Here is a 55202-nt window from a genome sequence, read left to right as displayed (position 1 = left end):
CCCGACCGAAGATATGGCGGTCGTGCCGCTGCTGCCGGCCGGGGTGCCGGCCCGCGCGGTCTATGGCGTCGCCAGCCATGCCCAGGGCGCCGAACGCCGCATCGCCATCCTGTTCGCCGACCTGCGCGGCTTCACCAAACTGTCGGAGGGCAAGCTGCCCTATGACGTGGTGTTCGTGCTGAACCAGTATTTCAAGGCGATGGGCGAAGCCGTCGATGGCGCCGGCGGCCGGCTGGACAAGTTCATCGGCGATGGCGTGATGGCGCTGTTCGGTATCGACGAGGGGCCCGACGAGGGCTGCCGCCGCGCGCTGGATGCGGCGCGCCGCATGTCGCAGGCCCTGGTGCGGCTGAACGAGGCGCTGAAGATGGATCTCGACCAGACGCTGCGCATCGGCATCGGCATCCATTGCGGGCCCGCCATCGTCGGCGAAATGGGCCATGGCAGCGCCATGCATCTGACCGCGGTGGGCGATGCGGTCAACACCGCCAGCCGGCTGGAAAGCGCCACCAAGGATTTCGGCGCCGAGCTGGTGGTGTCGGCCGAGGTGGCCGAGCGCGCTGGCGCCGCCGCCCTGCAGGGCATGGTCTGGCAGCGCGAGACCGTCGCCCTGCGTGGCAAATCCGAGACCCTGAGCGTGCTGGTGGCGACCCGGATCGGGGCGACCGAGCCGGCCTGACGGCAAAACCCGCCGTCCGGGTAACAGAGGCGGAACTTTACCTTCCGCCAGTCATTATGCACGATGGCGCATGAAAGCCGGCCAGGGCCCCAGGCCCGCCTGAAGGGGGACGTCCCGTCCATGGAACGCAATACGCGATCCCAGCTGCCGTATTTTGCCGGCGGGCTGACGCCGGATGGCCAGTATCGGCTGCTGGTCGAGGCGGTTACCGACTATGCCATCTACATGCTGGATCCCGACGGCACCGTGGTGAGCTGGAATCCGGGCGCCCAGCGCTTCAAAGGCTATACCGCCGAAGAAATCATCGGTCAGAATTTCGCCCGCTTCTGGCCGGAGGAAGATCGCGCCGCCGGCCGGCCGCAGCAGGCGCTGGCCACGGCCGCGCGCGAGGGCCGCTTCGAGAGCGAAGGCTGGCGGGTGCGCAAGGACGGCACCCGCTTCTGGGCCCATGTGGTCATCGATCCCATTCATGAACCGGGTGAGAACTCCGGCCGGGTGATCGGCTATGCCAAGATCACCCGTGACCTGAGCGAGCGCGAAGGCGCGGCCTCGGCCCTCAGCCACAGCGAGGAACGCTTTCGCCTGCTGGTGCAGAGCGTCACCGACTATGCCATCTACATGCTGGATCCCCAGGGCCGCGTGACCAACTGGAATGCCGGCGCCCAGAAGATCAAGGGCTATACCCCGGCCGAAATCATCGGCCAGCATTTCTCGCAGTTCTACAGCGCGGAGGACCGCGCCGCCGGCGAACCGGCGCGCGGCCTCGACATCGCCGCGCGCGAAGGTCGCTTCGAGAAGGAAGGCTGGCGCATCCGCAAGGACGGCACGCGGTTCTGGGCCAATGTGGTGATCGATGCGATCCGCGGCGACGACGGCACGCTGATCGGCTATGCCAAGGTCACGCGCGACATCACCGAGCGGCACAACACGCAGCGCGCCCTGGAAGAAGCACAGCAGGCCCTGTTCCAGTCGCAGAAGATGGACACCATCGGCCGCCTGACCGGCGGCATCGCCCATGACTTCAATAACCTGCTGATGGTGATCCTCGGCAGCCTGAAGCTGATGCGCAAGCGCCTGCCCGAGGATGTGAAGCTGCTGCGGCTGCTCGACAATGCCATGCAGGGTGCGCAGCGCGGCGCGGCGCTGACCCAGCGCATGCTGGCCTTCGCCCGCCGCCAGGCGCTCAAGCCGGAACCGACCGATCTGGGCCAGCTGGTCTATGGCATGACCGACCTGCTGCAGCGTTCGCTGGGCCCGCAGGTCCGCATCGAGGTGCGCTTCCCCGCACAGCTGGATATCGTGATGGTGGATGGCAACCAGCTCGAACTGGCGTTGCTGAACCTGACGATGAATGCGCGCGATGCCATGCCCGACGGCGGCGTCATCGTGGTCACCGCCTATTCGGAAGAGTTGCCCCAGACCCGCGGCACCCTGCTGCCCGGCCGCTATGTCTGCCTGTCGGTTGCCGACAACGGCGAGGGCATGGACGAGACGACGCTGTCGCGCGCCATGGAGCCCTTCTTCACCACCAAGGGGGTGGGCAAGGGCACCGGGCTCGGCCTGTCGATGGTGCATGGCCTGGCCGAACAGTCGGGCGGGCAGCTGGTGCTGAAAAGCCGCAGACAGGAAGGCACGGTGGCCGAACTCTGGTTGCCGGTGGCAGGGATGGCCGGCCTGCCGGACGCCGATACGACCATGACACTCACATCACAGGAGGACCCCGGGATGCGCAAGCTGACCATCCTGGCCGTGGATGACGACCGCCTGGTGCTGTTCAGCACCGTGGCAATGCTGGAAGACCTGGGTCACACCGCGATCGAAGCCATCTCGGGCCAGCAGGCCCTGGATGTCCTGCGCAGCGGCCAGCACCAGATCGATCTGGTTATCACCGACCAGGCGATGCCGCAGATGACCGGCACCCAGCTGGCCGATGCGATCGGCGCGGCCTGGCCGAAGCTGCCGGTGATCCTGGCCACCGGTTATGCCGAACTGCCCGACGGCACGGCCCTGCCGCGGCTCGGCAAGCCGTTCTTCCAGGAAGACCTCGCCCGCATCATCGCCGAGAGCGTCGATAAGACCGCCGCGTAAGGCATCCCGACATCCCAGATCAGAACTTTGCCGCCATGCCCAGCCGCAACTCGCGGCCGCGGATCGGCGCCACGTCTTTCAGCAGGGATGTGTGATTGCGGCCTTCCTCGTCGGTGAGGTTGCGGCCCTGCAGGCTGAACGCGAGATCACGGTTCTGTTCGAACGGCCGCCAGGTGAAGGCCGTGTTCAGCACGGTATAGCCATCGGTGCGCGTCTCGTTGACGCCGGTGCGATCCTGGTCGAGCCGGCCGGCGACCTCGATGCGCCAGTCGAGCGGCGCGGTGCTGACGGTGAAGCCGCTGCGGTAGCCGACCGGCGGAATGCGCGGCAGCGCGGTTCCGCTGCCGCGCGCCTCACCGCGCACATAATCGGCGCTGCCATCCAGGCCGAGCGTGTAACCGGTGCCGCGGAAGACGGTCCAGGCGGCTTCCAGTTCGCCGCCGCGGAAATCCGCATCGGTCTGGCTGTATTGCAGCTCGTTCAGCCCGTCCTGCTGATTGCCGGTGAAGGCGCCGAAGATGTAATCCTGAAACCGCGTGGCAAACAGCGTGGCCGCACCGGTCACGTCGCCGGCGGTTTTGCGCAAACTGATCTCGCCATGCCAGGCGGTTTCCTTGTCGAGCGTGGCGCGACCGATCTCGAAACTCTGCGTCGCCAGATGCGCACCGTTGGAAAACAGCTCTTCGGCCGAGGGCGCCCGTTCGGTGCGCGACAGCGACAGGCCCGCCGTATAGCTGTCATTCAGTTTGTAGGTCGTGCCCGCGGATAACCCCAGCGGCGTGAAAGCGCGCTCCTGGCCGAGCGTGCTGGCCTCGACGCTTACGCGCTCGGCACGGCCGCCGAGCGAAAAGCCCCAGGGACCGGTCTCATAACGCTCGAGCAGGAACAGCGCCTGGCTGTCGGTGACGGTGGGCGAGATGAAAGCCTCGACGCCGGTGGCGGTCAGATCGCGACGGCCGCCCTGCAGGCCGATGACGCCTTCGTTGCCGCCGAACAACGGCTTGTGCACGGCTTCGAGCCGGCCTTCCCAGCTTTCGGAATCGAAACGCGTGGCCGGACGGCCGTTGGCCTCGATCTCGTCATGCAGGTAATCGGCATAGCCGAATTTCAGTTTCACCTCGTCCAGGAAGCGCAGCGGCTCGTAGAAGCCGAATTTCGTATCGAGCCGCGTCTGGCTCATGTCGATATGCACCGGATCGTTGCCCGGCACGCCGTAATAGCTGTCGAACTGCGAAACGCTGGCGCCCGCATAGCCGGCCTCACCGAGGTATGACGCACCAACAGCGCCATTGCTGTTATGCATCGATGTATTGTCGACGCGGCCCCTGGTGCCGCGGGCGCGGGCCGCCGGGCTGGCATAGCCGTCGATGCCGTAATCATCGGCCGTCAGCGCACCGGCTTCGCCATGCACGACGAAGCGGTCGGTGACGGCCTGGTCGATGGCGGCGAAACCGCTTTTCTCCTTCGCGCCGGTGCCATAGTCGATCCGCGCCTCGCCCGCCGTGCCGTTTTTCGGCATGGCATCGGGAATGCGGCCGTCGATCACATTGACCACGCCGCCGATGGCCGAGCTGCCATAGAGCAGCGTGGCCGGACCGCGCAGCACCTCGATGCGTTTCGCACCGCCCATCGGCGCGATCACCGCATGATCGGGGCTGACGGTGGAGGCATCGAAGGTATCGACGCCGTTGTCGAGCACGCGCACGCGCGGGCCGCTCTGGCCGCGGATGATCGGCCGGCCGGCGCCGGCGCCGAACTGCGTGGAGGTGACGCCGGGCGTGCCATCCAGCACTTCGCCCAGGGTGGCGGCGCGGCGGCGATCCAGCGCCGCACCCTCCAGCACCGTGGTGGCTTCGGCCATCTCGTCCTGGCTCTGGCGCAGCGGCGCGGTGACGACGACAGGAGAGAGCTGGGTCGGGGTTTCCTGGGCCAGAGCCGCAGCGGGCAGCAGGACGGCAAGACTGACGCCACTCAGCAGGCGCGGGACGGAAAACGACATGGGAACCCCCGGGAAGCAGAATTGTTACTCTATAACGTTATAAAGTAACAAATTGATCCGCAAGGGTCAGAAAATCCCCGTTCCCCAGGATTTATGGATGAGCGCTGATTCCGGCTTGCGCGGGAATGACGAGATTGGTGACGGACTACTCGCCGTCCTTCTTCAGCATGCGGCCGAGGACGCGACCGCCGAAGACATGCACATGCAGATGCGGCACTTCCTGGTTGGCGTTTTCGCCGCAGTTGCTGAGCAGGCGATAGCCGCCCGCGGCGGCGCCGGTCAGGCGCGCGGTGTCGCCGATGGCCTTGGTGTAGTCGGCCATTTCCTCGGCCGAGGCGCGGGCGGAGAAATCGTCGAAATCGACATAGGCGCCCTTAGGGATCACCAGCACATGCACCGGCGCCAGCGGATTGATGTCGTGGAAGGCCAGGCTATGCGCCGTCTCATGGACCTTCTTGCAGGGAATCTCGCCACGCAGGATGCGGGCGAAGATGTTGGTGCTGTCGTAAGCCTTGGCCATGCAATCCGTCCCGATCAGGTGAGCTGACGCGCTTTTTTCTCTTCGATGCCCGACATGCCTTCGCGGCGGGTGAGTTCGGCGCGCACCTCATCGATGGTGACGCCGCAATCGGCCCACAGCACCAGCAGGTGAAAGACCAGGTCGGCGCTTTCCGAAATCACGTCGTCGCGGGTTTCGGCCACGGCGGCGATCGCCAGCTCGACGGCTTCCTCGCCCATCTTCTGCGCGATCTTGGCACGGCCCTTGGCGAACAGCTTGGCGGTATGCGACACGGCCGGGTCGCCGCCCTTGCGGCTTTTGATGACCTCATACAGCCGTTCCAGCGTATCGCGGTTCTCGCCCATCGCGTCGCGCTCCCTTTGTGCCTTACAGCCGCACCGGGATACCGGCGGCGGCCATATGCTGTTTCGCTTCGCCGATGCTATGCCGGCCGAAGTGGAAAATCGAGGCCGCAAGCACGGCCGAGGCATGGCCTTTGGTTACACCATCGACGAAGTCATCCAGATTGCCGACGCCGCCAGACGCCACCACGGGGATCGAGATGCTGTCCGCCACCCGGCGGGTCAGCTCCAGGTCGAAGCCCTTCTCGGAGCCGTCGCGGTCCATCGAGGTGAGCAGGATCTCGCCGGCGCCGAGCGCGGCCATACGCTGCGCCCATTCAACAGCATCCAGCCCGGTCCCGGTGCGGCCGCCATGGGTGAAGACCTCCCATTTCCCGGGAGAGACCTGCTTGGCATCGATGGCTACCACCACACACTGGCTGCCGAACTTCTCGGCCGCCTCGCGCACGAAATCCGGGCGGTTGACGGCAGCGGTGTTGATTGAGGTCTTGTCGGCGCCGGCCAACAGCAGTTTGCGCACGTCTTCCACCACGCGCACGCCACCGCCGACGGTGAGCGGCATGAAGCAGCGTTCAGCCGTGCGCGCCACCACGTCGAACAGGGTGTCGCGGGCGTCCGACGATGCCGTGATATCGAGGAAGGTCAGCTCGTCGGCGCCGGCGGCGTCATAGACCGCGGCCTGTTCGACCGGATCGCCGGCATCGCGCAGGTTGACGAAATTGACGCCCTTGACGACGCGGCCGTCCTTCACGTCAAGGCAGGGAATGATGCGGACTTTCAGACTCATGCCGCCGCCTTCAGTGCTGCGGCTGGATCGATACGGCCGTCATAGAGCGCGCGGCCGAGGATGGCGCCGTCGATGCCGGCGCCGTTGGCCGCCTCATGCTTGAGCGCGATGACATCCTCGATGCCGGCCAGGCCGCCGGACGCGATCACCGGGATCGATACCGCACGCGCCATGGCGGCAGTGGCGGCGACATTGACGCCCTTCAGCAGGCCGTCGCGGTCGATATCGGTGTAGACGATGGCGGCAACGCCGGCATCGACGAATTTTTTCGCAAGGTCGATGGCATCGAGATCGCTCGCCTCGGCCCAGCCTTCCACCGCCACACGACCCGAGCGCGCATCGATGCCGACCACGACGCGGCCGGGCCAGCGCCGTGCGGCGCGCTTCACCAGTTCCGGATCGCGCACGGCAATGGTGCCGAGGATGACACGGCTGATGCCGGCATCGAGCCAGCCTTCGATGGTGGCTTCATCGCGGATGCCGCCACCGAGCTGGATCGGCAGCGTGATCGCCTTGCGGATCGCGGTGACGGCCGCCGCATTGGCCGGCTTGCCGGCAAAGGCGCCATCAAGATCGACCAGATGCAGGTATTTGAAACCGGCGGCTTCCCAGGCCGCGGCCTGGGCGGCGGGATCTTTGTTGAAGACGGTGACGCGATCCATGTCGCCCTGCTGCAGGCGCACGCATTCGCCGTTCTTCAGGTCGATGGCGGGATAGAGATTCAGCGCGCTCATATCAAAGCCCCAGCAGCGGCTTGCTGTAGAAGTAGCCTTCCACATAGTGGCCGTCGACGAAGGCGTAATGCGGCTTGACGCCCCAGCGACGATAGCCCGCACCTTCGGCCAGCTGGATCGCCGCCGCCTGGGTGGCGCGCATGTCGAGATCGATCTGGCGGTAGCCGGATTCGCGCGCCGCTTCTTCGGCAAAGGCCATCAGGCCGCGCGCCAGGCCATGGCCGCGCGCCCAGGGCGCGATGAAAAAGGTGGTGACCTGCACGCTGTGGCCCTGGGCCTCGTTGTTGATCGAGGGTCGCAGCAGCTGGGTCGAGCCGACGATGGCGCCATCCAGCCGGGCCACGAACAGGTCGCGCTGCGGCATCAGCAGCACGCCGCGCCAGTAGCTTTCCAGGATGCGGCGCGCCGGCACCTTGAGCCAGCCGAAGCCGTTGCCGTCGATGATCGCCTTCTCGGCGGCATCAGACAGCTCGTCGATCTCGTCATCGCTCAGGCTGATGACCTTTTCGACCAGGGCATTGGGCTTGATGTCTTTCAGTCCGGCATTCATGGCTTCGGTTCCTGATCCATTACGGACGCCAGCGCAGGAAGTTCGCCAGCAGGCGCAAACCCGTCGCCTGGCTCTTTTCCGGATGGAACTGGGTGCCGACCATATTGTCGCGTCCGAGCATCGCCAGCACCGGCCCGCCATAGGCGGCATCGGCCAGCACCACGGCGCGGTCGGCGGGAATCATGTGATAGCTGTGGACGAAATAGGCGTGGGTGCCGGTTTCCAGCCCGGCCAGCACCGGATGGGGCTGACGCAGGTTGAGCTGGTTCCAGCCCATATGCGGCACCTTCAGGCTTGCATCCGCCGGCTTCAGCAGCTCGACCGCACCGTCGATCCAGCCGAGGCCTTTATGCTCGCCATGCTCGCGGCCGACGGTCGCCATCAGCTGCATGCCAACGCAGATACCGAAGAAGGGTTTCGCCTTGCGGATCACCTGTTCGTTTAGCGCCTCGATCATGCCATCAAGCGCATTGAGGCCGCGATAGCAGTCGGCAAAGGCGCCCACGCCGGGCAGCACGATGGCATCGGCGGCGACCACATCCTCGGTCTTTGCGGTGACGCGCAGGTCGAGCGCAATCGCATTCTCGTCGGCCGCGCGCTGGATGGCTTTCGCCGCCGAGCGCAGGTTGCCGGAGCCGTAATCGATCAGGGCCAGCTTCATGACAATAACCGCATCATGACAATAAACGGGGGAAGGCGTCGGTGCTGCCGCGCATCGGATACGCCTCCGCCATATAGGCCGGGGCCGCCGCCGGAACGATCGCATGGCGCCCGTCGTGCAGGTGACGCAGCTCGGCTTCCTCGGCATCCGCCGCGCGCAGCACGCCGACCATGCGCCAGCCGTGGCGACGCAGCGTCCAGCGCCGGTAGTCATGGGCCATGGCGCCGATCAGCAGGCTGAATGCGATGCCGATGGCGCTGGCGGCCGGATCGGCGATATCGCCGAGTTCGAGCGCGATGCCGAAGGCGGTGCTGAAGATCATATAGGCGAGCAGGCCGAGCCAGAGGCGGTGGCGCAGCAGCCAGAGCGGCGGCAGCACGGCGGCCCACCAGCTGAAGCCGGTTTTCACGGCCAGCAGGTCGGTATCGCCGCCGGCTTTGCCGGGACGCTCATGCAGGGTGAAAAATCGCATGAGTGCCCCTTAGAGCTTGCCTTTGGTCGTCGGCAGCGCGTGCGGGCTGCGCGGATCGACGGTGAAGGCCGTGCGCAAGGCGCGCGCCAGGCCCTTGTAGCAGCTCTCGACGATATGGTGATTGTTCTCACCATAGAGATTCTCGACATGGAGCGTGATGCCGGCATTCTGTGCGAAGGCCTGGAACCACTCCTTGAAGAGTTCGGTATCCATGTCGCCGAGCTTGGGCTTGGTGAAATTCACCTTCCAGATCAGATACGGCCGGTTCGAGATGTCCATGGCGACACGGGTGAGCGTCTCGTCCATCGGGATCAGCGCATCGCCATAGCGCATGATGCCCTTGCGGTCGCCCAGCGCTTTGGCCACGGCTTCGCCGATGGCGATGCCGGTATCTTCGGTCAGGTGGTGGAAATCGATATGGATGTCGCCCTTCGCCTGGACCTCGAGGTCCATCAGGCTGTGGCGCGACAGCTGCTCCAGCATGTGGTCGAGGAAGCCGACGCCGGTCGAGACCTTGTAGACGCCGCTGCCATCGAGATCGAGCGTGACCGCGATCTCGGTTTCATTGGTTTTCCGGGCAATGCTGGCCGTACGGGCCATGGGACGCTCTCCTTGCCACTGCCCCGCCAGGGGATGGGCGGGAACGGGCGCGGTATAGCAGGAACCGGAACGGGTCGCTACCGGGTTTGACGCCCCGGAACCGGTCCCGAGTCAGTGCCGGGTTGGCGGGCGCACGACCTCGGCCGGGGGGCGGAACTGGGCCGGCGGATCGGGTGCCGCATGGCGGGCCGCCATGCCGGCGGTGGCGGTGCGATATTGGGTCAGTTTGGCGGTGAAGGCGCTCAGGTCCGGCAGCGGCATCCCGATGATGCGGCGCTCGACCGCTTCGAGATCGACCAGCAGCGGCCGGATCAGGCCCAGCTTGATCACCGGCGACACCCCGTTGAGGCAGGCCAGCGGCAGATCGGCAACCATGCGGTTGAAGTTGCGCATCACCCGTTCGCCGCGGGTTTCGGCGATTTCGCCGCGGGCATTGCGGGCCTCGCCGCGCAGGGTCGCCACCGCCTGCTGCAGATTGCCCAGCGTGGTGAGCCACTGGCCGGTGCGCGCCGGGTTGTCGATCAGATCGGCCGGCAGGGGGGTGGCCTGCAGCAGTACCAGGGCCTTGCCGAGACGGTCGCGCATGGCGGCGTCAGGCCTTGGCCGGGAAGGGCATGGAAGCAGGCATCACGGGTAAATCGATTGGCAGACGGATCATAAGGCGCGGGAGGATGCGTTTTTCCTGCGGCCAGCACGGCTACAGCGGCTTCTGAATACCAGATTAGCCGCCGATCTCGTGTTTGGCGAGCAGAAAGGAACATTAGTACCTCCCTACAGATAGGTGAAGCATACTTTTGTAGTCACGATCACGATTTCCCTCAGCCGGCCCAGGCCGGCCTGCGGTCAGCGGCTGGCGGCGTCGCGGAAAGCCTGGGGCGCCTGGCTGCCCCATTGCGAGCGCAGCCCCTTGCTCTTGGGGTGCCGCCGGTATTCGTGGCTGCTGTTCAGCATATCGGTATCGGTCCAGTGCTCATGGACCCGGCCCCAGGGATCGCGCCAGTAGTCGAAGATCTGGCTGCCCAGCGTGTGGCGGCCGAGACCCCAGAGATGTAGATCGGGATATTTCGCCAGCAGCGCTTCATGGCCGACGGCGAGATCGTCGAAATCCTGCACCTCGAAGGAGATGTGGTTGAGACCCGCATTCTGGTGGCGGCCGAACATCATCACATGATGATCCACATAGGTCTCGCCGGCATCGACGCGGTTGAAACTGGCGAGCATCAGGCCGGGATCGTCCTCGGCATGCACCTCGTCGGAGGCGACAATGCCGAGATGATGCTGGGCCCAGGCAACCGACTTCTCGACCTCGGGCGTGCTGATCACGGCGTGACCGATGCGCTTGACCTGCGAAGGCCGGTTGTCGACACGCAGCAGGTGACCGGCGCGCTGCTGCTTGTCATGGCCAAAGTTGAAAGCATTGGTCTGTACCGGCAGGGCCGGTGCCGCCGCCACGCCCCAGACCACTTCCAGCCCCATGCCGTTATGTTCGGACAGCCGCACGCGCTTGCCGCCACCGGGTTCGTCGATCGATTCAACCGCCGAGGCGCCGGCGGCTTCTTTCGACAGCTTGTGCAGATCATCGAGCGACCGCGCCCAGAAACCGATGCGCAAGACGGCCGGATCGCCCTTCTCGGTGATGTGGATGTGATGCGACGGATCGGTGCCGCGCATATAGAGCGCCGAAGCCGTGCGTTCGACGCGCGTCATGCCGAAAGTGGTCAGATAGTCTTCCTGCTGATCCAGGTCGGGAGACCGCAGCCTGATCCAGGCGATGTCTTTGATGCGGATAATCGGTTCGGCCATGGTTACCTCACGAACTGCACGGTCTGCCGCGTCACGGCGACAGCAGGATTTTACCGAGCGAGTCGCCGCGCTCGATCAGGCGATGGGCTTCGGCGGCCTGCGACAGCGGCAGGCGCCTGCCGATCGCCGGCCGGATCGCCCCGGATGACAGCAGGACGATGACCTCGGTCATGATCTGCCGCCGCAGCGCCGGATCGCCATCCAGCGTATGCATGGAAAAGCAGCGCAGGGTCAGGCTTTTCGACAGCAGGGCGCGCATGGTAGCGAACGCGTCCTGTTCAGGCAGGCCGGCGATGGCGTTGAAGGAGATCAGCGTACCCCAGGGCGCCAGCATCTTCAGGCCGTCGGTCAGCGCTGCACCACCGACATGGTCCAGCACCAGATCGACACCGGCACCGCCGGTGAGATCCAGCACGCGCGGCAGCACTGCTTCGGCCTTGTAATCGATAATATGATCGGCGCCCTGGCGCCGTGCGAAGTCTGCCTTTTCAGCCGAGCTGACGCTACCGATCACGATGAGGCCATGATGCTTCGCCAGTTGCACCGCGGCGCTGCCGACGCCGCCGGCCGCGCCGGCGATGAAGACGCTGCACGGCTTGCGGTCGCCGCCCCGCAGGGCCAGGCGCAGCATCGACCAGGCGACCTGGTAATTCGGCAGGCAGGCCGCAGCATCGAGATCGACATGGGCCGGCAGCGCAAACGGGGCCTCGGCCGGCACGGCCAGAGACTCTGTATAGCAGCCGCCACGCTGCGCCAGCTCGCGCGCCGTCACCAGAACCTTCTGACCGACGCTGAGCGCCGTCACACCATCGCCGATCGCGGTGACATGACCGCTCATATCGCTGCCCGGGCTGGTCGGCAGCGGCGGCATCCACTTGTAGACGCCGGTGCGGATCAGGACATCGGGCCAGCCGACGCCGATGGCCTCGGCCCGCACCACGACTTCGCCGGGTCCCGGCCGGGGCGTCGGCACGTCTTCGACCTGCAGAACCTCCGGCCCGCCGGTGTTGCGGATGATGACTGTTTTCACGTTCTCATTCCTGTTGCGGAATATTCGCCTTCTTGATCACATCGGTCCAGCGCGCGGCTTCGGCGGCAACCATCGTTTTCATCGCCTGCGGCGTGCTGCCCTGTACATCGCCGCCGACCACTTCCTCAAGCCGCGCCTTCACATCAGGCCGCGCCAGCGACTGCTGCACGGCGGCATTGAGCTGCGCGATGATCGGCGCCGGCGTGCCCTTGGGCGCGAACAGGCCGGCCCAGGTGCGCACATCGAAATTCGGCACGCCGCTTTCCGCCACGGTGGGCACGGTGGGCATGCCTCGGAACCGCGCCGGCGACGACACCGCCAGCGCCTTCAGCTTGCCGGCATTGAGCTGCGGCTGCACGGTCACTGTGGTGGCAATGATGATCGGTAGCTCGCCGCTGAGCAGGCCGGTGAAGGCTGCAGCCTCGCCGCGATAGGGCACATGATTCCACTGGATGCCGGCGACCGAGGCGAGCAGTTCGCCGGTCAGGTGATGGGTCGAGCCGACGCCGGCAGAGCCGTAATCCAGCTTGCCCGGATTGGCCTTCGCATAGGCCAGCAGTTCGCCGATGCTGTTGGCGGGGAAATCCGGCTTTGCGGCAATGGCGAAGGCGTAATAGACGACAGTCGAGATCATCTCGAAGCTGTCGACCGGATGGAACGGCAGGCTTTTATACAGGCCGGCCGAGACCGCATGGCCGCCGGTGGGCAGGCCGATGGTGTAGCCATCGGGCGCGGCATTGGCGACGGTGCGCGAGGCATTATTGCCGCCGGCACCCGGACGCTGCTCGACGATGATCGGCTGTTTCAGGATTTCCGACATCGGCTGGGCCAGGATGCGCGAGATCGCGTCTGCCGTGCCGCCGGCGGCGAAACCATGCACCAGACTGATCGGGCGGGTGGGGTAGTCGGCGGCCTGGACCGCGCCGGCCATAAAGACGGTCGCCAGCAGGGTGCCGGCAAAGCCTGCAAATTTGCTCATCGGTGTTCTCCCTAAGGTTTTTTGCGGTTTACCGGCCAGAAAATGAAACTTTCTGCACCGGCAGCCGTACTTAATGTTTGCATTAAGCATCGTTTTATGCATAATGTCTACAAGAATGCACAACACTGAAACCGCCGGTCCTGTATAGGCTGAGCCATGATCGCCCGCCCCGAAGCCGAACCCACCCTGGTCGAGAAGGCCTATTCCCTGCTGCGCCAGACCATCGTGCGCGGCGAACTGCTGCCCGGCGACAAGCTGAAGATCGATGTGCTGCAGCGGGAATACGAGTTTTCCAGCAGCCCGCTGCGCGAGGCGCTGAACCGCCTGACCGCGGAAGGCCTGGTGGTGGCGGAAGGCAATCGCGGGTTCCGCGTGGCGCCGGTGTCGCTGGCAGACCTGCAGGACATCGCCGCCCTGCGCGTGGTGCTGGAGCGCGAAGCTGTTGAAGCCTCCATCGCCGATGGCGGCGACGACTGGGAGGCGCGCATCGTCGCCGCCTTCTATCGCCTCGAGCGCGAGGAAAAGCGCCTGTTCGATGAAACGCTGCCGCTGAACGAGGAATGGAGCCAGCGCCATCGCGACTTCCACATGGCGCTGCTGTCGGGCGGCAAGTCGCAGCGCCTGATCAACATGTGCATCAGCCTGTTCGACCAGGCCGAACGCTATCGCCGGCTGTCCGCCATTTATCGCACGGCCAAGCGCAACAAGAGCGACGAACACCGCAAGCTGATGGACGCCGTGCTGTCGCGCGACCCGGTAAAGGCGGCTGCGCATCTGCGCGAGCATGTGATGAAAACCGCCGCTAATGTCGCCAATGCCATGCAGGCCCGGCAAACCGGCGAAACCGTGACCTCGTAACACCACTCATCCAGTCATTGCCGCGCGGCCCTGCAATGACAGTGTGGCCGCGCGTATCATCAGGGAGACACCATCTATGAAACTCGCATCCTTCGCCCATCAAGGCCGTGAATCCTGGGGCGCCGTGCAGGGCGACAGGATCGTCGATCTGGGCCGGCATTTCGGCGACAGCTATCCCACGCTGGCTGATTTCCTTAGCGGCAAGGATTATGCCGGGCGCGATGCCATCGTGGCCGGCCTCAAGGCCGAACTGGCGCTGCAGGACGTGACCCTGCTACCGGTGATCCCGCGCCCGGAAAAGATCGTCTGCCTGGTGCGCAACTACATGGATCATCACCAGGAGGTGCTGGCCGCCGGCATGCATCGCGAGCTGTCGGAGTTTCCGCCTATCTTCCTGCGCGTCTGGCGTTCGCAGGTGGCCCATGGCCAGCCGATCATCCGCCCGAAGGTATCGGAGCAGCTCGACTGGGAAGGCGAGATGGCGCTGATTATCGGCACGGGCGGCCGTCATATCGCCGAGGCCGATGCCTACAAGCACATTGCCGGCTATGCCTGTTACAACGACGCCAGCATCCGCGAATGGCAGTTCCATGCCAAGCAGATCGCGGCGGGCAAGAATTTCCAGGGCACCGGCGCCTTCGGTCCCTGGATGGTGACCGCCGATGAGGTTCCGGAACCCGAGAATCTGAAACTGGAGCTGCGTCTGAACGGCAAGACCGAGCAATCCTCCAACACCAGCAACCTGATCTTCAAGATTCCGCGCATCATCAGCTATTGCTCGACCATCTTCGACCTGGTGCCCGGCGACGTGATCGTCACCGGCACGCCGGCCGGCGTGGGCTGGAGCCGCAAGCCGCCGCATTTCATGAAACATGGCGATACGGTGGAAGTGGAGATCGAGAAGATCGGCGTTCTGCGCAACCCGGTCGTCAACGAAGCCTGAGGTTCGGCCATGTGGAAGGTCCGCAAATTCGTCACCAATGTCGAGGACGTGCTGCACGATCACGGCCCTGACCTTGCGAAACCGCTGCGGATCGGCACGGCGGCTGTCGTTGTCCAGAATCCCTATGCCGGCCGGTATGTCGAAGACCTGATGCCGGGCATGGAGGCGCTGAACGAACTGGGCCGCGAAGTGGCGCGCCGCCTGCTCAAGGCGCTGGATGCCAAGCCGGCGGAGATCGAGGCCTATGGCAAGGGCGCGATCGTCGGCGCCGGCGGCGAACTGGAGCATGGCGCCATGTGGCATCCCTCGGGCGGCTGGGGTATGCGCGCGGTGCTGGGCGATACCAAGGCGATCGTGCCCGCCGGCAAGATGGTGGGCCCGGTCGGCGTGCGCCTGATGATGCCGCTGGGCCATGTGAACGCCGCCTATGTGCGCTCGCATTTCCATACGGTGGGCGTCAGCATCGACGATGCGCCGCGCGCCGATGAAATTGTCTATGCGCTCGGCATGGCCACGGGCGGCCGGCCGAATGCCCGGCTCGGCGGCCTCGCAGCCACCGAGATCAAAGGCATCGACGGCCTGCGCTGACGGGTCAGGCGACCCGGAAGCGCTGCACCAGCGCGCTCAGTTCGGTGGCCTGCTGGGCCATGGCCTGGGCGGAGGCATTGGTCTCCTCGACCAGCGCGCCGTTGCGCTGGGTCATCTCGTCCATGTTGACCACCGCGCCGTTGACCTCTTCCAGACCGCGCGACTGCTCGGCACTGGCCGCCGCGATCTCGGCCACGATGTCCGACACCTTCTTTACCGCCGTCACGATCTCGGTCAGCGAGCTGCCGGCCTGGTTCACCAGGACCGCGCCGGACTTCACCTGCGCGTTGGAGGCCGAGATCAGGCCCTTGATCTGCTTGCTGGCATCGGCCGAGCGCTGCGCCAGGGTGCGCACCTCCTGCGCCACCACGGCAAAGCCCTTGCCGGCCTCGCCGGCTCTTGCCGCTTCGACCGATGCGTTCAGCGCCAGCAGGTTGGTCTGGAAGGCGATCTCGTCGATCAGGCCGACGATATCGCTGATCTTCTGGGCGCTGCCCTCGATCTCGCCCATCGCCGCAACCGCCTGGGTCACCACCCCGCCGCCCTTCTCCGCCGTGTCGCGCGCCACCCCGGCCAGCTGATTCGCCGCCTGGGCATTGTCGGCATTCTGCTTCACCGTCGCCGTCACCTGATGCATCGAGGCGGCCGTCTGTTCCAGCGCCGCCGCCTGGCTCTCCGTCCGGCTCGCCAGATCCTGGCTGCCCGTCGAGATCTCCGCAGACGCGTCGCGCACCGCGGCGGCGCTCTGCGCGATCTGCGTCATCGCATCGGCCAGCGTGCTGCCGGCCATGTTGACGTCGCCCTGCAGCTTGGCAAAGACGCCGTTATACTCTCCGTCCACCCGGCGCGTGAGATCGCCGGCGGCCAGACCGGCCAGCACGCCGCCCACCGCACCGATGGCGCCGCCGATGGCATCGAGCAGCTGGTTGATGCCGCTGCCGAGCCGCACAGCCACTCCGCTCAAGGGCGCCGTGTCGATGCGGCGGTCCAGTTCGCCGGCCGCCGCCGCCGACACGATCTCGCCCACCGCACGGTCGAGCAGCGCTTCCTGTTCGGCGCGGGTCTGTTCGGCCGATCGGCGTTCCGTCTCCACCTCGCCACGCAGGCGCTCATTCTCGGCGCCATTCTCCTTGAACACGGAAACCGCCGAAGCCATGCGGCCGATCTCGTCGCCGCGCTGCAGGCCCGGCACCGCGGCGCCGTAATCGCCCTGCGCCAGCCTTGCCATCGCATCGGTCAATGCCGTAATCGGATTGGCGATGTTGCGGCCGATCAGCCAGGCAAAGACGATGCCGACGGCGAGCGCGGCCAGCGACATGACCAGAACGGTGGCGAAGGTGGCGTCGAACGCAGCGGTCGCGCCGCTGCGCTCGGTCTGCAGCGTCGCATCCTGGCTGCTGCGCACCTGCTCGATACGCTCGGCGATCTGCGCGATATCCTGCTCCATCTCCTGATAGACGAGACGGTTGATGTCGGCGGCGGCACCCGCCGCGTTAAGGATGCCGGCCTCATACTGTTTGGCGAAGGTTTCGGCCTCGGTCGCCAGCGCCTTCAGCTCCGCCTCGTCTTCCAGCATGATCTTCAGGTCTTCGATCATGTCGACGAAAGTGCCGACCTTGCCGCGCGCCTCGGCCGCCATCGCCATGTCGCCCTGGCCGATGAACCGCGTGGCGGCGATGCGGATTTCCGAAAACGCATCCAGCACCAGGCCGGATTCCGTTGCGGTCATGAAATTCTGTTTCTTGTTCGCAGCCTTGATCAGCTGCATCAGGCTCTCGCGGGCACGCGGGCCATAAACGTCGAGCTGGCTGCTGCTGATCGCCTTGAGCTGGTTGCGCGCATCCAGCGCCAGCGCCAGCTTGGAAAACGTGCTTTTCAGCAGCGGCACCGTTTCGGCCAGCATGGCCTTGCGCTGCGGATCGCGCACGCCGGCCACCAGACCATCCAGGGCTTCGGTCATGCGCGGCTCCAGCCGGCGCACGCCGAGCAGGCCGCGCGGATCGTCGCGCTCGATGAACAGCAGCAGATTGCGGCGCAGATCGACCAGATCGCGTTCGAAACCATAGAGCCGCTGGTTGTTGCCGGCGATGCGGTCATAGGTGCTGAAGGCGACGACGCCGCGCTGGATGCCGTAGACGGCGGCCGCAGCCACGATCGTCAGCAGCAGCAGCGCCGCCGCAAAACCGATGGCGATGCGCAGCCGGATGCCAAGCCGGCCGAACCAGGCGACCAGCGGCGGCACGCGGCGCGGATCGCGGGCCGGCGGTGCTGCATCTTCAACGGGAAGAGCAAGGGACAGCTCGGAAACAGCCATAGGATTCTCCATGGGCGAAGCAAGGCGCGACAGCCATGGCGCGCCTAATGTTGCGGGTGGGATCAGGCGATGGGGTGAGGGCGGCCGATGCGGGCGCGACAGGGATCGGCGACGCAGAACGAAAAACGCATCAAAGCTCCTACTCCTCGGTACGGGACGGCAGCCGTGCGTCATCTCACGGTGCGGTTTGGGTCTTGCCCGTTCCGGCGTTCCCCCCAAGGAACCGCGCCAGCCTCGCGGTACACGCGAGCAGGGTCAAGCACGATCCTGAAGCGCAGGTTATCAAAATTTTACAAAGTGACGACCGTCTGGCACGGCGCAATGACGCCATGGTTGTTTCTGACTTAAGCCATTCTCGCTGCAAGCGGATTTGACTTCTTGGAGAATGTATAAGTTATGGAAATCGCCCGACTTTGCTCCGGGCCGCAAAATGCAACCGGGTAGAAGCCCCTGGCGAGTGGTGGTAAAAACACTACATCAAACAACAGCAGAGACTCACCCGTGATGGAGAAGCTTATGCGTAAACCGAACCCATACGACGCCCATGTCGGGGCACGGCTGCGCGCTTGCCGCACTCTTGCCGGTTTCAGCCAGGAGCGCCTGGGTACGTCCGTGGGCCTGAGCTTCCAGCAGATTCAGAAATACGAAAAAGGCCTGAACCGCATCGGCGCCAGCCGCCTGCAGCAGTTTTCGCAGATTCTGAACGTGCCGCCGTCCTACTTCTTTGAAGACATGCCGGGCATCGAACATCAGCCCAGCGTGCGGCCCGAACATTCCGTCGTCTCCGAGATCGAGCAGGATAAAAGCCCGGTATCGCGCCGCCAGGCGCTGGAGCTGGTGCGCAACTTCGGCAAGATCACCGACCCGATGGTGCGGGACCGCATCTTCCAGCTGATCAAGGCCGCCGCCACCTCCTATAGCGGCAAGGAAGAGGGCGAAAGCGAAGAGACCCCGGCCGTCGAGGCCTGATCTTCACACCATCCGTTACTAAAAACCGGGCCGGCTCATGGCCCGGTTTTTTTGTGCCCGGCGGCCTTCGGGCTACAACCTCCGTTGTCAACAAACTGGGAACATTAACCATAATGGTGTATACTCCGTCGTGCTAACCACAACTGACGGAGGTCATGATGACCATTTTCTCGCGCTTCCCCGCGCCGCCGGCGATTCACGCCCGCAGCCCGGTGCATCCCCGCCTGCCTGACCAAATTACGCTGACGCATGGACCGCGCCCCGAACTGGGCGCGTTTTTTTTGGCCGCCGACAAAGCCGCCCGCGACCGCGGCGTCTATCTCACCCTGAGCACAGACTTCGAATTGCTGCGCGAGGTGAATGCCCGCAACCAGGGCAGCTGGCACGGCCTCGCGCCCAGCTTCGACTGCGCCTATGGCGGCATCGACAAAAGCTGCGGCTTCTGGCTGATCGGTCGCGATGAGGATGACGTCATCGTCAGCACCCAGGCCGCGCGCTTCTTCGATACCGGCACGGAAACGCTGCGCGATTACCTGCAAAGCCTGAAGCTGTTCTATCCCCGCCCGGACGAGCAGAAGCTGCCCGAGGAAAGCTGCGATGCCGACAGTCCCGGCGCCGCGCTGATCCGCGGGGCCATGGTCTATTCCGGCGGCACCTGGATTCATCCGGACTATCGCAAGCGGCAGATGCCGATGATCCTGCCGCGCATCAGCCGTGCACTGGCGCTGACGCTGTGGGACACGCAATACACTTTCAGCATGGTCAGCCATGCGCTGGTACAGAAGGGCGTGGCGAAGGCCTATGGCTATCGCAATATCGAACCGGGCATCCGCTGGATGAACGCACCCGGCGATGTCCGCCTGGACGGCACCCTGGTGTGGATGGATCGTGCCGAGCTGCTGGCCGACCAGCAGCAGTTCGACCGCCTGCTGGAGCGCGACAGCGCCCCACGCATGCCGACGCAACCCGCAGCGCCGCTGCAGGTGGCGGTGCACTGACGGAACAGATCAGCGCTTGGCGTCGGTGACGTCGAGCGGAATGGAAATGTTCTGGTTGAGCAGGGAGCTGCCGGTGAGAAGAATCCCTTCTGTCGGCAGCTTCCAGCGCAGAATCACACGCTGGTAGCGGCGCCGGCGCGGATCATGGCCGGGCTGCTCGATGATAGCGTCGATATCATCAATCTGCGGATCGCCCTTGTCGAGCGCCTGCTTGTAGGCCTTTGCCACCCACTGGCCATAGGCGCGATCAGGCTGGTCGTCGATCCGCCGCCGCCGCATTTCATGGAAGGAGAAATTGTCGTAGACGGTGAAGCCGGTGCCGCTGTTGTCGACATACAGCTCGCCATCGTTGCCGGGCTGGATGCGCACGGTGCGATCCTGCAGCCCGGTGCTCTGCAGGTAGCGGTGCACCGGTTCGGAATAGACGCCATCGACAAAGCGCCACAGTTCGAACAGGCCGCTGAGTTCGGCATGGGCATGATAGAGCCAGTCGCGCGGCGCATGGGCCTGACGGATGAACTGGTCGCGCATGCGCGCCTCGCGCATCGGCGCCACTTCTTCCATGCGGGCCAGCAAGGGCTCTGCCGCCACATAGGCCTCTTCCAGCCAGCCGCTGGCATAGAAAACCAGCGCCACCGGCTTCTTGGCGACCGCGCGCATCAGATAGGGCTTGAGGGTTTCGAGCGCGTCGCGGCTGACCATGCCCGCGCGAAACTGCAGGAAGGTTGCCGCTTCATCGACCAGCAGGGAGACAAAACCGAGATTGCGCGTGGCGTAGGACGCGAGATCAAAATCGGGATCGCTATAACCAAGCTGTTCCGCCAGCGTCGCGGACGGCCAACGCCACCATTGGCCCTTCGGATCGATCAGGTAGTTCATTCTGACACCCCCACCAGCCTGCCTGTGCCGGTGTGGGGGAATTTTAGGGCAGCCCGGAGGAAGAGTCGAGGGGACCGCCTGCACGCCACTTCGCGCGGTCGCGAAAGTTGCGTAGACTAGTGGTTGTAGGATCTGCAGCATCGCGCGACGACATGGGCCCCTGCCGTGGCGGCAGCACCCTTCAAACTGTGACGGATGTCGGATTTTCGGCACCTTGCGTGCGCGACGCCGCCTTCCTACATGAAACGGCATTCCGAGGTTGAGGTTTCCGACATGAGCAGTGAAGACCGCGTGCCGACCTGGCACGGCACCACAATCCTTGCCGTGCGCAAGGGCAGCCAGGTTGTGCTGGCCGGCGACGGCCAGGTCAGCCTGGGCCAGACCGTCATCAAGTCGAACGCGCGCAAGGTCCGCCGCATCGGCGACGGCTCGATCCTGGCCGGCTTCGCCGGCGCCACCGCCGATGCTTTCACGCTGTTCGAGCGGCTGGAAAGCAAGCTGGAGCGTCATCCCGGCCAGCTGATGCGCGCCTGCGTCGAACTGGCCAAGGACTGGCGCACCGACCGCTACCTGCGCCGCCTGGAAGCCATGATGGCGGTGGCAGATAAATCAGTATCGCTGGTGCTGACCGGCACCGGCGACGTGCTGGAGCCGGAAGACGGCCTGATCGCCATCGGCTCGGGCGGCAACTATGCGCTGGCCGCCGCCCGCGCGCTGATCGACCGCGACGACATGGATGCCGAGGCGATCGCGCGCAAGAGCCTGAACATCGCTGCCGATATCTGCGTCTATACCAATCGCAACGTCATTGTTGAAAAGCTGCCATGACCTCGTTCTCGCCCCGCGAAATCGTTTCCGAACTCGACCGCTATATCGTCGGCCAGCACGACGCCAAGAAGGCGGTCGCTGTGGCGCTGCGCAACCGCTGGCGCCGCCAGCAGTTGCCCGAGGCCCTGCGCGATGAAGTGCTGCCGAAGAACATTCTGATGATCGGCCCGACCGGCGTGGGCAAGACCGAAATCTCGCGCCGTCTGGCCAAGCTGGCCAATGCACCCTTCCTTAAAGTCGAGGCCACCAAGTTCACCGAGGTGGGCTATGTCGGCCGCGATGTCGAGCAGATCGTACGCGATCTGCTGGAAGGCGCGCTGACCATGATCCGTGAGCGCAAGCGCAAGGACGTCTCCGCCCGCGCCGAACTGGCGGCCGAGGAGCGTCTGCTCGATGCCCTGGTCGGCGAGAAGGCCAGCGTCGAGACGCGGCAGAAATTCCGCAAGATGCTGCGCGAAGGCGAGCTGGACAAACGCGAGGTGGACATCGAACTGAAGGATGGTGCCGGCGGCGGCATGCCGATGTTCGAGATTCCCGGCATGCCGGGTGCACAGATGGGCATGGCCAATATCCAGGACATGCTGGGCAAGGCCTTTGGCGGCATGCGCGGCAAGCCGCGCAAGGTGCAGGTGGCGGACGCCATGACGGCACTGACCCAGGAAGAAAGCGACAAGCTGGTCGACCAGGACAGCCTGGTGAAGGATGCCATCACGGCGGTGGAGCAGAACGGCATCGTCTTCATCGACGAGATCGATAAGATCTGCGCGCGCAGCGAATACCGTGGCGGCGGCGATGTCAGCCGCGAAGGCGTGCAGCGCGACCTGCTGCCGCTGATCGAGGGTACGACCGTCAACACGAAACACGGCACGGTGAAAACGGACCATATCCTGTTCATCGCTTCGGGCGCCTTCTCGGTGGCCAAGCCGAGCGATCTGCTGCCTGAGCTGCAGGGCCGCCTGCCGATCCGCGTCGAGCTGAAGGGCCTGACGCGCGACGACTTCAAGCGCATCCTGACCGAACCGGAGGCCAGCCTGCTGAAGCAGTATACGGCCCTGCTGGGCACCGAGCAGGTGACGCTCGCCTTCACCGACGATGCCATCGATGCCCTGGCCAAGATCGCCGCCGAGGTGAATGAGGGCGTGGAGAATATCGGCGCCCGCCGCCTGCACACGATCCTGGAGCGCGTGCTGGAAGAAGTGAGCTACAGCGCCACCGACCATGCCGGCCAGACCGTCACGGTGGATGCGGCCTATGTGACACAGCGCATCGGCGATCTGGCCAAGAATGCCGACCTGAGCAAATACATCCTGTAAGGCTGCGTTAAACGGCGCGCGCTGTCTCGGCGCGTGCCGCGCGCCGCCGGATCAGGTCGCGCTCCTTGCGCAGCCGGGCCCAGTACATCCAGGCACCGCTGAACACCAGCACGGTCAGGCCGAGACCAAAGCAGAACCAGATCAATCGGGAATACAGCCCGGCGAAATCGCCGAAATGCAGCGGATTGGTCATTTCGTTCCAGTTGCGCCAGAAACCGGCGCCGTCGATCTTCTCCACCCGCAGCACTGCACCGGTTTTCGGGTCGAGATAGACCTTGTTGGCGCGATCGCGCACCATAAAGTCACCAGCCTGACCGTCGAAGCGCAGCGCGTCGCCATTGCGGCGCGGAAAATACACCGCGCCGATCTGCTGTTCCGGGAAAGCGCGTTGCGCGATGGCGACCAGATCGTCGAGCGGCAGCGGCGGTGCCGATGACGCGGCGGCTTTCGGCGCCGGCGGTTCCAGCCGACCGCCGGTATCCAGCATCAGCCGCTCGGCGAAATACCACATGGCGGTCAGCGACATCACGGCGAGGAACCAGACCAACCAGCCGGCCACCAGCCGATGCAGGTCGTTAAGCAACACACTGCTGCCCTGGGTCACGCGCAACCGAAACAGTCCGCGCCAGAAGCGCGGATAGATCACCAGGCCGCTGACAAGCATGAGGAAGAGCACCAGGCCGAACGGCGTGGCGAGATAGACACCGATATTGATGCCGTTGACATTGGGCAGGTAGAACTGGCGGTGAATCTGCCGCAGCGTCGCCTGCACGGTTTCGCGCGGGCCTTCGCCGGTGACGACCGCGCGATAGGGATCGACATAGAGCAGGCGTGGCTGGCCCTGCCCATCCGGACCGGGCGCCGTGACGACGCGCACCTCGGCAGCGAACCGGCTGCCCTGCGGTGCCATCATGCGCTGGATCGTCCAGTCGGGATGCCGGCTGCGGATCGCCGCTTCCATCTGGCCCCAGCTGGCCGGTGCGGCATTGAGCGGCCGTTCGACGCGAAGCGCCGGATCGGCCAGCCAGTCGATATAATGACCGACACTGGTCAGCGTGCCGAAGAGGCAGAGGAAACCGAGCACCAGACAGAGCCAGAAGCCGAGCATGCCATGGAGCCAGCGCATGCCGCGCGGACCGACGATCTGCCGCAGTCTGACCGTCAGGGGCATGCCGGCTTGCCGGCCTTGGGATCGGCGAGTGTCCAGGCCACGGCGGCGTTGAACAGCGCCAGCCCATCGGCATTCAGGTTGCCGAAGGTGTCGTTATCCAGCAGGAAAAAGCTGCGCCGGGCCGGTGCCAGGAAATCGTAATCCATGGTAGCGCCGCGTTCGTAGGCGAAGATCGCCGCCTTCTCGGGCTGGCCCGGCAAGGTGGCGATGATGCTGGCGCCGAGGCCCGGCCTGCCCCAGCCCATCGGCGCATTGCCGGTGTAAACATTGCGCGGCCCGGCCGCGAGGCCGGCACCCAGCGGATGCGGCGCGTTGACCATCCACAATTCATGCTCGCGTTCGACGGCGCCATAATCGGCGTCCTTGCGACGGCCGGTCATGCGCAGATCGTCCAGTTCGTCATTCTCCCAGGTCAGCAGCGGCACCGGCACATCGCGATAGGCATCCATCAGGTCGCGCGAGCGTACGCTGGCCGACAACGTCACCAGATCGTGGCGGCAGGCTTCGGCCGCCGGCAGATACTGGTCGTGATAGGTGACGAGATAGCCCTGCTTTTCCAGATGCGCCTTGATGGCGTCGTCGGTCTTGCGGCTGGCGCTGTCAGCCTTGTGCACGAACAGGATGCGCTTGCCGCCGGCCTGCGCCCAGACCGGTGCAGCCGCAAGCAGCAGCAGGCCAACCAGCAGAGCAAGGCGACGGCACGGCATCGACAGGCTCAGAACTTCGCCGTGATGCCGGCGATGACCGTCATCGGCGCGCCGGGCAGGTTTTCCAGGCGCGTCACGGTCTGCTCGATATACTCGGCATCGGTGAGGTTGCGGCCGGTCAACGACAGGCGGATACGATCATTGAGGTCGTAGAAGACCGTGGCATCGAGGCGGTAGTAGCTGTCGACCCGGTAGCTGTTGGCCAGATCGCCCTGGCGGTTGCCGACATAGGTGACGCCCGCGCCAAGGCCGAGGCCTTTCAGATCGCCGGTCTGGAACTGGTAGGTGTTCCACAGGCTGCCGCTCAGCTTGGGGGCATTGGGCAGGCGCGCGCCCTTGACGAGCGTGCGGTCGGCGATCACTTCCGCCTCCATATAGGTGAGGCCGCTCATCACGCTCCAGCCCGGCAGGATCTGGCCGACCAGGTCCAGCTCGATGCCGCGCGAGCGCTGCTCGCCCGTCAGCACCGAGAAATTCGGTGTGCCGGAGGCGGTGGCAACATTTTCCTTGGTGACTTCAAACAGCGCCAGGCCGGCCGTCAGCTTGTCGGGGATGACGTCGTATTTGGCACCGGTCTCATACTGGATGCCTTTTTCCGGCTCCGGCACGCCGCCGCCGAGGATGGCCGTGGTCTGCGGGCTGAAGGACGTCGCGTAGCTGGCATAGAGCGACAGCGGCGGCACCGGTTTGTAGACCACGCCGGCACGCGGGCCGACATTGTCGCGGTCTACCATCGTCGCAATGCGCTGGGTGATGCTGGTCTGGTCCAGCGAGTCATAGCGCAGGCCGAGCAGGACCTCCCACTGGTCGCTCAGCTTGATCTGGTCCTGCATGAACACCGAATTGATGTTCATGCGGGTGAGCGGCATGTTCTGGAAGTTGAAGGTGCCGGGCAGCGATCCGAAGCCGGGGCTGGTCAGGTTGACGGCCGCCAGGGTGGCGTTCTGCTGCAGGATGAAGCGGTCGGCATTGATATATTCATAGCCGGTGACGAAGGTATGGCCGACGCTGCCGGTATCGAACTTGAAGACCGCTTCGGTCTGCGCGTCAAAAGCATCCATCTTCTCCATCTGGCGGAGCGCCTGACGGTTCATGACGGTCTGCGCCGCGTTCAGCGTCGTGCCGTTCGGCACCATGCGGAAGGTTTCGCCCCAGGTGTAGCTGAACATCTGGCGGAGCGTGAGCCAGTCACGCACATCATGCTCGGCGCGATAGACCGTGTTGTCCACTGTCGCTTCGTAGCGCGCCCAGTCCTCGCCGTAATAGCGCTCGCGCGGCAGCACCACACGGTTAAACTGCGCCGGCAGGCCGCGATCAAACTGGCTCTGCTGTTCGGTATGTTCGTAGTTGAAGGAAAAGCGCGTGTCGTCGCGCGGCGCCCAGTTCAGCACCGGCGCAAAATATTCGCGTGTGTCGTCGTTGTTATAGCGGAAGCTGCCTTCGGTCTGCATCCCCACGGTCATGCGTGCGGTCAGCGTGCCGGCCGGATCGATCGGACCGGTGACCGTACCTTCGCCGCGATAGAAATCATAAGACCCGGCCTGCAGCGTGGCGCTGCCGCCGAAGACATTCGACGGCTTCTTCGTCACCAGGTTGATCAGGCCGCCCGGTTCGGTGCGGCCGTAGAGCACTGACGACGGCCCCTTCAGAACCTCGACGCGCTCGATGGACGACAGGTCGCGTGAGACCAGCGGGAAGTTCAGTGCCGGACTCTGCATCACGCCATCGATGGCGAAGGTCTGGGTCTGGAAACCGCGGAGCGTGAAATTCTGGCCGCGCCCGCCATTGGTGCCGTTCGGCTGCACGTTCGGCACCATGTAGAGCACATCCGCCAGGCGCGTGGACTGGCGATCCTCGATCACCTGGCGCGGCACCACGTTGACGGTCTGCGGCACGTCCTTCAAGGCGGTATCGGTCTTGGTGCCGGTGGCGCTGCGGGTGGCGCGGTAGCCCTCCACCGGGCCATCGGCGCGCTCGGGCATCGCAGGCGCCTCGACCTGGATGGCCGGCAGCTGGGCCGGCGGTTCCGTGGTGGTCTGGGCAACGGCGGGGACAGTGGTGAGTCCGGCCAGCACAGCGAGGGTTGAGGCGGGCGTACGAAGGCGCATGCAGAAAGCTCCGCGAAGAACGGGTCTTGCTGCGCAGCACCGGGCAGTCCGGCGCTGCGATCTGGCTATCACCCCCAACGAATACTGTTCGGTAACACCCGTATGCAGATCAAGTCAATGCGAATGAGACGCATGTTTATGTGAAATTTCTCAGATTCTGGCGCTTTTATAAGCATTGCGTGGCCGCTTCAGGCGGCGTTTCCTTTCTGCCTGAATACCGGGAGGAATAATGATGAACACTCTGACGGGCCGGGTGGCCCTGGTGACCGGCGGCTCCAGCGGCATCGGCGCCGCCACCGTGCAGCAGCTGGCAACCCGCAAATGCCAGGTGGCGATCAACTTCTCGCGCAATCGCGTGGCGGCCGAGCGCGTGGCGGCTGCGGTGGAAGCTGCCGGCGGCATCCCGCCCCTGCTGGTGCAGGGCAATGTGGCCGAGGATGCCGACTGCCAGCGCGTCGTGGCCGAGACCATCGCGCGTTTCGGCCGGCTGGATTATCTGGTCAACAATGCCGGCACGACAAAATTCGTCGCCCATCGCGATCTTGCCGGCCTGTCGGCCCAGGACTTCCAGGACATCTTCGCCGTCAACACCATCGGTCCGTTCCAGATGGTGCGCGCCGCCGAAGCGCATCTGCGGTCGGCGCATGGCGCGGTGGTGAATGTCTCCTCCATCGCCGGTGTTTACGGCACCGGTTCGTCGCTGGCCTATGTCGCCTCGAAAGCCGCGCTGAACGGTTTGACGCTCAGCCTTGCCCGCGTGCTGGGTCCGGAAGTGCGCATCAATGCCGTCTGCCCCGGCTTCGTCGAGGGCGAATGGCTGCAGCTGGGCATGGGCGAGGCTGCCTACAAGGCGGCACAGGAAACCTGGCAGCGGTTCGCGCCACTCGGCACCACCAACAAACCGGACGACATTGCCGGCACCATCCTGTTCTTCCTGACCGCGGCGCTCAACATCACTGGCGAGACTCTGCTGATCGACAGCGGCATGCGGCTGGCGCAGCCGCGGCTGGCGCACAAGGCCTGAGCCCTAGCGCAGCAGGGCCTCCGGCGATGGCGCTTCGGCAGCCGCTTCCTCGGCCCGCATCTCGGGCAGGCTGAGCGGCTGAGGCCCGGGGGCGGCCTGCTCCAGCCGGATATCGGCTATCACCGGCAGGTGATCCGACACGCGCCGGCCCAGCGGGTCGGTCCAGCAGCGCAGCAGCGCCGCCCGTGGCCGGCAATAGATACGATCAAGCATGAAGAGCGGATAGCAGGCGGGAAAACTGCGCAGCTTGCTGCGGCCGGGCAGCAACGTCTTCAATGCGCGCCGCACGCCGCCATAGATGAGCCAGTCGTTGAAGTCGCCCAGCATCACGGTTGTGCCGCGGGACGTACCTGCAATAGCGGAAAGCATCGCCGCCTGCTGGCGCCGCTCGCGGAAGCTCAGCCCCAGATGCACCGACGCCAGGTGCAGCGGGCCATGGGGCGTCATCACCGTGGTCTCGATGGCCCGGCGCGGTTCGCGCCTGCTGACCGAGAGATCATGAATGGCGGTTTCGGTCAGCGGCCAGCGGCTGATCAGGACATGGCCGTAATAGCCGTCCGGCGCGGCAATGGTCTTGGCTTCCGCCGCATGGCTGCCCAGCGCCTGGGCCAGATACTCGAAGGGCGAGACATCGCCCCGGCCACGCGAATCCAGTTCCTGCAGGGCCACGATATCGGGCTGGTGCCGGCGCACCAGGGCGACAATGCGGGGCAGATCGTAACGGCCATCGGGACCGATGCCGGCATGGACATTCCAGGTCAGCACGCGGACGGTCTGCGGACCGGGTGGCGGCGAACCGTCAACTCTCAACGAGCTTGTCCCGCAGGCGCGCCACCACCAGCTGCAGCATGTAGGACAGACCGGCCCAGACCACCAGGAAGCCGACGATCAGCAGCACATCCACCAGCGAGGGGCGCGTCATCATCTCCAGCAGCCGGCCGCCCAGCACTGACATAATGACGATGCCCGGCGCCAGGCCAAGGAAGGTGCCGATGGTGTAGTCCATCAGACGGATCTTGGTGGCGCCGGCCACCAGATTGACCAGCATGAAGGGCGCCGTCGGCATCACCCGCATGGTGGTGACGGCGAGGATGCCGTTGCTTTTCACCTTGCGCGCCACCCGGTTGATCCGCGGCCCCATGACGCGCCGCAGGATATCGGCGCCAAGCCAGCGGCCAGCCGCATAGGTGGCGAGCGCGCTGCTCATCGAGCCAGTGAGCGCCACGCTCAGGCCTTCCCAGGTGCCAAAGGTCATCGCGGTGGCGGCAATCAGCAGCGTGACCGGGAAAGCGATGAAACCGCCGGCGATGAAAATTCCCACCACGATAGGGAAGGACAAGGGGCTGGCGGCAATACTGCGGAAGGCCGCCGCCAGTTTGGAGGGCGACGCCCAGTCCGACAGCGGCGTGTAGCGCCAGGCCAGCACCAGAGCGATGATCGCCACTGCGGTGCAGGCGATCGCCAGCATGGCCGAAAAGCGGCGCTGGCTCGGCGGCTCGTTGCTCGGGTCCGGCAGGTTGAAATCGGCGCTCAGGGGACGCACCGGATCGGCAATCGCCTCTATCTGCGCCGTCAGATCGAGACCGGGCAATTCATCCTGGATCGGGCACAGCCGGTGTTCGCGGTCCTGCAGCGCGTCCAGCGTGGCGAACAGCGAGCCGGTGCGCTGCATCAGCGCCGAGACTGCAGCAGGTTCGGCGCCGCAATGTTCGGCGATCAGGCGGTCGCGCGCCGCCGTGACGGAACGCCGCTGCGCCGGCGTTGCGGCCGCAATCACCAGATCGCATTCGGTATCGACGGCAAGCGAGCGGTTGCACAGATTGGCCGAGCCGATGCGCAGATAGCGGTCGTCGACGATCATCACCTTGGAATGCACCATCACTTCCGTCTTGCGGTCTTCGACGCTGCCGTCGTTGCGCAGGCAGGGATAGACGAAGCGCACACGATCCTGCAGGCCCTCGCTCTCGATCAGCCGCATGAACCGGATGCGGCCGGCCAGCATGCTCTGCTGTTCCAGCCAGGTGTGGTGGGTTTTGGGCGCGACGATCACGGCTTCCAGGTCTGGTCGCGTGCGCAGGCGCTGCGCCAGGGTTTTCGCCAGCGCCGTGCAGGTGAGGAACTGGTTCTCGATATAGAGATGGCGCTCGGCCGCATCGATCATGTCGTGGAACAGCGCCTCCACCTCCTGTACCGCGGGCTCGGGGCCGTAATGCGGTTCGGTGCGGGCGATGCCGATGCTGACATCGCGGAAGTCCGGCTCCAGATCATCCGGCCAGGGATCGCAGCCGCCATGGCAGGGGGGCAGCAGTTCATGGGTGACGCGATACCAGCGGTTGCGTACCAGCCGGCCAAGGGCGGCGGCGGCATCGCCATCCACCATCATCTGGACGTCATGGAAGGGCGGATAGGTCTTGCCGGCAGGATCGGCGCGCAGCGGGTTGTGCAGCTCGTGCACACTGGTGTCCCAGCGGCGGATGGTGATATCCAGCCCGCCGGAAAACGCCACGGCATCGTCGACCACCACGATCTTCTGGTGATGCGAGGCGCCGATCGGCAGCACATCGTCGAGGCAGAGCTCGATCTGTCGCGGCGTGTTCCACTGCAGCGCCAGCGCCGGCATCAGCTCGCGTTCCAGCGAATAGACGGCAGCATAGTAATCCCACAGCAGCAGCTTGATGCTGAGCTGGGGCCGACGGCGCACCAGTTCGGTGAGGAAAGCGCCGAAGGCCACCGGCAGATCGTCGCCGGTTTCACCATCGGGACCGACCAGTGGCGTGCGGCTGTCGATATCCCAGCCGGTGATCAGCACGGAATGGCGCGCATTGCGCAGGGTACGGCGCAATGCGATGAAATAATCGGCCGCATCGACCAGCATGCTGGCGCGCGGAGCCTCGACCACGCACCAGGCATTGCGGCCTGTCTGCAGCAGCCCGTCCGGCGGCGCAGCGCTGTCCTGGTCTTTGCGTAGAATCCGCGCGGCCTGCACCGTAACCTCCTGAAGCCATTCGTCTCCGGAGTAACGCCGCAGCGCCGATTAAGTGCCCGGCGAGGCGGGGCGGGAATACGGCGGCTTTGTGGCGGCGTTCGGCGCTTTCAGCCGCGCAGCAGCTTCAGCATCTGTTCCAGGCGGGCTTCGTCCAGACTGCCGATACGGCGGCCAAGCTCATTGGCCAGCAGGGTGGCCTTGGGCGTCAGGCCGGCAGTGTCGATGGTGACGCGCGGATGCGACAGCTTGGCCAGTTCGGCCAGATCCTCGGCCTCGTCCCAGATGATATTCAGATAACCGCAGATGCGTTGCAGCAGCAACCAGGACGGACGGCCGCGATGACCATGCTCCAGCGCCGAGAGATAGGCCGAAGAAACGCCGAGATCGGCCGCCATCTGCTTGAGCGCGATGCCGCGCGCCTGCCGCAGGGCACGAATGCGAGCGCCGAAGGGCGTCATGGCGGCGTATTCACCGTTTGACCCTCACGGGGGATTGTTTGATCGCAGATTGCCGATGCATCGGCAGCATCCTAGTATTCCGCGGTGTCGTTGCGCCAGATGTTCCCGGATCGCAAGATCCCGATTCTCTGCGCCCTGATCCTGCTGCTGGCGGGCGGCGCGGCAGTCCCGTTATCGGCGCAGCAGACGATTGTCACCGGCTTCCGTCCGACTGCGCCCTATGTGCTGCAGAAATCCGATGGCAGCCTGACCGGACTGGAATACGAGTTGGTGATGGCCGCTGCGCATATCGGCGGTTTGGCGCTGAAGCCGGAGCTGATGCCGCTGGGCCGGCTGTCCGAAGATTTCCGCCGGGGTGTTTTCGACGCCATCGTACCGGCCAATCCGGCGATGAATCTGCCCGGCTGTTTCAGCGATACCCTGCTGGTCTACCGCAACACGGCCTTCACCCTGGCCCAGCGTGGCCTGATCCTGAGCGGCATCGGCGATCTGGCCAACCATGACGTGACGGCTTTCCAGAATGCCCAGGTCCTGCTGGGCCCGGAAATGACGGCGGTGCGGCAGGGCAATCCGCGGTACCGCGAGGTCGCCAACCAGATGCTGCAGGTGCGGGCCCTGTTCTCCGGCCGCACCGATGTGGCCATCCTGGAGCGGCGGATTTTCTATTCCTTGTCGCGCAGCAGTGAAGCCGGCATCGACACCAGCGCTCCCGTGACCGAGCATGCCCTGTTCCAGCCGACCAGCTACAGCGTCGCCTTCCAGAAGGCCGAGCATTGCACCGCGTTCAACCGCGGGCTCACCGCCCTGAAGCGCAGTGGCGACTACGACACTATCGTCACGCGCTGGGACGGGCCGGTGCAGGCGCAGAACGGCCGCGCCGGCCGGGCGCCAGGCTAGAGATTACACGGCCGCGAGACCAGCCAGGGCCTGCTGCTGGATTTCCACGGCGCGTGGATAGCACAGGCCGCGCCATTCATCGTTGTCGGGATAGAAGGCGGCGCGGATCTGTGCCTTGATCTGCTTGCCTTGGGCCGAGAACACATCGCCGCGCAGATGCAGCCAGTTATCGGCGATCACCGACAACCGCACTTCCTCCGAGCTGAGCGTGCCGACCTCGATAGCGCTGGCCACCATCGTGGCCTGGGCGCAGAAGCGCGCGATACCCATGCGCAGATTGCCTTCGATGACCGGTGAATCTGACTGACCCATGGCCGGCGAGGTGACGGCATCGCCGAACCACCGCCGCGCCAGCGTCAGGGATTCAGATTCAGGCGCGTGGCGGCAGATCATTTCCGAATAACCGAACGGGCCAAGCCCGGTGTGATAATCCAGCACGCAGATGCGCTGCGCCCTGGACAGATATTTCTCTGCAATGCTTTTGATGGTCCTGTGCGACCAGCAGGCCTGCACGCCGCCATAGAAGATGCCGTCGGCATGGCTGTGCTGGCCGCCGACGATGGCTGCGGTCGCCGCCTTCGCACCGACGCGCGCATAATAGGCGGCGATCTTCTGCTGGATGCCGCTGGCCACGGCATCGTCCCATTGTTGCGGCACCAGCCAGCCATGCACTTCGGCATAAGCCGGATTGGCCGGCGGCGCCTTCGTCGCGAAATCGATGAAGTTGCGGTTGATATCCATATTGTCTTCATTGACGCGGCGGCCCCAGGAAAAACCGTAAGGGTTGCTGCCATGAATGGTCAGCATTGCCGTGCCGGCCGGCAGCTGCGCCGCATGGCCGTCATTGAGCCAGCCGACCTGGCAGCCTGAACCGTAATAGCCTTCGATGCCATGGGTGCCCGAAACAGTGACCAGAACGGCTTTCGCATCACGCGGACCGATCCAGGCGATATCGGTGAACAGGTCTTCGCCGGCGATGCCTTTCAGCGGATGGGCAAAGCTTTCGATTTCGGCCTTTGCCGCTTTGGCCGCGGCGAGGACGGCCTGGCGGGCGGTGGCATAGTCGGGCGAGAAATGCTGGTGAATGCTCATGGGGCGGGCTTTGCTGACAATGAAAAAGACGCGGCATTCTCTGCCTGGCCCTGTCCAGTGACAAGTCCGATGCCGGATTATTGCCGCAGGCGGTCCATAAGGATTTGGTAACCCGCCCGCAGTAGGAGGATAGGTTCGCATGCTGCGGGCTGCGGGAGAATGCCGTGCACGATCCGATTTCGATTGCCTATCTGAAATGGTTCCACGAGACCAATGTCTGGAAGGGCATGCATTACAAGGGCGTGCGCACGCTCAAGTTGCCCAGCGACATGTGGAATTACCAGGAGATCATCCACGAGCGGAAAATCCGTTTCGTGGTTGAGACCGGCACGCGCCATGGCGGTTCGGCCCTGTTCTTCGCCGACCATGTCGAGGCCCGCGACGGGCTGGTGATTTCCTGCGACATCGACAAGAGTGCCAACCAGCTGGGCAGCCATCCGCGCATCAAGTTCCTGATCGGCAATTCGGCGGCGCCCGAGGCCGTGACGGCTATCGCCCGTCTGCTGCCGGCAGACCGCAAACCCGGCGAGACGTTTTTCATTTTCGATTCCGACCATACCGAACGGCATGTCCGCGCCGAGTTGGAGGTCTTCCGCGCCCTGTTCCTGCCCGGCGATTCCATCATCGTGGAGGATACGGTGGTCAATGGCCATCCGGTGCGCCCCGAACACGGGCCCGGGCCGATGGAGGCCATCGATGCCTTTATCGCCAGCTATCCGAATCTGCTGGAACCGGACCTGCAGCGCGAACAGAAATTCGGCGCGACGCTGGCGCCGAAAGGCTATTACCGCGTGCGCGGCTGAGGCGTGCCCTCTTCGCGCTGTCGGCGCAGCAGCACATAGAAGGCGCCGGCGCCGCCCATCTCCTGCCGCGCCGGCGCGACACCTAAGATCTGGTCGCGCCAGGGACCGCGGCGCAGGTATTCCGGCAGCCAGGCCCGCAGCACGCCGCGCCCCTGATGCAATCCTGTCTCGCCGTCGCGCTGCAGGCCCTTGCCGGTGATCACCAGCAGGCAGCGTTTCTGCTGCGCGATGCCGTCGCGGATCAGCTTGCTCAGCGCGCGTTCGGCATTGGCCAGCGTCAGGCCATGCAGGTCGAGCCGCGCCTCGATCGGCAGCTCGCCGCGTTCGAAGCGCTGCTTCAGTCGTTTGTCCATCTGCGGCAAAGGCTTCGCGCCACCGCGCCCGATGGGGCCGTGCGCCGGCAGCGGCGCCTTCTGCTTGGCATCGGCCCTGGCATAGGCGGCCTGGCCGGCGCCCTCGGGCCGATAGATTTTCGGCAGCGGCGCCAGCGGCTCGGGCACCACATTCTTTTTCAGCGGACGCGCCGATTTCGCCACCTGATGCCAGGCATCGCCGTCTTCAGCTTTAAGACTGGCGGGCACCAGCGGCGCCGGTTTTATGGAAGCCTTACGAACCATCCGCGATGAGTACGATATGCAGGCGGCGCGGTCCATGGGCCCCGAGCACCGGCACGCCTTCGATATCGGCGGTGCGCGACGGCCCGGTGACGAAATTCACCGTGCGTGGCCAGTTGTCCACGTCCCCGAGTTTGTCGCGCAAACGCTGGAAGGCGTCTTCCAGGCCGCCGGTGACCTGGCTTTGCTTCAGCACCACCACATGATGGTCGGGCACGAAATGCAGCGTCGTCGGCGTGGTGCTGGACGAGTGCAGCATCAGCGTGCCGGTTTCGGCGATGGCGGCAAAGGCCGGCGTGACGCTGACCAGATCCTGGCTGCGGCCGGGACCGCAGTCGACCTGCAGCAGCGGGCGGTCGCCCCAGGGCAGGGCCTGCAGCAGCGGGTCGGGCGAAACGCGCAGACGGCTGGGCAGGTTATGCTGCGCCAGATAATCGGCGATCTTGCCCGGCACATCGGCTTCACCGGCCACGCGGTCGACCGTGACGGTCAGCGCCTCCACCTTGGCGATGAACAAAGCCACCTGTTCGACATGGGGAATCTGCGCGCGCTGCGGCACGAGATTACGCGGATGGCCCTTGATGCGCTCGATCACCGCGGCGCGGCGACCGGGATCGTTCACCGTGTCTTTGAGGCCGGCGCGCAGGGTGGCGAAAATACGGTCGCGCGAATTGCTCATCTCAGACGCTCCGCTTCTGCTTGCGGTACTGCGCCATGAAGGTGTCGGCCGATTGCGGCGCCGGCAGGTCGCGTCCGTCGGTCCAGCCCGAGGCCAGCGGCATGGACGCGAAGCGCCCCTTGTCCTTGCCCAGCATGTTGAGGGCGGCAATCGCGATCCGCGTGCCCAGGCGATAGAGCCAGGGCGTGCGGGCGGCGAAGGCCCAGAGCTCGACGCCCCAGCGCTGCAGCGGCGGCGTGATCTGCTTTTCATGTGCCTGTTCACGCCAGTGGCGCATGATATCGGGCAGCGGGATGCGCATCGGACAGACCTCCTCGCATTTTCCGCAGAAAGTGGAGGCATTGGGCAGATGCCGCGCCGTCTCCAGGCCGATCATATGCGGGTCGAGCGCAGCACCAATGGGACCGGGATAGACCCAGCCATAGGCATGGCCGCCGACCGAATGATAGACCGGGCAGTTGTTCATGCAGGCGCCGCAACGGATGCAGCGCAAAAGAGGTTGGAGCGCCGTGCCCAGCATTTCGCTGCGGCCGTTATCGACCAGCACGACATGGAATTCTTCCGGCCCGTCGATGTCTTCCGGCCGCTTCGGGCCGCAACTGAGCGTCGTGTAACAGCTCATCTCCTGGCCGGTGGCCGAGCGCGCCAGAATCCGCAGGATGGTGGAGAGGTCTTCCAGATTGGGGATGACCTTCTCGATGCTGCTGACCGCAATATGCATCCTGGGCAGTGACTGCGTCAGGTCGCCATTGCCCTCGTTGGTGACGATCACAGTGGCGCCGGTCTCGGCGATCAGGAAATTGGCACCGGTGATGCCCACATCGGCCTTGAAGTAGGTGTCACGCAGCACGCTGCGCGCCTCTGTCACAAGAACCTGAGGCTCTGTAGATCGCGTGCCAGCCTTTTTGCCGTTCAGTTCGTAATCGGGATGATGGTCCTCGAACAGCTCGGCGATCTGCTCGCGCGTCTTGTGCAGGGCCGGGCCGATGATGTGGCTGGGCGGTTCATGGGCCAGCTGGATGATGTATTCGCCCAGATCGGTTTCCACCGGCGTGATGCCATGCTCGACCAGGAAATCGTTGAGACCGATCTCCTCGGTCACCATCGACTTGCCCTTGGTGACGATTTTCGCATCGCGCGAGCGGCACAGTGCGAGGATGGTTTCGCGTGCCTCGCGCGGCGTGCGGCACCAGTGCAGCTTGCCGCCGCGCGCGGTGAGCTGCTGCTCGAAGCGCTCCAGATACAAGTCGATATGCTGCAGGACGTGGTTCTTGATCTTCACACCCTCGTCGCGCAAAGCCTCGAATTCCGGCAGTTCGCGCGCGGTCTCGACGCGGCGGCTGGCCATCGGCCCGCTGATGATGCCCATGGCCTTGCGCAGGTTGGGATCGCGCAGCGCCTTGGCGGCATTGGCCTCGAAGGCCTGGGCGGTGATTTCCATGCTCATGCCATGGTCCTCACTTTGCTTCGCCAATGGCGGGCGTATCGATCATACCGGCCAGCACCTCGGCCACATGGCGCACCTGTATAGGGCTGCCCTCGCGCTTCAGTTTGCCCGCCATGTTGAGCAGGCAGCCCATGTCGCCGGCCAGCAGCAGATCGGCACCGGTGGCCTTGATATCGGTCGTCTTGCGTTCGACGATGTCGGTGGAGACTTCGCCGTATTTGACGCAGAAGGTGCCACCGAAACCGCAGCAGGTTTCCGGCGTCTGCATTTCCACCAGGTCTACACCCGCGACGCTGCCAAGCAGCGCACGCGGCTGCGCCTTCACGCCGAGTTCGCGGAGCCCTGAGCAGGAATCGTGATAGGTGACCTTCGCTGACAGGCTGGCCGAGACCGGATCGGTTTTCAGCACATCGACGAGGAAGCTGGTCAGTTCGAACATGCGCGCCGACAGGTCTTCGGCGCGGCGCTGCCAGTCGGGTTCGGCAGCGAACAGCGCCGGATAGTGATCCTTGATCATGCCGCCGCAGGAGCCGCTGGGCGCCACCACGTAATCGTAGTCTTCAAAGGCCTCGATCACCTGGCGCGCGATCGTCACCGTATCCTTACGGTCGCCGGAGTTGTAAGCCGGCTGGCCGCAGCAGACCTGGGCTTCGGGCACATCGACGCTGCAACCGGCATCTTCCAGCAGCTTGATGGTGGCGAAGCCGACCGAGGGCCGGAACAGATCGACCAGGCAGGTGACGAAGAGGGCAACGCGAGGCTTGGCATCAATGGTGGCGGACATGCGGGCTGGTCTCCGGTACGCAACGATGGGGCTGTTATAATCCGTGGCGGCGCAGGCCGCTTTCGATATGTCTGAGCAGGACGGCGCGGGCAGCCGCCGCATCGCAGTTTTCAACGGCGGCGATAATGGCGCTGTGTTCGGCCTCGATCTCGGCCAGGCGGTTTTCGTCCTTAAGGCGGCTGAGGCGGGCGAACTGCATGGCCTCGCGCGCATGGCGGCCGATGAAGGCGGCGAAACGCCGCAGCGCCGGGTTATGCGCCGCCGTCGCCAGCACGTCATGGAAGCGGATATCCTCGGCCAGGCCGAGCCCACCGGCGGCCACCGCGTCGCGCATGGCGGCTTGCGCAGCACGCAGTGCCTGCAGATCGGCCAGCGTATGGCGTTCGGCGGCTAATGCGGCGCAATCGGCCTCGATCAGCGCGCGCAGCTCCAGCAGGTGATCGTCGCCGTCGGCAGTCAGGCGAAAGGCATTCCCGCCTGGTGCGGCGGCGACAAAAGCGCCCTTGCCCTGGCGGGTCTCGACATAGCCGTCGGATTTCAGCCGGGCGATGGCCTCGCGCACCACGGCGCGGCTGACCCCATGGGTCTCGGCCAGGCTGTGTTCGGAGGGCAGGCGGTCATGCGGCCGCCAGTCGCCGGCCAGGATCGGCTGGAGCAGGGTTTCGGCCAGCATCTCGACGCGCGAGATCGGGGGCCGTATGTCAGGCAGGGCAGTCATTGGCTGCCTGACAAGTTAATCGGATTATCTAATTAGATCAATGTGAAAACCAGTCTCAACTGGGCCCGAAAATCCAGTCCGGGATCACCAGCACCACCTCGGGGACGAAGACCAGCAGCAGGGTCACGGCCGAGACGGCGATTAGGAAGGGCATGGATTCCCGCGTGTAATCGCCGATCCGGCAGCGCAGCACCTGGCAGACCACGAACATCGCGCCGCCGACCGGGGGCGTGAAGTTGCCGATGGTGGCGGCGATGATGAAGACCAGGCCGAAATGGACGGGATCGATGCCGTATTGCCGGATCAGCGGCATGAACAGCGGCGTCAGCATGATGATCAGCACCGAGCCTTCCATGAAGGTGCCGGCCACCAGCACGAACAGCACGATCAGCACCATCGCCAGATGGGCATTGTCGGTGAAGCCGATCATCCAGTCGGCGATCACTTCCGGCACGCGTTCGAAGACGATGCCGTAGCCGAAGATGGCCGAGAGCGCGAGCAGGAACATCACCGCACCGACATCGACCAGGCTGCCTTCCAGCGCCTCGCGGAAATTGGCGAAGGTCAGCATGCGATAGGCGAACATGCCGATGACGATGGCATAGATCACCGCAAACGCGCCGATCTCGGAGGGCGTGAAAACGCCCATGCGCAGGCCGAGCAGGAGGATCACCGGGAACAGCAGCGCCCAGATGCCGCCCCAGGAGGCCAGCGCGATTTCCTTCGCCGTCGGCGCCGTGTCGCGCTCGGGACCGTAGCCGCGTTTGCGCGCGGTGATCGAGATGGCAATCGCCAGCGAGGCCCAGAGCATGAAGCCCGGCAGGATGCCGGCGGCAAACAGCCGGCCAATAGAGACCTGCCCCACCGTGCCATAGAGGATGAAGCCGATGCCGGGCGGAATGATCGGCGCCATCAGCGAGCCGTAGGACAGCACGCCGGCGGCATAGCCTTTCGAGAAGCCGCGCTTCAGCATCTGCACGCCCAGCACGCGCGCATTCATCGCCGCATCGGCGATGCAGGATCCGGTGACGCCGCTCATCAGCGTGGACAGCGCAATCGAGGTCTGCGCCAGGCCACCATACATGCGGCCGGTGAGCACGCTCGCCAGCTTCAGCAGGTTGTGGGTGATGCCGGAATTGTTGAGGAAGTTGCCGGCCAGGATGAACAGCGGCACGGCGAGGAGCGCGAAATTCTGCGTCTCGGTCACCGTGATCTGGATCGGGATGGTGATCGGCAGTTCCGGATGCTGCAGGAAGAACAGCATGCCGGAAATGCCGATGGCAAAGGCGACCGGCATGCCGATCAGCATCAGGACAGCGAAGGCGATCAGGACCAGCAGCATGGCGGTTACAGGATATCGGCGGCGTTGCTATGGGCGATCTTGCCATGCAGTTCGTCGCGCATCTTGAGGAAGGTGGAGATCAGCAGCAGCAGGCCGCCGACGGGCAGGCTCATGGTGACCCAGGAATAGCTGATCTCCGGGATGCCCTGGAAACTGCGGATGCGGCTGATCCACGACAGGTAACAGCCCATGATGACGAGATAGACCAGAAACGCCGTGATCAGGGCATAGTTGATCCAGCGGCAGGCCGCCTGCAGGCCCGGCGACAGCTTGGCGGTCAGCACCTCGATCGACATCAGGCTGTTCTTGCGCCAGGCGATATCGGCGCAGAGGAAGCAGGCCCAGGCGAAGAAGCAGGTGGCGGCATCGCCCGACCAGTTGATCGGATAGCCGACCATGCGCATCACGCCGCCAAGGAAAATCAGGATGACCATCAGGACCAGAAGCGCGGCGGCGACAAAAGCCTCCGCCGCGCAAACCCGGTCATACAATACCTTCAGCATGACAACTCCGGACGAGATTACTTGCCGATTTCCTTGTGCACGGCATTCTTGGCATCGAGAATCTTCAGCGTCTCGTAGGCCTTGTCGCCGGCCTTGCGGAAGGCGGCCAGATCGACATCCTTGACGATGGTCATGCCGCGGCCCTTGAGCTGCTGCTCGACTTCCGCTTCGAGCCGGAAGATTTCCTTCGATGTCGCCTCACCGGCCTTGTCGGCTTCCTCGACCAGCGCCGTCTGGTAGTCTTTCGGCAAGCCGTCAAACCACTTGGCGCTGACCACTTCGAAGTTGATCAGCATGATATGTTTGGTCTCATTGGCGAATTTCAGCACCTCATAGAAGCGCCCGCCGGGAATGTTGTTGTAGACCAGTTCGACGCCGTCGATGGCGCGCTGCTGCAGGCCCGGATACATCTCGCCAAAGGCCATGGCGACGGGAGTCGCACCGAGCGCGCGGATGGATTCCTGCCAGATCGGCGCAGGTGGCGTGCGGATGCGCAGCCCCTTCAGGTCTTCCGGCGTCTTCACCGGCTTGTTGGTGAAGAAGTGGCGATAGCCCTGCACCCAGCTAAAGGACACGACCTTCAGACCGTGCTTGGTCGCCAGCTCGTCCTGCCACTTGATCACGGTCGGCGCCTTGCGCAGCTTGGCCACGTCTTCCAGCGTCTCGACAAAATACGGCCCGTTCATCACCGCGATGCCGGGCACATAGTTGCCCATGCGCGCTGAGTCGGTGTTCTGGCCGAGATTGGCGCCCTGGCGGATCTGCTCGATGATGTCTTCTTCCTTGCCCAACTGGGCGGAATGGAAGACCTCGATCTTCAGGCCGCCATTGGTGCGCGCATCGACTGCCTTGGACCAGGCGGTGAAGCCGTCATGGAAGGGCTCTTTCGGGCCCAGCACGTGATTGAACTTCAGCGTGAATTTCTGCTGTGCCTGCACCGGCAAGGCAGCGAACAGGGCAATGCCGGCGCAAAGCGCCAGACTGGATTTCAGGATCTTGGTTGCGATGGTCATGGGCCTCTCCCGGACGGATGGCGGCGCCGGCTCCCGGACAGGAGCGACCGCCAGCGGTTTTGCGTTTCCTCAAACACGTCTTCGCGGGGCGCTCTTGTGTGACGCCCTCTCAACTGATATATCAGACACCACACACTAGGCACAAGCCGGAATCTTATGCGCCGTTTACGCGGTCCCACCGGCTGACAGGCACTGGCAGGCAGGCGTCATGAAACTGATCAGGCCGAAATCGCTGAAGGAACTGGTGGTCGAGGAGATGCGCACCCGCATCATCGACGGCCGGCTCAGCCTGGGCGCGGGCCTGTCGGAAAACACGCTGGCCGCCGAACTGGGGATTTCCAAGACGCCGGTGCGCGAGGCGCTGCTGCAACTGAAACTGGAAGGCCTGGTCGAAGTGCAGCCGCAGCGCGGCACCTATGTCTTCCGCCTGGCGCCCGACCAGGTGACGGCGATCTCGGAACTGCGCGAGGTGCTGGAGGTGGCAGCCGTGGCGGCCGCCATCGAGCGCCATCACGACGCGCTGGTCACCCGCATGACCCGCATCTTCGACGGCATGCGCGCGGCTTATGACGCGAACGACAACATCGCCTATCGCACGCTAGACGGTGAATACCACGAGACCATCATCGATCTCTGCGGCAATCCCTATATCAGCTCGGCCTACAGCCTGATCGGTTTCCGCATCCAGGCGCTGCGCTCGCGGCTCTCGCATGAAGCCTCGCTGAACAAGCTGTCGATCAAGGACCATCGCGAGATGCTCAAATTGATCAAGGCCCGCGACGTGGCCGCGCTGCAGACGTTGATGCGCAGTCATATCAACCAGACCAAGCAATCCTATCTCGACGTGCTGGAACGTCGGGACTTCCTGAACGAGACCCGGGAGAAAGCCTCGTGAATTCCGTCAGACCGATTGCCCAGCCCGAAGAGATGTCATTCGACCTGAGCGGTCGTCATGCCGTGGTGATCGGCGGCGGCAGCGGCATCGGTAAGGCAATCGCGGAAGGCCTGGGCAAGGCCGGCGCGCGGCTGACGCTGGCCGGCCGGCGCCGCGACGTGCTGGAGCAGGCGGCTGTCGAATTCAGCAAAAACGGCATCGCTGCCGGCGTCGATGCGGTGGATGCCGCCGACATGAGCCAGCTCAAGGCCTTCGCCGCACGCTGCGAAAAGATCGCGCCGGTCGATATCCTGGTGAATGCGCAGGGCATCATGACGCTGAAGCCAGCGGAGGAATTCACGCCGGAGGATTTCGACCGCATCATCACCACCAATGTGAAAAGCGTGTATTTCGCGTCGCTGGAATTCGGCAAGCTGATGCTGGGCCACGGCCGCGGCAGCATCATCAGCATCGCCTCGCTGGCGTCCTTCCGCGGCTTCCCGCGCAACGCCATCTACTGCATCAGCAAGCATGGCGTGGTGGCGATGACCGAGACGCTGGCGGCCGAATGGGCGGCGCGCGGCGTGCGCGTGAACGCCATCGCGCCGGGCTTCTTCATGACCGACCTGAACAAGGACACCATGAAGGATGACCGCAAGGCGCTGGCCATGGCGCGCACGCCGATGCATCGCTTCGGTCAGACGCACGAGCTGGCCGGCGCCGCCGTCTACCTGGCGTCGCCAGCAGCGTCCTATGTCACCGGCGTAACCATCCCGGTGGATGGCGCCTTCCTTGCCAGCGGCATGTAGGCTGTTCAGTCCGGGCTGACTTGGGCGTTCGGCAGCAGGCTGTCGCCGGGCCCGAGCGCGCGCTGCATGAACACGCTGTCGACCCAGCGGCCGTGTTTGAAGCCGATGGAGGGCAGCGTGCCGACGACGCGAAAGCCAAGGGCTGCATGCAGGCCGATGGAACCGAGATTCTGCGTATCGCCGATCACCGCCACCATCTGGCGATAGCCCAGACCGCTGCAGCGCGCGATCAGGTTTTCCAGCAGCGCCCGCCCGATGCCCCGGCGCGGCGCATCCGGCGACACATAGATCGAATCCTCGACGGAAAAACGATAGGCGATGCGCGGGCGGTAGGCGCTGGCATAGGCATAGCCCATTACCCGGCCGTCCAGTTCGGCCACCAGATAGGGAAAATCCTTTGCCAGGATGTCGCTGCGCCGACGCGCCATTTCGGCGGCATCCGGCGGCACTTCCTCGAAACTGCCGAACCCGTGGCGCACATGGTGGCCGTAGATGGCGGCAATCGCGGCGAGGTCGCGGTCTTCCGAGGTCCGGATGACAAGGGGAGAATGGGCGGGCATGGCGGGTCTGGCAAGAGGTCGTAAAGGATCGTCGGGCTAGTATGACATGGTGCCGGCGGTAACGGAATCCGCCGGGCGACAGGGGGTTACCGGATTTACGCTTGTTCGACCCATGACCCGGCACCAGAGTCCGAACCATGACCGATGATGGCAAATCCTCGGAGGCCAGCGCCGCGCTCAAATTCCGCGGCGCCGGCCCTGCCGACAGCCTGACGCCGAAATCGCCGATCCTGCAAAGTCTGCTCGCTTACTGGCAGTCGAAATGCGGGCCGGGCGACCGCCTGCCGTCGCGCAGCGATCTCGACCCTCTCGAACTGCGCGGCCTGCTTCCCTATGTCTGCCTGATCGACGTGCTGTCTGAGACGCGCTTCCGCATCCGCCTGCTGGGCGAGGAGCATATCGCCATCTACGGCCCGGGCCTGATCGGCCGCGTGATCGACGATATCTTTCCGCCCGCCGCCGCCACCGAATTCAACCGGCTTTACACCGCGGTGGTGCGGCGGCGCAGCCCCGTCATCAACCGCGGCCAGGTCACCTGGCTGCGCAATCGCGAATGGATGCATTACGAAGGCCTGCATGCGCCGCTGGCCAGCGATGGCGTGGTTATCGACACCATCTTCGGCGCCGGCGCCTTCGATCACTGGACCGGCGCGCCGTCTTAAGAGACGGTGATCAGCTTCGCCGCCACGGATTTTGGCAGCAGCAGCCAGAAGCGGCCCGGATGCTTCATGCGGCCAGCCACGCTTTCGGCCTGCGGCCCGGCCCCCCAGAACACATCGCCGCGCACCGCGCCGCGGATAGCCCCGCCGGTATCCTGCGCGACCATCAGGCGCTGCAGCGATGCCTCGCCTGCGCCAGCAGCCGCCGGCTGCTTCGCATCAAGCCACAGTGGCAGGCCCAGCGCATGATGGCTGCGATCCACCGCCAGGCTGCGGCCCGGCACCAGCGCCACGCCCTGCGCGCCCGGCGGTCCATCGAGATCATCCTTCGGCGGCGGCAATTCGCGGAAAAACACGTAAGACGGATTCTGCCGCAGCAGTTCCGGCGCGGCCTCGGGGTTGGCGCGCAGCCAGCCGCGGATCGCCTGCATCGACACGTCTTCGCGCGGCAGGGTGCCGCGCTCGATCATCACCCGGCCGATGGCCACATAAGGATGGCCGTTCTGGGCGGCAAAGCCGACGCGGGTTTTCGCGCCGGTATCGAGCTGCACCAGACCCGAGCCCTGCACCTGCAGGAAAAAGGCATCGGCGGCATCATCGAGCCAGACCAGTTCGAGAGTCTTGTTGGCGAGCGCGCCGGCATCGATCTGGCCGCGATCCTCATAGGGCCGCAGGCGGCCATCGCGGACACGGCCGGCAATGCGCTCGCCTTTCAGGCTGTCGCGGAATTCGCCGAGGTCGACCTGCACCAGGTCGGGCGGCTGGCGGTACAGGGGCACAGTATAGATGCCCTGCTTCGTCCTGCTGCCACGCACCAAGGGTTCGTAATAGCCGGTGAACAGGCCCTCGGCTTTGCCGTCGCCGATCACGGCCACCGGCTGAAGTTCGGCCTCCACCAGGCGGCGCAGGGCGGCATCGTCACCCGCACCGATCTGCACCAGCGCCGTACAGAAGGCGCGCCAGTCGTTGCCGGTGCCGTAACGGTCGTAATTGTCCAAGGGGCGATCGTTGCGCGGCAGCATCCGCGCACAGCTGCGGCTCAGCGCCGGCAGCGCTTCGGCGACGCGGTCGGATGCATAGCCGGGCAGATCGGCAAAGGTGGCCGGCCGGAAGGCCAGCGGCGGCGGCGGCGGCGCTTTCGGGCCGCAGCCGGCCAGACCAACAAACAGGAGAAGCGCGAGCCGCCCGAGCACTGCGTCAGGTCGGCGCGGCTTCGGTGGGCGCCGAGGTGGCGATCAGCGTCCAGTTGGGGTCGCGCGATCGCGTATCGCGGGCAAAGGTCCAGATATCGGTGACCTGTTCCACCGCATTGCCATGGCCGCCGACGGTGTGGCCCTGGGCATCCTTGGTCACGGTGATCAGCTCGGACTCGAATTTGATGGTCACTTCGGCGATCCGGTTGTTCACCTGGGTATCGACAATGGCGCTGCCGCGCAGGCCCACAAAGGTGGTCTGCATGGTCTCGCCGCGCTTGGCACGGTCGTCGATGGCGCTGGCGAAATCGTCGAACACCTCGCGCGACAGCAGAGGCCGCAGGGCCTCCTTGTCGCCGGCGGCAAACGCGGTGACCACCATTTCATAGGCGGATTTGGCGCCCTCGAGGAATTCGGCGCCGTTGAAGCTGGGGTCGACGGCACGGATGCGGGCAATGCGTTCATCGGCGGCGGGATCGCCCGACAGCTTGGCGGGATCGTCGCGACGGGGCAGGTTGACCACGGTGCCGTCGGAATCGTCCAGCTTGTCGGCCGCCTCGTCGGCATCGGCAAAGGGCGGCCGGCGGCGTTTCTGTTCATGGCCGGTGCGCTGACCCAGCACCGCGCGCAGACGCAGCGCGATAAAGCCGGCGATTGCACCCAGCAGAAGAATATCGAGGAACTGGAAACCGTCGCCCATCATGAAAAAGCCTGTCTTGCCCTGTTCGGGCGAATTTACTCCTGCCGCCTGCGCCGGTCCAGCAGCGCATGCCCCCGACCGAAGACCGGCATTTCCTGCAAATAAGGAGAAATCACCGTATTGCAAGGCCGGCCGCAGCCGGCGGCAAGGGTTGCCGCCTTGTTCGGTTGCGGCAAATCATGCTAGGGACAGCCGGCCCAGCGAACTGGATAAGACAGAGAGACAGCCGGTCATGACCGACACCGCCAATCCGCCGCCCGGTTTCAACCCTGACGACGCGCCGCGCTTCGGCCTGAACGCGCAATACACCAAGGATCTCTCCTTCGAGCATCCGATGGCGCCGCGTACGTTCAGCGTCCAGTCGGCACCGCAGATTTCGGTCAATGTCGGCACCCAGGCCGAACGCGTCAACGACAGCCTGTTCGAAGTGACCCTGCGCATCCTGTGCGAAGCCAAGCATGGCGACGAAGTCGCCTTCGTGGTCGACCTGCATTATGCCGGCCTGTTCACCCTGGCGAATATCCCGCCCGACCATGTCGAACCCCTGCTGCTGGTGGAAGCCCCGCGCCTGCTGTTCCCCTTCGCCCGCCGTATCGTGGCCGACGCGACGCGCGACGGCGGCATGCCGCCGCTGATGCTGGACCCGATCGACTTCGTGCAGCAGTACCAGCGCAGCAAGGAAGCCCAGGCCGACCAGCCCGTGGGCACGGCCTGAGCCGCAGAACACAACTTCCCCTTGCCGCCGCCGGTCGGTGACGGCAATCTGACCGTTCCCGGCAGGGCAACGGGTCATAAGGGGGAACTGTGAGCGGGTCGCTCGACGACGATATCCGCAACTCGAAATATCCACGCCTGCTCGGCGCTGCACTGCTTGAGCGGTGCTCGCTGCCGATCCGGCGCATCTGGGATTACTGGAACATCCGTCGTGGCGACCGGCAGATGCCGGGCCGCCAGGACATAGATCCGCTGGACATCCCCGCCGACCTCCTGCCCGGCATCCTGCTCACCGAAGTTCTGGCGGAACCGCCGTGGCTGCGCTATCGCCTGGTCGGCACCGCCCAGGTGGCCCTGCGCGGCCGCGACCCGACCGGCCAGCCGGTGCAGGGAAATTACATGGGCGCCCATCTCGGCGTGCCCGGTGACGATGTGATGCTGAATTACCGCATCGTCATCGAAAAGCGCATCCCGGTTTACACCTATAACCCGGTCGTCGGCGCCCTGCCAGACGGCAGCTCATTGCGGCAGTCGCCGTTGCGGGCAAGCAGCTCGGTGCTGATGCCGCTGTCGACCGACGGGTCGACGGTCGACATGGTCTTCTGCTTCAGCGATCTGGACGGCCGCTGAAATCAGTCCTGCGGCAACAGGCCCAGCACCCTGAGCAGGCGGTCGAGTTCGACCGGCTTGGGCACCACGGCATCAAAGCCGGCCATGTCGTAACGCGCCAGCGCTTCCGGCACCACATCCGCAGTGAGCGCCACCACATAGAGACCGCGGCCATTGGGCTGCCGCCGCAGGTGATGCAGGGTTTCGACGCCATCCATGTCCGGCATGTGGATATCGAGCAGAACGGCGTCAAAACGCCGCTTTGAAACCGCGGCAATCGCCTCGGCCCCGCTGGAGGCCATGGTCAGGCTGCGGCAGAACGGCTTGATCAGGGTTTCGATGATGCGGCGGTTGACGTGATTGTCATCCACGCACAGGAGGTCGGGCGGCGTGTGATCCTGACGGCGCGGCCGTGGCGCCGCAAACTCCGCATCATCCGTGTCATCGGCCATATCGGCCGGCAGATGCAGCCAGAAAACGGAGCCGACACTCTTCTCGCTCTCGCAACCGATTTCACCGCCCAGCAGGGTCGCAAGGCGGCGGCAGATCGCAAGCCCGAGCCCGGTACCGCCATACTGACGCGCCGTGGAGGCATCTTCCTGGGCAAAGCGTTCGAAAATACTGCCCAGAGCCGAGGCGGCGATGCCGATACCGGTATCCGCAACTTCGAAGCGGATGCCGGCCTCTCCATTGCGCATAGGCTGGTTCCTGGCGCGCAACACGACCTGGCCCTTGCCGGTAAACTTCACGGCGTTGCCCAGCAGGTTGATCAGGATCTGGCGCAGCCGCACCGGATCCGTCTCGATACTCAAAGGGGCTGCGGGATCGAGTTCCGTGCGGAAGGCAAGATGCTTTTGCGCGCAGGCCGGCGCAAACAGCGCGCTCATCGATTCCATCAGGACCGGCAGACGTACGGCACTGGGCGCAACCTTCAGGCGGCCAGCTTCCAGCCGCGAGAAATCCAGGATGTCGTTGATGATGCCCAGCAGCCCTTCGGCCGACTCACGGATAACGCCAACATAGTCGCGCGCGGTGGCATCCAGCGGCAGATTTTCCAGCGCCTGCGCCATGCCCAGAACGCCATTCATCGGCGTGCGGATTTCGTGACTCATGGTGGCGAGGAATTCACTTTTCACCGTGACCAGCCGCTCGGCGCGCGCCGTCTGTTCCTGCAGCTCGTGATTCAGCCGCGCCAGCGCCTGTGCCTTGCGGTCGCGGTCCACCAGCATGCGCAGCGCGACATACACACCCAGTCCGCCGAGCAGAAGAATCACGCCGGAAATCACACTGATGATGATGGCCTGCGAGCGCCACCCGGCGATGCCGGCAATCAGCGGCCGCGAGCTGGAGATCACCAGCTTACCATCGAACAGACGCCGCACCGCGGCGATGCGCTGTACGCCCGTGAAGGGGTTGGCATAAATGCCGCTGATCGCATTCTGGCCGCTGGCGTCCAGGGCCTGATAGGCACTCGTGCGCGCCAGGGACTGGCCGATTTCGCTCTCCAGCCAGGGCGAGCGGGAGATGAGATGCAGGTCGCGGGTCAGCAGCGTGACGTAATCGCCTTCGGCCACGGCGCTTTCAAACGCCTTGGCATAGGCGCGCGGATCGATAATGGCGACGACGATGGCGCGCAGCGTTCCGTCGCTGCCGCGCACGGCCATGCTGAGCGGCAGCTGCCAGTCGCCGTCGATGGTGCTCTTGGTCGGCATGCCGAGATTGAATTTGTCGGCTCCGCCATTGATGTGATAGGCGATCACCGGAAATGGCGCGACATTCAGCGCCGGCACCGGATAAGTGCGGGACGTGTGCAGCCCGTCGCCGGTGGCGCTGATGATGGTCAGCGCGCGCACATAGGTCAGCTGCTGTTCCAGGCCCTTGAGCTGGTGATGCAGCCATTCGGCCTCATTGCCATTGAGCGTCCACAGCAGTTCGATTTTTTCCAGCGCAAACCGGATGCTCTGCAGCGAGTTTTCGATTTCCTGGCCGCGCAGTTCGGCCTGCCGCTCCAGATCGCCGGTTTCCTCACGGATCGCCGCCTGCCGCAGGTCGGTATAGACATAGAGGTTGAGACCTGCGAGCAGCAGGACGATGGCGCCGAACAGGGCAGCGCTGAAATGCAGCAGGCGACGCATGGGGTGAAACCGGGCGGGTGATATCCACGAGGGGGTGGATTGCAGATTAACCGGCGTTTACCGGGGAAAAAGAATGAGTTTCCAATAAGGTAATCGGAAAATAATCTTTATGCGTCCTTGAGCCAGAGCGCGTCTTTTAGTTTTGCGACAAAGGCGCCATGGGCCGCGAGTTCTGCATCGCTGGGAGCATGGGGTCGCGGCGGCCGGGCCGGGCCGCGCTGGATCGGCGCCGTGGACAGCTGCTGTCCGCCCGCTTCGATCCCGGCCAGGCCAAGACCCTGCTGCCGGCCGCCGATCAGTTCGAGATACACCTCGGCCAGCAGTTCCGCGTCGAGCAGCGCGCCATGCTTGGTGCGGGCCGAATTGTCGATGCTGAAGCGACGGCACAGCGCATCGAGATTGACCTGGGCGCCCGGGAATTTGGCGCGCGCCAGCCGCACGGTATCGATGGCGCGTTCCATGGCGATATGCGGCATGCCCGACAGCCGCGCCAGTTCGGCATTCAGGAAGCTGAGATCGAAACTGGCGTTATGGATCACCAGCGGATCCTCGCCGATGAAGTCGCAGAACTCCTGCGCCACGGCGGCGAATAGCGGCTTGTCCTTCAGAAACTCGTCCGACAGGCCATGCACCTTGAAAGCGTCTTCCGGCATGGAACGTTCAGGATTGAGATATCTGTGGAAGTGATTGCCGGTCGGGATGTGATTGATCAGCTCGATGCAGCCGATCTCGACCAGGCGGTCGCCCTCGTTGGCTTTGAAACCGGTGGTTTCGGTATCGAGCACGATCTCGCGCATTACGCTTCCCCTGCCTTGCGGCGCAATTCGGCAACCAGGGTTTTCACCTGCGCCTCGGTTTCATCCAGGCTGGTGCCGGTATCGATCACATGATGGGCCAGGCGGCGCTTTTCGGCATCGGGCACCTGGCGCGCCAGAATTGCGGCGAATTTGTCTTCCGTCATGCCCGGCCGCGCCAACACGCGGTCGCGCTGATGTCCGGCCGGCGCGCTGACCACGATGATGGCGTCGGCGGTCTTGTGGCCCTGGCCTTCGAATAGCAGCGGGATATCCAGCAGCACGAAGGGTTCGCCGCGCTGCTCCGCGGCATCCAGGAACTGTTGGCGCAGCTGGCCCACCAGCGGATGCACAATCGCTTCCAGCGCCTTGATCCTGGCGGCATCGTTCAGCACCAGGCGCGACAGGATGCCGCGATCCACCGCATTGTCGACCACGGCTTCGGGGAAGGCGGCCCGGATCGGCGCGACCGCGGCCCCGCCCGGCGCATAAAGGGCATGCACGGCGGCATCGGCGTCGAACAGCGGCACGCCGAGTGCGGCAAACATCTTGCCCACGGTGGACTTGCCCATGCCGATCGAACCGGTGAGCGCGACCTTCATCATGCCGGCATCACCGTGACATCGTAATCGGCGAAATGCTTGTCGCGGGTCATCAGGATCAGGTCTTCGCAGCGCGCCTGGGCAATGAGCATGCGGTCGAAGGGATCGGCAGGCAGGTTGGGCAGGCGGGCGACTTCGCTGACATGGGCGACCTCAATGGGCAGCAGGCTGGCGCCCATCCGAGGCAGGTAGGCCTCCCAGTCGGTCTCGGCTTGCAGCTTTCCGGCGCTCATCTTGGCGGCGACCTCCCAGAGGCTGGCCATGCTGACGAACAGCTCGTTATCACCATCCTGCAGCATGCTCTGGGCCGAGGGGGCGAGCGCCTGCAGATCGTTCAGCGCCCAGACGAAGATGTTGGTGTCGAGCAGCAGCCTCATCACGGCTCATCCTGAAACAGGCGAACGGTTTCGAAATCAGGGGCAAGCTGCATCTGCCCTTTGAGGAAGCCGAACTGGCGTTTCGCCTTGGGCACGGCGGTCTCGGCCATTACCAGACGCACCTCCGGCTTGCCGGCGCGGGCGATCACCACATCCTCACCACGCTTCACGGCCTCGATCAGCTTGGACAGACTGGTCTTCGCCTCGTGGATATTCACTTGGATCGTCATAGACTTACACTTAGCTTAGCTAATCCGCGAAAGTTAGCTTAGCTAACTTAGCTAATCCAAGTCAAGCCAGCACGGCGGCGCGCAGGGCTGGGGTGACGTCGGGGGTGGTGCCGAACCAAGCTGCGAAGCCCGGGCGGCCCTGGTGCAGCAGCATGCCCAACCCGTCCACCACCGGATTGCCGCGCGCCTGGGCCCGGGCCAGCAGGTCGGTTTCCAGGGGGGTGTAGACGATGTCGTTGACCAGCGCCGTGGCCGGCAGATCGTCCAGCGCGATGTCCAGCGCCGGCTGGCCGCCCATGCCTAGGCTGGTGGTGTTGACCAGCAGGTTCGCCCCGGCCAGGCCAGCGGCGCGCTCCTCCCAGTCGACGACCAGCACGCGGCCGCCGAATTCGGCGGCCAGGGCCTCGGCCTTGTCGCGGCTGCGATTGGTCAGACGCAGTTCCGGCGCGCCGGCATCCAGCAGAGACACCATCACCGCCCGCGCGGCCCCCCCCGCCCCCAGCACCACGGCGGGTCCATTGGCCGCGCGCCACATCTTCGGCGCATCGGCGCGCAGCGAGGCGAGAAAACCGAAGGCATCCGTGTTGCTGCCATGCAGGCTGCCATCGGGCTGCACCGCGATAGTGTTCACCGCACCGATCCGCCTGGCCACCGGATCGATCTCAGCCAGATAGGGCAGCACGGCGACCTTGTGGGGAATGGTGACATTCACGCCGCGAAAACCGGGTTCCTTCGGCAGCGCCGCCAGGAAGGCGCCGACCTCCTCCGGTGGCACCGGCAGCCGGTCGTAGCGGCCGCGGATGCCATACTGCTGCAGCCAGAAGCCATGCAGCTTCGGCGACCGGGAATGGTCGACCGGCCAGCCGATCACGCCGGCGCGTGGCAGGATGTCGTCGTCTGTATCGGAACTCATGCTCTCAGAACTTTATTCTCGCGCAGGATATCCAGCAGCGGCAGCAACGGCAGACCGAGGATGGTGAAGTGGTCGCCCTGGATTTTGCTGAACAGCTGCGCACCCAGGCCTTCAAGCTGGTAACAGCCGACCGATGACAGCACCGCATCGCCGGCCTGGACCAGATAGGCGTCCAGGAAACCGTCGGAAAAATTGCGCATGGTCAGCTTCGCCGCGTCGATATGACGCCAGATCACGCTGCCGCCGCGCGCCAGCACAACGGCGCTGACCAGCTCATGGGTCTTGCCGCGCAGGGACAGCAGATGGTCGCGGGCCTCGTCACGGTTCTGCGGTTTGTCGTACCAGCGCTGCTCGCAGGCCAGCATGGAATCCGCCGCGATGACGAAATCGCCCGGTTCGGCATGGCTGATGCGATGGGCCTTCAGTTCGGCCAGCGCCTGCGCGGCATCGCGGATACCGGCGCCTTCGGCTTTCAGGCCGAGCTTGATTTCCTCTTCATCCACACGGGCCGGCAGCACGCGGAAATCGAGGCCGGCCGCGCGCAGCATGGTGGCGCGCGTGGTGCTGGCCGAGGCAAGAATCAGGCTCACGCCTTCGGTCCTTCAAGGCCCAGATCCTGCTGCTTGCGCTGCTCTTCGCGCCGCGCATGCAGATTCAGGATCGCGGCGGCGGTTTCCTCGATCGAGCGCCGGGTCACGTCGATCATCGGCCAGTTATGCTTGCTGCAGAGTTTGCGGGCGATGACGAGTTCTTCTTTCACGCGCTCGTCGTCCACATAGGCCGTCTCGGTATTCTGGTTCATCGAGATCAGACGGTTTTTGCGGATCGAGACCAGACGGTCGGGCGACGTGGTAAGACCGACGACCAGCGGCTGTTTCAGAGTCTCGACCTCGTCCGGAATGACAAGGCCCGGCACGATCGGCACATTGGCGGTCTTGAAGCCTCTGTTTGCCAAATAGATCGAGGTCGGCGTCTTGGAGGTGCGCGACACACCGACCAGAACGATGTCGGCCTTCTCCAGATCTTCCAGATGCTGGCCATCATCATGGGCGATGGTGAAATGCATGGCGTCGATGCGATGGAAATATTCCGCATCCAGCTCGTGCTGGCGGCCGGGCAGGTTCACCGCCTTCTCGCCCAGATATTTGCCAAAGGCCATGATCACCGGATCCAGCACCGGCACGATCGGCAGCTTGGCCTTGGCGCAACCCTTGATCAGGATTTCGCGCAATTCCTGGTCGACGATGGTGAACAGCACCAGGCCGCCCATGGCGGCGATGGCCTCCACCACGCGTTCCATCTGCAACGGCTTGCGCACCAGCGCCCAGGTGTGGGTTTCCACCTCTTCCTGCGACTTCTGGAACTGCACGAGTGCTGCCTTGGCCACCGACTTCAGCGTTTCGCCGGTGGCGTCGGAGACCAGGTGGATATGCGGCCGGGTAGTTTTCTGCATCGGGAATCCGGCAGGGGGATTATGGGGATAAGCGGGATAAGGCAGGGGTTATCCCCATCGCTCGTCTTTTCATGCCCGGAACGCCTTTTTCATGCAACCAGCCTGTCACCGGAGGATCAAATTTCCGACCGGCCTGTGGAAAGCGGGGATGAGACACAATGCCGCCATCATCCGGTCATCGTCCCCGTTATCCCCATGATCCCCAGCACCGAACAGCGTCGGAGTCGCACCGGTTTTAACGGGTTTATCCCCGCCAGGGCAGGTTTTCCCGGCAGCAGGCCATCCGCGGGATGGAATCCGGGGCAGAGCCTGAGTCCCGGAGTATCCCCAGGACTCACCGCACTACTGCAACCACTACCTCTTTAAATTATATATAAAATAGGAAAGGAATAAGTGATGACCCTTGTTCCTCAGACCCCGGCCCCGGGGCAATCAGCACAGCAGCCGAGCAAACCCCTCCTTCGCACCTTGGCCGGCTTGCCGAGTGCACGTCCGCCCCTGTGGCTGATGCGCCAAGCAGGCCGCTACCTGCCGGAATACCGCGAGGTCCGCGCCCAGGCCGGCAGTTTCCTTGATCTTTGCTACAACCCTGAACTGGCTGCCGAGGTGACGCTGCAGCCGATCCGGCGTTTCGGCTTCGATGCCGCCATCCTGTTCGCCGATATCCTGCTGATCCCGCAGGCCCTGGGCCAGCATCTGGCCTTCAAGGAAAACGAGGGACCGGTGCTGGATGCTATCCGGACCGACGGTGAGTTGGTCCGGCTGAACCCTGCTGGCATCCACAAGACGCTGGGACCGGTCTACGAGGCGGTCGGGCGTATCAAGGCGGCCCTCCCCCCCAGCTGCACCCTGATCGGCTTTGCCGGGGCTCCCTGGACGGTTGCGACCTATATGCTCGAAGGCCGCGGTTCGAAGGATTTTGCCGCTGCCAAGACCTGGGCCTTCGGCAACCCGCTGGGTCTGCAGGTCCTGATGGACATCCTGACCGAGGCAACGGTGAGTTACCTGGACCGCCAGATTCAGGCCGGCGCCGAAGTGGTACAGCTGTTCGACACCTGGGCCGGTGTGCTGCCGGAGAACGAATTCCGCCGGTTCTGCATCGAGCCGGTGCGTAAGATCATTGCGGCGCTGAAGGCGAAGCATCCGACCGTTCCGGTCATCGCCTTCCCGCGCGGCGCCGGCGCGCTGTATGACGGCTATGCCGCGGCCACCGGTGCCGATGCGTTGGGACTGGATTACACCATGCCGCTCGGCTGGTCGAAGGATCACCTGTGGAACCGGCATGTGGTGCAGGGCAATCT

Annotated in this window: 59 protein-coding genes (2 of these 59 cut by a window edge); 18 read left to right on the top strand and 41 right to left on the bottom strand. The window is 64.8% G+C overall.

Annotated elements, in window-relative coordinates; genetic code table 11:
* Window positions 1-679 carry the final stretch of an adenylate/guanylate cyclase domain-containing protein gene (locus AC1ROB_RS03180; protein WP_492973671.1) on the top strand. 1028 nt of this gene lie to the left of the window's left edge, so only the last 679 of its 1707 coding nucleotides appear in the window; its start codon lies off the left edge, out of view; it ends in the stop codon at window positions 677-679.
* Between the two features lie 120 nt (window positions 680-799).
* Window positions 800-2767, top strand: a complete 1968-nt coding sequence (locus AC1ROB_RS03175) for a hybrid sensor histidine kinase/response regulator (protein WP_492973670.1) — start codon at window positions 800-802, stop codon at window positions 2765-2767.
* Window positions 2768-2786: 19 nt separating this feature from the next.
* Here AC1ROB_RS03175 and AC1ROB_RS03170 read toward each other — a convergent pair whose 3' ends face one another.
* From AC1ROB_RS03170 to AC1ROB_RS03110, 13 genes are all read right to left on the bottom strand, one after another.
* Window positions 2787-4766 (bottom strand): TonB-dependent receptor, encoded by a 1980-nt coding sequence (locus AC1ROB_RS03170; protein ID WP_492973669.1) that lies wholly within the window; start codon window positions 4764-4766, stop codon window positions 2787-2789.
* 145 nt (window positions 4767-4911) lie between these two features.
* Window positions 4912-5286, bottom strand: coding sequence for a histidine triad nucleotide-binding protein (locus AC1ROB_RS03165; protein WP_492973668.1), 375 nt, complete (start codon window positions 5284-5286; stop codon window positions 4912-4914).
* A 14-nt stretch (window positions 5287-5300) separates the two neighbouring features.
* Entirely contained in the window at window positions 5301-5630 is a 330-nt protein-coding gene (locus AC1ROB_RS03160) for a phosphoribosyl-ATP diphosphatase (protein ID WP_492973667.1), read from the bottom strand.
* A gap of 22 nt (window positions 5631-5652) precedes the next feature.
* Window positions 5653-6414 carry an imidazole glycerol phosphate synthase subunit HisF gene (gene hisF, locus AC1ROB_RS03155; RefSeq protein WP_492973666.1) on the bottom strand — a complete coding sequence of 254 codons (762 nt, stop codon included), beginning with the start codon at window positions 6412-6414 and terminating at the stop codon, window positions 5653-5655.
* Window positions 6411-7139, bottom strand: coding sequence for a 1-(5-phosphoribosyl)-5-[(5-phosphoribosylamino)methylideneamino]imidazole-4-carboxamide isomerase (gene hisA / locus AC1ROB_RS03150; protein WP_492973719.1), 729 nt, complete (start codon window positions 7137-7139; stop codon window positions 6411-6413). The genes hisF and hisA overlap by 4 nt, the downstream gene beginning before the upstream one ends.
* 10 nt (window positions 7140-7149) lie before the next feature.
* Window positions 7150-7698 (bottom strand): GNAT family N-acetyltransferase, encoded by a 549-nt coding sequence (locus AC1ROB_RS03145; protein WP_492973665.1) that lies wholly within the window; start codon window positions 7696-7698, stop codon window positions 7150-7152.
* 19 nt (window positions 7699-7717) lie between these two features.
* Window positions 7718-8359, bottom strand: coding sequence for an imidazole glycerol phosphate synthase subunit HisH (hisH, locus tag AC1ROB_RS03140; protein WP_492973664.1), 642 nt, complete (start codon window positions 8357-8359; stop codon window positions 7718-7720).
* A gap of 13 nt (window positions 8360-8372) precedes the next feature.
* Window positions 8373-8831 carry a DUF2628 domain-containing protein gene (locus tag AC1ROB_RS03135; RefSeq protein WP_492973663.1) on the bottom strand — a complete coding sequence of 153 codons (459 nt, stop codon included), beginning with the start codon at window positions 8829-8831 and terminating at the stop codon, window positions 8373-8375.
* A 9-nt stretch (window positions 8832-8840) separates the two neighbouring features.
* Entirely contained in the window at window positions 8841-9431 is a 591-nt protein-coding gene (hisB, locus tag AC1ROB_RS03130) for an imidazoleglycerol-phosphate dehydratase HisB (RefSeq protein ID WP_492973662.1), read from the bottom strand.
* A 111-nt stretch (window positions 9432-9542) separates the two neighbouring features.
* A complete protein-coding gene (locus AC1ROB_RS03125) occupies window positions 9543-10016 on the bottom strand; it encodes a hypothetical protein (RefSeq protein ID WP_492973661.1) in 474 nt (157 codons plus the stop codon).
* Window positions 10017-10274: 258 nt separating this feature from the next.
* Window positions 10275-11234 carry a VOC family protein gene (locus AC1ROB_RS03120; RefSeq protein ID WP_492973660.1) on the bottom strand — a complete coding sequence of 320 codons (960 nt, stop codon included), beginning with the start codon at window positions 11232-11234 and terminating at the stop codon, window positions 10275-10277.
* 31 nt (window positions 11235-11265) lie between these two features.
* Window positions 11266-12264 (bottom strand): zinc-dependent alcohol dehydrogenase family protein, encoded by a 999-nt coding sequence (locus AC1ROB_RS03115; RefSeq protein ID WP_492973659.1) that lies wholly within the window; start codon window positions 12262-12264, stop codon window positions 11266-11268.
* Between the two features lie 4 nt (window positions 12265-12268).
* Window positions 12269-13243, bottom strand: coding sequence for a Bug family tripartite tricarboxylate transporter substrate binding protein (locus tag AC1ROB_RS03110; RefSeq protein WP_492973658.1), 975 nt, complete (start codon window positions 13241-13243; stop codon window positions 12269-12271).
* A 156-nt stretch (window positions 13244-13399) separates the two neighbouring features.
* Here AC1ROB_RS03110 and AC1ROB_RS03105 point away from each other — a divergent pair, with 156 nt between their 5' ends.
* The 3 genes from AC1ROB_RS03105 to AC1ROB_RS03095 all read left to right on the top strand — a co-directional run bounded on the left by AC1ROB_RS03105 (window position 13400) and on the right by AC1ROB_RS03095 (window position 15632).
* Complete coding sequence (locus tag AC1ROB_RS03105; RefSeq protein ID WP_492973657.1) at window positions 13400-14101, top strand: FCD domain-containing protein; 702 nt, start codon at window positions 13400-13402, stop codon at window positions 14099-14101.
* A gap of 76 nt (window positions 14102-14177) precedes the next feature.
* Complete coding sequence (locus AC1ROB_RS03100) at window positions 14178-15044, top strand: fumarylacetoacetate hydrolase family protein (protein ID WP_492973656.1); 867 nt, start codon at window positions 14178-14180, stop codon at window positions 15042-15044.
* 9 nt (window positions 15045-15053) lie between these two features.
* On the top strand, window positions 15054-15632 hold the full coding sequence (locus tag AC1ROB_RS03095; protein ID WP_492973655.1) for an amino acid synthesis family protein: 579 nt from the start codon (window positions 15054-15056) through the stop codon (window positions 15630-15632).
* 4 nt (window positions 15633-15636) lie between these two features.
* Here AC1ROB_RS03095 and AC1ROB_RS03090 read toward each other — a convergent pair whose 3' ends face one another.
* Window positions 15637-17946: a methyl-accepting chemotaxis protein gene (locus AC1ROB_RS03090; protein WP_493031379.1), complete on the bottom strand. Its 2310-nt coding sequence runs from the start codon at window positions 17944-17946 to the stop codon at window positions 15637-15639.
* Window positions 17947-18462: 516 nt separating this feature from the next.
* On the opposite strand from AC1ROB_RS03090, the gene AC1ROB_RS03085 reads away from it, so the two are divergent.
* A complete protein-coding gene (locus tag AC1ROB_RS03085; protein ID WP_492972215.1) occupies window positions 18463-18915 on the top strand; it encodes a helix-turn-helix domain-containing protein in 453 nt (150 codons plus the stop codon).
* A gap of 155 nt (window positions 18916-19070) precedes the next feature.
* Window positions 19071-19913 carry a hypothetical protein gene (locus tag AC1ROB_RS03080; protein ID WP_492972216.1) on the top strand — a complete coding sequence of 281 codons (843 nt, stop codon included), beginning with the start codon at window positions 19071-19073 and terminating at the stop codon, window positions 19911-19913.
* Between the two features lie 9 nt (window positions 19914-19922).
* Here the strand turns inward: AC1ROB_RS03080 and AC1ROB_RS03075 are convergent, their stop codons facing one another.
* Entirely contained in the window at window positions 19923-20792 is an 870-nt protein-coding gene (locus AC1ROB_RS03075) for a hypothetical protein (RefSeq protein ID WP_492972217.1), read from the bottom strand.
* Window positions 20793-21065: 273 nt separating this feature from the next.
* Between AC1ROB_RS03075 and hslV the strand changes: the two genes are divergently transcribed.
* On the top strand, window positions 21066-21620 hold the full coding sequence (hslV, locus tag AC1ROB_RS03070) for an ATP-dependent protease subunit HslV (RefSeq protein WP_492972218.1): 555 nt from the start codon (window positions 21066-21068) through the stop codon (window positions 21618-21620).
* Entirely contained in the window at window positions 21617-22933 is a 1317-nt protein-coding gene (gene hslU / locus AC1ROB_RS03065) for an ATP-dependent protease ATPase subunit HslU (protein ID WP_492972219.1), read from the top strand. The genes hslV and hslU overlap by 4 nt, the downstream gene beginning before the upstream one ends.
* A 7-nt stretch (window positions 22934-22940) precedes the next feature.
* Here hslU and AC1ROB_RS03060 read toward each other — a convergent pair whose 3' ends face one another.
* The 3 genes from AC1ROB_RS03060 to AC1ROB_RS03050 are packed head-to-tail and all read right to left on the bottom strand — an operon-like array spanning window position 22941 to window position 26919.
* Window positions 22941-24104 (bottom strand): PepSY-associated TM helix domain-containing protein, encoded by a 1164-nt coding sequence (locus AC1ROB_RS03060; RefSeq protein WP_492972220.1) that lies wholly within the window; start codon window positions 24102-24104, stop codon window positions 22941-22943.
* Complete coding sequence (locus AC1ROB_RS03055) at window positions 24095-24811, bottom strand: hypothetical protein (protein ID WP_492972221.1); 717 nt, start codon at window positions 24809-24811, stop codon at window positions 24095-24097. Before AC1ROB_RS03055 ends, AC1ROB_RS03060 begins: the two co-directional genes overlap by 10 nt.
* Window positions 24812-24819: 8 nt before the next feature.
* The gene (locus AC1ROB_RS03050) at window positions 24820-26919 is read right to left on the bottom strand and encodes a TonB-dependent siderophore receptor (RefSeq protein ID WP_492972223.1); all 2100 of its coding nucleotides are present in this window, start codon (window positions 26917-26919) and stop codon (window positions 24820-24822) included.
* 232 nt (window positions 26920-27151) lie between these two features.
* Here AC1ROB_RS03050 and AC1ROB_RS03045 point away from each other — a divergent pair, with 232 nt between their 5' ends.
* Complete coding sequence (locus AC1ROB_RS03045; RefSeq protein ID WP_492972224.1) at window positions 27152-27943, top strand: SDR family NAD(P)-dependent oxidoreductase; 792 nt, start codon at window positions 27152-27154, stop codon at window positions 27941-27943.
* Window positions 27944-27946: 3 nt separating this feature from the next.
* On the opposite strand, the gene AC1ROB_RS03040 is transcribed toward AC1ROB_RS03045, so the two are convergent.
* The 3 genes from AC1ROB_RS03040 to AC1ROB_RS03030 all read right to left on the bottom strand — a co-directional run bounded on the left by AC1ROB_RS03040 (window position 27947) and on the right by AC1ROB_RS03030 (window position 31387).
* Window positions 27947-28753 carry an endonuclease/exonuclease/phosphatase family protein gene (locus AC1ROB_RS03040; protein ID WP_492972225.1) on the bottom strand — a complete coding sequence of 269 codons (807 nt, stop codon included), beginning with the start codon at window positions 28751-28753 and terminating at the stop codon, window positions 27947-27949.
* Window positions 28743-30929: a VTT domain-containing protein gene (locus tag AC1ROB_RS03035; RefSeq protein WP_492972226.1), complete on the bottom strand. Its 2187-nt coding sequence runs from the start codon at window positions 30927-30929 to the stop codon at window positions 28743-28745. Before AC1ROB_RS03035 ends, AC1ROB_RS03040 begins: the two co-directional genes overlap by 11 nt.
* A gap of 107 nt (window positions 30930-31036) precedes the next feature.
* Window positions 31037-31387: a helix-turn-helix domain-containing protein gene (locus AC1ROB_RS03030; protein ID WP_492972227.1), complete on the bottom strand. Its 351-nt coding sequence runs from the start codon at window positions 31385-31387 to the stop codon at window positions 31037-31039.
* Window positions 31388-31471: 84 nt separating this feature from the next.
* Here AC1ROB_RS03030 and AC1ROB_RS03025 point away from each other — a divergent pair, with 84 nt between their 5' ends.
* Complete coding sequence (locus AC1ROB_RS03025) at window positions 31472-32284, top strand: substrate-binding periplasmic protein (RefSeq protein WP_492972228.1); 813 nt, start codon at window positions 31472-31474, stop codon at window positions 32282-32284.
* Window positions 32285-32287: 3 nt separating this feature from the next.
* Here the strand turns inward: AC1ROB_RS03025 and AC1ROB_RS03020 are convergent, their stop codons facing one another.
* On the bottom strand, window positions 32288-33376 hold the full coding sequence (locus AC1ROB_RS03020; protein WP_492972229.1) for a M14 family metallopeptidase: 1089 nt from the start codon (window positions 33374-33376) through the stop codon (window positions 32288-32290).
* Window positions 33377-33540: 164 nt separating this feature from the next.
* Here AC1ROB_RS03020 and AC1ROB_RS03015 point away from each other — a divergent pair, with 164 nt between their 5' ends.
* Complete coding sequence (locus AC1ROB_RS03015; protein WP_492972230.1) at window positions 33541-34179, top strand: CmcI family methyltransferase; 639 nt, start codon at window positions 33541-33543, stop codon at window positions 34177-34179.
* On the opposite strand, the gene AC1ROB_RS03010 is transcribed toward AC1ROB_RS03015, so the two are convergent.
* Genes AC1ROB_RS03010 through AC1ROB_RS02975 form a run of 8 tightly spaced genes read right to left on the bottom strand, consistent with a single transcriptional unit; the run spans window position 34161 to window position 41279 of the window.
* Window positions 34161-34760, bottom strand: coding sequence for a Smr/MutS family protein (locus AC1ROB_RS03010; RefSeq protein WP_492972231.1), 600 nt, complete (start codon window positions 34758-34760; stop codon window positions 34161-34163). The genes AC1ROB_RS03015 and AC1ROB_RS03010 overlap by 19 nt on opposite strands.
* Window positions 34761-34785: 25 nt before the next feature.
* The gene (locus AC1ROB_RS03005; protein ID WP_492972232.1) at window positions 34786-35472 is read right to left on the bottom strand and encodes a LutC/YkgG family protein; all 687 of its coding nucleotides are present in this window, start codon (window positions 35470-35472) and stop codon (window positions 34786-34788) included.
* A gap of 1 nt (window position 35473) precedes the next feature.
* On the bottom strand, window positions 35474-36919 hold the full coding sequence (locus AC1ROB_RS03000) for a LutB/LldF family L-lactate oxidation iron-sulfur protein (RefSeq protein WP_492972233.1): 1446 nt from the start codon (window positions 36917-36919) through the stop codon (window positions 35474-35476).
* A gap of 10 nt (window positions 36920-36929) precedes the next feature.
* Entirely contained in the window at window positions 36930-37703 is a 774-nt protein-coding gene (locus AC1ROB_RS02995; protein ID WP_492972235.1) for a (Fe-S)-binding protein, read from the bottom strand.
* A gap of 34 nt (window positions 37704-37737) precedes the next feature.
* Window positions 37738-38421 carry a FadR/GntR family transcriptional regulator gene (locus AC1ROB_RS02990; RefSeq protein ID WP_492972236.1) on the bottom strand — a complete coding sequence of 228 codons (684 nt, stop codon included), beginning with the start codon at window positions 38419-38421 and terminating at the stop codon, window positions 37738-37740.
* A gap of 55 nt (window positions 38422-38476) precedes the next feature.
* Complete coding sequence (locus AC1ROB_RS02985) at window positions 38477-39763, bottom strand: TRAP transporter large permease (protein ID WP_492972237.1); 1287 nt, start codon at window positions 39761-39763, stop codon at window positions 38477-38479.
* A 5-nt stretch (window positions 39764-39768) separates the two neighbouring features.
* A complete protein-coding gene (locus AC1ROB_RS02980; RefSeq protein WP_492972238.1) occupies window positions 39769-40266 on the bottom strand; it encodes a TRAP transporter small permease in 498 nt (165 codons plus the stop codon).
* 17 nt (window positions 40267-40283) lie between these two features.
* Window positions 40284-41279 carry a C4-dicarboxylate TRAP transporter substrate-binding protein gene (locus AC1ROB_RS02975; RefSeq protein WP_492972239.1) on the bottom strand — a complete coding sequence of 332 codons (996 nt, stop codon included), beginning with the start codon at window positions 41277-41279 and terminating at the stop codon, window positions 40284-40286.
* A 208-nt stretch (window positions 41280-41487) separates the two neighbouring features.
* On the opposite strand from AC1ROB_RS02975, the gene AC1ROB_RS02970 reads away from it, so the two are divergent.
* Both AC1ROB_RS02970 and AC1ROB_RS02965 read left to right on the top strand, forming a co-directional pair.
* Entirely contained in the window at window positions 41488-42174 is a 687-nt protein-coding gene (locus tag AC1ROB_RS02970) for a GntR family transcriptional regulator (RefSeq protein WP_492972240.1), read from the top strand.
* The gene (locus AC1ROB_RS02965; protein ID WP_492972241.1) at window positions 42171-42962 is read left to right on the top strand and encodes an SDR family NAD(P)-dependent oxidoreductase; all 792 of its coding nucleotides are present in this window, start codon (window positions 42171-42173) and stop codon (window positions 42960-42962) included. Before AC1ROB_RS02970 ends, AC1ROB_RS02965 begins: the two co-directional genes overlap by 4 nt.
* 5 nt (window positions 42963-42967) lie before the next feature.
* Here AC1ROB_RS02965 and AC1ROB_RS02960 read toward each other — a convergent pair whose 3' ends face one another.
* Complete coding sequence (locus AC1ROB_RS02960; protein WP_492972242.1) at window positions 42968-43522, bottom strand: GNAT family N-acetyltransferase; 555 nt, start codon at window positions 43520-43522, stop codon at window positions 42968-42970.
* A 137-nt stretch (window positions 43523-43659) separates the two neighbouring features.
* On the opposite strand from AC1ROB_RS02960, the gene AC1ROB_RS02955 reads away from it, so the two are divergent.
* The gene (locus AC1ROB_RS02955; RefSeq protein ID WP_492972243.1) at window positions 43660-44184 is read left to right on the top strand and encodes a PAS domain-containing protein; all 525 of its coding nucleotides are present in this window, start codon (window positions 43660-43662) and stop codon (window positions 44182-44184) included.
* Here AC1ROB_RS02955 and mltA read toward each other — a convergent pair.
* Both mltA and AC1ROB_RS02945 read right to left on the bottom strand, forming a co-directional pair.
* Window positions 44181-45374, bottom strand: coding sequence for a murein transglycosylase A (gene mltA, locus AC1ROB_RS02950; protein ID WP_492972244.1), 1194 nt, complete (start codon window positions 45372-45374; stop codon window positions 44181-44183). The two genes, AC1ROB_RS02955 and mltA, sit on opposite strands and share 4 nt — an antisense overlap.
* Before the next feature lie 4 nt (window positions 45375-45378).
* Window positions 45379-46077: a Tim44/TimA family putative adaptor protein gene (locus tag AC1ROB_RS02945; protein WP_492972245.1), complete on the bottom strand. Its 699-nt coding sequence runs from the start codon at window positions 46075-46077 to the stop codon at window positions 45379-45381.
* Window positions 46078-46306: 229 nt separating this feature from the next.
* On the opposite strand from AC1ROB_RS02945, the gene secB reads away from it, so the two are divergent.
* Together secB and AC1ROB_RS02935 are read left to right on the top strand one after the other, a co-directional pair.
* Window positions 46307-46789 carry a protein-export chaperone SecB gene (gene secB, locus AC1ROB_RS02940; RefSeq protein WP_492972246.1) on the top strand — a complete coding sequence of 161 codons (483 nt, stop codon included), beginning with the start codon at window positions 46307-46309 and terminating at the stop codon, window positions 46787-46789.
* An 89-nt stretch (window positions 46790-46878) separates the two neighbouring features.
* The gene (locus AC1ROB_RS02935) at window positions 46879-47418 is read left to right on the top strand and encodes a PAS domain-containing protein (RefSeq protein WP_492972247.1); all 540 of its coding nucleotides are present in this window, start codon (window positions 46879-46881) and stop codon (window positions 47416-47418) included.
* A gap of 2 nt (window positions 47419-47420) precedes the next feature.
* Here AC1ROB_RS02935 and AC1ROB_RS02930 read toward each other — a convergent pair whose 3' ends face one another.
* From AC1ROB_RS02930 to AC1ROB_RS02895, 8 genes are all read right to left on the bottom strand, one after another.
* Entirely contained in the window at window positions 47421-49532 is a 2112-nt protein-coding gene (locus tag AC1ROB_RS02930; protein WP_492972248.1) for a hybrid sensor histidine kinase/response regulator, read from the bottom strand.
* A gap of 107 nt (window positions 49533-49639) precedes the next feature.
* The gene (dnaQ, locus tag AC1ROB_RS02925) at window positions 49640-50329 is read right to left on the bottom strand and encodes a DNA polymerase III subunit epsilon (protein WP_492972249.1); all 690 of its coding nucleotides are present in this window, start codon (window positions 50327-50329) and stop codon (window positions 49640-49642) included.
* Complete coding sequence (coaE, locus tag AC1ROB_RS02920; protein WP_492972250.1) at window positions 50329-50931, bottom strand: dephospho-CoA kinase; 603 nt, start codon at window positions 50929-50931, stop codon at window positions 50329-50331. Before coaE ends, dnaQ begins: the two co-directional genes overlap by 1 nt.
* On the bottom strand, window positions 50928-51305 hold the full coding sequence (locus tag AC1ROB_RS02915; protein WP_492972251.1) for a type II toxin-antitoxin system VapC family toxin: 378 nt from the start codon (window positions 51303-51305) through the stop codon (window positions 50928-50930). Before AC1ROB_RS02915 ends, coaE begins: the two co-directional genes overlap by 4 nt.
* A complete protein-coding gene (locus tag AC1ROB_RS02910) occupies window positions 51305-51535 on the bottom strand; it encodes a type II toxin-antitoxin system Phd/YefM family antitoxin (RefSeq protein ID WP_492972252.1) in 231 nt (76 codons plus the stop codon). Before AC1ROB_RS02910 ends, AC1ROB_RS02915 begins: the two co-directional genes overlap by 1 nt.
* Before the next feature lie 61 nt (window positions 51536-51596).
* Complete coding sequence (locus AC1ROB_RS02905; protein ID WP_492972253.1) at window positions 51597-52448, bottom strand: shikimate dehydrogenase; 852 nt, start codon at window positions 52446-52448, stop codon at window positions 51597-51599.
* On the bottom strand, window positions 52445-53038 hold the full coding sequence (locus AC1ROB_RS02900) for a Maf family protein (protein ID WP_492972254.1): 594 nt from the start codon (window positions 53036-53038) through the stop codon (window positions 52445-52447). The genes AC1ROB_RS02905 and AC1ROB_RS02900 overlap by 4 nt, the downstream gene beginning before the upstream one ends.
* The gene (locus AC1ROB_RS02895) at window positions 53035-53901 is read right to left on the bottom strand and encodes a pyruvate, water dikinase regulatory protein (protein WP_492972255.1); all 867 of its coding nucleotides are present in this window, start codon (window positions 53899-53901) and stop codon (window positions 53035-53037) included. The genes AC1ROB_RS02900 and AC1ROB_RS02895 overlap by 4 nt, the downstream gene beginning before the upstream one ends.
* A 396-nt stretch (window positions 53902-54297) precedes the next feature.
* On the opposite strand from AC1ROB_RS02895, the gene hemE reads away from it, so the two are divergent.
* Window positions 54298-55202 carry the 5' portion of a uroporphyrinogen decarboxylase gene (gene hemE, locus AC1ROB_RS02890; RefSeq protein ID WP_492972256.1) on the top strand. It continues 181 nt past the right edge of the window, so the window shows 905 of its 1086 coding nt (coding positions 1-905); it begins with the start codon at window positions 54298-54300; the stop codon falls past the right edge of the window.

This window comes from Ferrovibrio sp. GW821-FHT12F09, from assembly GCF_058806775.1.
This window is presented reverse-complemented; position numbering and strand designations above follow the sequence as displayed.

Bases quoted from the DNA above. Each gene is read 5' to 3' on its own strand.
- AC1ROB_RS03020 (WP_492972229.1), bottom strand. From the start codon at position 33,376: ATGAGCATTCACCAGCATTTCTCGCCCGACTATGCCACCGCCCGCCAG.
- AC1ROB_RS03160 (WP_492973667.1), bottom strand. From the start codon at position 5,630: ATGGGCGAGAACCGCGATACGCTGGAACGGCTGTATGAGGTCATCAAA.
- AC1ROB_RS03030 (WP_492972227.1), bottom strand. From the start codon at position 31,387: ATGACGCCCTTCGGCGCTCGCATTCGTGCCCTGCGGCAGGCGCGCGGC.
- hisF (WP_492973666.1), bottom strand. From the start codon at position 6,414: ATGAGTCTGAAAGTCCGCATCATTCCCTGCCTTGACGTGAAGGACGGC.
- AC1ROB_RS02910 (WP_492972252.1), bottom strand. From the start codon at position 51,535: ATGACGATCCAAGTGAATATCCACGAGGCGAAGACCAGTCTGTCCAAG.
- AC1ROB_RS02980 (WP_492972238.1), bottom strand. From the start codon at position 40,266: ATGCTGAAGGTATTGTATGACCGGGTTTGCGCGGCGGAGGCTTTTGTC.
- AC1ROB_RS03175 (WP_492973670.1), top strand. From the start codon at position 800: ATGGAACGCAATACGCGATCCCAGCTGCCGTATTTTGCCGGCGGGCTG.
- dnaQ (WP_492972249.1), bottom strand. From the start codon at position 50,329: ATGCGCGAGATCGTGCTCGATACCGAAACCACCGGTTTCAAAGCCAAC.
- hslV (WP_492972218.1), top strand. From the start codon at position 21,066: ATGAGCAGTGAAGACCGCGTGCCGACCTGGCACGGCACCACAATCCTT.
- AC1ROB_RS03170 (WP_492973669.1), bottom strand. From the start codon at position 4,766: ATGTCGTTTTCCGTCCCGCGCCTGCTGAGTGGCGTCAGTCTTGCCGTC.
- AC1ROB_RS03055 (WP_492972221.1), bottom strand. From the start codon at position 24,811: ATGCCGTGCCGTCGCCTTGCTCTGCTGGTTGGCCTGCTGCTGCTTGCG.
- AC1ROB_RS02955 (WP_492972243.1), top strand. From the start codon at position 43,660: ATGACCGATGATGGCAAATCCTCGGAGGCCAGCGCCGCGCTCAAATTC.
- AC1ROB_RS03060 (WP_492972220.1), bottom strand. From the start codon at position 24,104: ATGCCCCTGACGGTCAGACTGCGGCAGATCGTCGGTCCGCGCGGCATG.
- AC1ROB_RS03095 (WP_492973655.1), top strand. From the start codon at position 15,054: ATGTGGAAGGTCCGCAAATTCGTCACCAATGTCGAGGACGTGCTGCAC.
- AC1ROB_RS02960 (WP_492972242.1), bottom strand. From the start codon at position 43,522: ATGCCCGCCCATTCTCCCCTTGTCATCCGGACCTCGGAAGACCGCGAC.
- AC1ROB_RS03075 (WP_492972217.1), bottom strand. From the start codon at position 20,792: ATGAACTACCTGATCGATCCGAAGGGCCAATGGTGGCGTTGGCCGTCC.
- AC1ROB_RS03050 (WP_492972223.1), bottom strand. From the start codon at position 26,919: ATGCGCCTTCGTACGCCCGCCTCAACCCTCGCTGTGCTGGCCGGACTC.
- AC1ROB_RS02985 (WP_492972237.1), bottom strand. From the start codon at position 39,763: ATGCTGCTGGTCCTGATCGCCTTCGCTGTCCTGATGCTGATCGGCATG.
- hisB (WP_492973662.1), bottom strand. From the start codon at position 9,431: ATGGCCCGTACGGCCAGCATTGCCCGGAAAACCAATGAAACCGAGATC.
- AC1ROB_RS02930 (WP_492972248.1), bottom strand. From the start codon at position 49,532: ATGCGTCGCCTGCTGCATTTCAGCGCTGCCCTGTTCGGCGCCATCGTC.
- AC1ROB_RS02895 (WP_492972255.1), bottom strand. From the start codon at position 53,901: ATGCAGAAAACTACCCGGCCGCATATCCACCTGGTCTCCGACGCCACC.
- AC1ROB_RS03080 (WP_492972216.1), top strand. From the start codon at position 19,071: ATGATGACCATTTTCTCGCGCTTCCCCGCGCCGCCGGCGATTCACGCC.
- secB (WP_492972246.1), top strand. From the start codon at position 46,307: ATGACCGACACCGCCAATCCGCCGCCCGGTTTCAACCCTGACGACGCG.
- AC1ROB_RS03110 (WP_492973658.1), bottom strand. From the start codon at position 13,243: ATGAGCAAATTTGCAGGCTTTGCCGGCACCCTGCTGGCGACCGTCTTT.
- AC1ROB_RS03105 (WP_492973657.1), top strand. From the start codon at position 13,400: ATGATCGCCCGCCCCGAAGCCGAACCCACCCTGGTCGAGAAGGCCTAT.
- AC1ROB_RS02905 (WP_492972253.1), bottom strand. From the start codon at position 52,448: ATGAGTTCCGATACAGACGACGACATCCTGCCACGCGCCGGCGTGATC.
- AC1ROB_RS03100 (WP_492973656.1), top strand. From the start codon at position 14,178: ATGAAACTCGCATCCTTCGCCCATCAAGGCCGTGAATCCTGGGGCGCC.
- AC1ROB_RS03045 (WP_492972224.1), top strand. From the start codon at position 27,152: ATGAACACTCTGACGGGCCGGGTGGCCCTGGTGACCGGCGGCTCCAGC.
- hslU (WP_492972219.1), top strand. From the start codon at position 21,617: ATGACCTCGTTCTCGCCCCGCGAAATCGTTTCCGAACTCGACCGCTAT.
- AC1ROB_RS03120 (WP_492973660.1), bottom strand. From the start codon at position 11,234: ATGGCCGAACCGATTATCCGCATCAAAGACATCGCCTGGATCAGGCTG.
- AC1ROB_RS02975 (WP_492972239.1), bottom strand. From the start codon at position 41,279: ATGACCATCGCAACCAAGATCCTGAAATCCAGTCTGGCGCTTTGCGCC.
- AC1ROB_RS03145 (WP_492973665.1), bottom strand. From the start codon at position 7,698: ATGAATGCCGGACTGAAAGACATCAAGCCCAATGCCCTGGTCGAAAAG.
- AC1ROB_RS03090 (WP_493031379.1), bottom strand. From the start codon at position 17,946: ATGGCTGTTTCCGAGCTGTCCCTTGCTCTTCCCGTTGAAGATGCAGCA.
- AC1ROB_RS02970 (WP_492972240.1), top strand. From the start codon at position 41,488: ATGAAACTGATCAGGCCGAAATCGCTGAAGGAACTGGTGGTCGAGGAG.
- AC1ROB_RS03125 (WP_492973661.1), bottom strand. From the start codon at position 10,016: ATGCGCGACCGTCTCGGCAAGGCCCTGGTACTGCTGCAGGCCACCCCC.
- AC1ROB_RS02915 (WP_492972251.1), bottom strand. From the start codon at position 51,305: ATGAGGCTGCTGCTCGACACCAACATCTTCGTCTGGGCGCTGAACGAT.
- coaE (WP_492972250.1), bottom strand. From the start codon at position 50,931: ATGATGAAGGTCGCGCTCACCGGTTCGATCGGCATGGGCAAGTCCACC.
- AC1ROB_RS03085 (WP_492972215.1), top strand. From the start codon at position 18,463: ATGCGTAAACCGAACCCATACGACGCCCATGTCGGGGCACGGCTGCGC.
- AC1ROB_RS03135 (WP_492973663.1), bottom strand. From the start codon at position 8,831: ATGCGATTTTTCACCCTGCATGAGCGTCCCGGCAAAGCCGGCGGCGAT.
- hisH (WP_492973664.1), bottom strand. From the start codon at position 8,359: ATGAAGCTGGCCCTGATCGATTACGGCTCCGGCAACCTGCGCTCGGCG.
- AC1ROB_RS02945 (WP_492972245.1), bottom strand. From the start codon at position 46,077: ATGATGGGCGACGGTTTCCAGTTCCTCGATATTCTTCTGCTGGGTGCA.
- AC1ROB_RS02990 (WP_492972236.1), bottom strand. From the start codon at position 38,421: ATGACTGCCCTGCCTGACATACGGCCCCCGATCTCGCGCGTCGAGATG.
- AC1ROB_RS03005 (WP_492972232.1), bottom strand. From the start codon at position 35,472: ATGAGCAATTCGCGCGACCGTATTTTCGCCACCCTGCGCGCCGGCCTC.
- AC1ROB_RS03000 (WP_492972233.1), bottom strand. From the start codon at position 36,919: ATGAGCATGGAAATCACCGCCCAGGCCTTCGAGGCCAATGCCGCCAAG.
- AC1ROB_RS02995 (WP_492972235.1), bottom strand. From the start codon at position 37,703: ATGTCCGCCACCATTGATGCCAAGCCTCGCGTTGCCCTCTTCGTCACC.
- AC1ROB_RS03165 (WP_492973668.1), bottom strand. From the start codon at position 5,286: ATGGCCAAGGCTTACGACAGCACCAACATCTTCGCCCGCATCCTGCGT.